Below are 46,616 nucleotides of genomic sequence, written 5' to 3'. Positions count from 1 at the left end.
AAAACAAAATACAACGCTTTGGCTACTTAGCATTTTGAAAGGTCGATTTGGCAACAAATCACTTTCGCTTCATAGCCGCGTCCGATATTGGCATCATAAAATCAGGCCGTTACCTCATCTGTTCGCGAGGTGAAATCTCAAATGAACAAAACGAAGAAATACTACATAAAATACATACGAAGCTGATTCAATATTAGCGACCTAAAAGTGGGTTTTTGGGACGGGGAGCTTCTTAGCTCCTCTTTTTTTGTTATTTTAGTTCCTCATCACACAAACATCATGATAAAAGATATTGTACTTTTCGAAATTGAAGAATGGGCCCAGCAAAAATTAAGCGATTGTGAAGCCGGACATGACTGGTGGCATATTATTAGGGTTCGTAATAACGCCAAACTCATACATAAACGAGAAGGCGGTGATTGGAATGTTATTCTTCTAGCAGTTTTACTGCATGATATTGCTGACACCAAATTTTTTGATGAAGTGGAATCACTGATGTTGATCGATCAGAAACTTCAGGAGTACCAAATTGATCAAACCACAATTGATCATGTCATTAAGATTATTCAGAACCTGTCGTTTTCTAAACAATGGACCGAAAACTCTTTTTCATCCCTTGAGCTTCAGGTTGTACAAGATGCCGATCGTCTGGATGCCATTGGAGCAGTAGGCATTGCTCGAGCGTTTAGCTATGGCGGACACAAAGATCGCGATTTTTATAATCCTGACATTAGCCCACAGGAATATCGCAGCCAGGAAGAATACCGAAGTAGCAACAGCCCAACCATCAATCATTTTTATGAGAAATTACTTTTGTTAAAAGATAAAATGAACACCAAAACCGGAAGCTCCATGGCAAAAGAACGTCACCGTTTTATGGAAAGATATTTGGAACAATTCTTTAACGAGTGGGGAAGTAATGATGAAGAATAACTGCGACAGATAGAAGTTTGTTTCTTATCATTCATCTTTATTGACTATTTTCGCCATCGCTAAAACCCGGAATTAATGGCTACCAAAAAACCATCTAACAAAAGAACTACGACTAAAAAGAAGACTACAAGCTCTAAGAAAGTCTCTACTCAAAAAAGAAGTTTTAGAAAACGACTCTTCTTTTTTTTCTTAAAAGCCGGAACACTTGGTATTGCAGCCGTTTTTATTTTCTGCCTGTTTGTTTACCTGGGTTTATTTGGCGCATTACCGTCTGAAGATGAACTGTCGAAAATACAAAATCACTCAGCATCAGAGGTATATTCAATCGACGAACAGCTGATGGGCCGTTACTATGTTGAGCATCGCCTCACGATTGACAATAGCCAAATTTCACCCTACGTTAAAGAAGCGCTTGTTGCAACCGAAGACAGCCGTTTCTTCGAGCACAATGGTTTAGACATTATCAGTCTTGGCCGAGTTGTAGTTCGCACCATCATTTTTGGCGATAAAGCACAAGGAGGAGGTAGCACCATCAGTCAACAGTTGGCAAAAAACCTATACCCTCGCATGCGACTAGGCTTTTTAACATTGCCCGTAGGTAAAACCAAGGAGATTTTCACTGCAGCACGTTTAGAAAATATTTATTCCAAAGAGGATATTCTTACCCTTTATTTAAATACAGTGCCGTATGGCGAAGATATATATGGTATTGAAATCGCATCAAAGCGCTTCTTTGGCAAAAAATCAAAGAACCTTAACCCTGCCGAATCAGCAACTCTGGTAGGCATGTTGGCAGCCAATACAGCTTATAATCCACGGGTGAATCCTGAACGCAGTATCAAGCGTCGAAATATCGTACTTAGCCGCATGCGTGACCATGGCACTCTATCAGAAAATGAATACCTGAAATGGAAAAAGAGCAAAATAGTGCTCAATTATAAACGCCTTGATCACAATACCGGAATTGCACCTTATTTCAGAGAAAAGATACGTGTTAAAGCTCAAAATATTCTGGAAGATAAATATGGTGATGAATACGACATTTACTCCGACGGTTTAAAAATTTACACCTCCATTGATGCCAAATTGCAGGATTATGCCGAAAAAGCAGTCGATCAACAAATGACACGCCTGCAAGAAGAATTTAACAGACATTGGAAGGGACGCTCACCATGGGCTAAGCATCCTCAGGTTTATACCAATGCCTTGCGACAATCGCGCCGATACCAGAAGATGAAAGAAGCTGGTCATAACGATGAGGCCATTTTTAAAGCTATGGAGAAAAAAGTGCCGATGACCATCTATACCCATTCGGGTGAAAAAAAGGTAAATATGAGCCCGGTAGATTCGGTCAAACACTACCTGATGCTTTTAAACACAGGTTTTGTAGCCATGAACCCACGCAATGGACATGTACTGGCCTGGGTGGGTGGTATCGACCACAAAACATACCAATATGACCATGTAACATCGCGCCGATTGGTTGGCTCAACGTTTAAACCTATCGTTTATGCTGCAGCTTTGCAAGATGGTGTTTCGCCTTGTGATTTCATATCCAATGAACAGGTAGTTTATGAAGATTATGATGACTGGAACCCAGCCAATAGTAATGGCAAGCACGATGGCTACTTTTCGGTAAAAGGAGGACTGGCCAACTCGGTAAATACTATTAGTGCCAAGCTTATCACTCAAATCGGAGTTAGAAAAGTCATTAACCTGGCCGAAGATATGGGCATCGAATCAGATATCCCAAAGTATCCTTCAATTGCACTTGGAACAGCGGAATTATCATTACTTGACATGGTTTCGGCCTATACCACTTTTCCTAATTATGGGCGCCCGGTTGAACCAGTAATGCTTATGCGTATTGAAGACAGGGATGGAAATGTACTTTATGAGAATGAAGGTCGATTGCCAAAAGACGAGGTTTATGATGAAGACGTAGCCTATTTTATGGTAGAAATGATGCGCGGAGTAGTAGAAAGAGGTACAGGCAGTTCTCTTCGCAGTGTTTTTAACCTTAAAAGTGAATTAGCTGGTAAAACAGGAACAACACAGGATAACTCCGACGGTTGGTTTATTGGCTATACACCAAATATTGTTGCCGGAGCCTGGGTTGGAAATGATCAACCAAGCATTCACTTTCGCTCAACAGCATTAGGGAGTGGCGGGCATATGGCATTACCAATTTTCGCTCGTTTTATGCAGCGCCTTGAAAAAGATCGCAGTCGTTACCAGTACCATAAGGGTTCATTCTATGTAGTACCTTCGCGTTTGCAAAAGCGATTTATGTGTGATGATTATTCCGAGACTGACCCCGATAAAGGTTTCTTTGACAGCTTCTTTGAAGGCTTTGACAAACCTGATTCGCTTAAGTTAAAAAAGCAACAAGAGCGTAAAGCCAAAAAGGAACAAAAGAAAAAGACGGATCATAAGAGTGTTCTTCAGAAAATGAAGGACTTATTTAAGAAATAAAAAGCCAGGGACTAAACCTGGCTCCTATCATTTGATTCCTTAAATTTTAGTCATCAGAGCCATATTCGGCTTTTAAGTCGGCTGTAAATTGTCGAATTTGCTGCTCATTTGCCTTAGGGCAGATCAATAATGACTTATCTGATTGCACTACAATGTAATTACTAAGCCCCTGCACAACAGCTGTTTTTCCTTTTGGGATATGTACAACACTATCATGCGTATCATATAATAAGACCTTACCACTCAAAACGGCATTATTACTAAAGTTCCGTTCTGAATTCTCATGTAATGAGGTCCAGGTTCCTAGGTCAGACCAGCCAAAGTCAACAATTTGCACATATACATTATTAGCTTTTTCCATCACACCATAATCAATGGATATATTTCGGCAATCAACGTATGTATCATACAAAGCCTTCTCTTCAGTTGGAGTTCCAACCGTTGGGTAAAAGCTATTGAACAAGCTGGCTATTTCTCTTAAATGCATCTCAAAAGCTTTTTCCACACTTTTTAATGACCAGATAAAAATCCCCGAATTCCAGAAAAACTCACCACTTTCCAATAGTATCCTTGCCATCTCAAGGTTTGGTTTTTCGGTAAAAGTCTTCACTTTATTGAAGCTATCAGGCAAACCATCTTCATGCTCTACTTGTATATAACCATAGCCTGTTTCAGGGCGACTGGGTTTTATCCCGAAGGTAAGAAGTGTATCTCTGTTTTTTACAAAATCTAATCCATTAGCTATTTTTTCTCTGAACTGTTCTTCGTTAATAATCAAATGATCCGATGGTGTCACCACTATCTGAGCATCTGGATTTTTAGATTTTATTACCGCATTGGCATAAGCAATACATGGGGCAGTATTGCGACGTAATGGCTCTGCTAATACTTGATCAGCTTTCAACTCAGGCAACTGCTCCAAAACCATTTCTTTATAGGCTTTATTGGTCACCACCATTATATTCTCAACCGGACATATGGGGATAAAACGTTCATACGTTTGTTGAAGCAATGATTTGCCGGTACCAAGTATATCTAAAAATTGCTTTGGTGTTTGGGTGGTACTTAAGGGCCAGAATCGACTTCCGACACCACCAGCCATTATTACACAGTAAGTATTGTTACTCATGGATGTGTTTATTTACAAATACTAAAGTTGTATCTTGCTACAGTAATAGGATTATTATTACTTTTATCTCACTAATTTAAGGACTATTTTCCATACCACCATGAGAATATTTTACCACCTGGGACGATATACCCTCTTTCTGAAAAGAGTATTTGGGAAGCCGGAGAAACACCATATATTTCTTAAACAAATTGTGCGCGAGATAGATAAACTTGGTATTGATTCCCTTGGCATTGTAATAATTATATCGGTATTTATGGGAGCTGTCATTACCTTACAGACAGCCTATAACATAGATATGCCAATTATTCCAAAATACACAGTTGGACTGGCAGCGCGTGACTCAATACTTTTAGAATTCTCATCAACCATCGTTGGATTAATACTAGCCGGAAAGGTTGGCTCTAACATTGCCTCCGAGATTGGCACCATGCGGGTAACAGAGCAAATAGATGCGCTTGAAATTATGGGTATTAACCCAGCAGGCTATTTGGTTTTACCTAAAGTAATTGCATTTGTATTTATTATCCCGGTATTAGTTATTATAAGTATGGGCGTAGGTATTACGGGCGGTTTTTTAGCAGGTTCAATGACTGGTGAAGTGCCGGCTCCTGAGTATATTTATGGTATTCAATTCGCATTTCAGCCATTTTACATCATCTATGCCCTGATAAAAGCTGTGGTTTTTGGCTTTATTATCTCTACCATATCGGCCTATTGGGGCTATTATGTGCAAGGCGGTGCTTTAGAAGTAGGAAAGGCAAGTACAAAAGCAGTGGTTTCGAGCAGTATACAGATTTTGTTGTTTAATTTAATTCTGACCCAACTTTTATTAGCATGATAGAGGTGATTGATGTTCATAAGTCGTTTGGCGATAAAGAAATATTGAAGGGTATTTCCACGGTGTTTGAAAATGGGAAAACTAATTTAATCATTGGACAAAGTGGCTCAGGAAAGACCGTATTACTCAAATCTTTAGTAGGCCTTCATGATATTACATCGGGTGATATTCGATATGATGACCGGAGTTTTTTAGACCTAGATTCATCAAGCAAAAAGCGTTTGCGACAAGATATAGGTATGCTTTTTCAGGGTTCTGCTTTGTTTGACTCCTTAACCGTTGAAGAAAACATCCGCTTTCCATTAGATATGTTTACCGATTGGAGCGAAGAAGAAAGGCGCGAAAGGGCCAACTTTTGTATAAATCGGGTAAAGCTGGAGAATGCTAATGATAAGTTTCCATCGGAAATTAGTGGAGGAATGCAAAAGCGCGTAGCCATTGCAAGGGCCATCTCATTAAATCCTAAGTATTTATTTTGCGACGAGCCTAATTCAGGCTTAGACCCCCGTACCTCCATTGTTATAGATGAATTAATTCATGAGATTACTCAAGAATTTGGAATGACCACGATTATCAATACGCACGATATGAATTCAGTGATGGGTATTGGAGAGAATATCATCTTTATCTACCAGGGTAAAAAATTGTGGGAAGGCTCTAAAGATGACATCTTTCATGTACAAAATAAGGAATTGGAGGATTTTATATTTGCCTCTAAACTGTTTAAAGAAATTAGAGATAACAACAGTTAAGGCTACCCAGAATAGATAGCCTTAATGTATTTTCATGGTTATTTTTTAAAGTTGTATTGCATATCGTATTTTAATGGATGTCCAATATTTGCTTCTACATTTACAGGATCTGATATAATTCTTTTTGCAGCTTTTAATTGTGCTTTAGCAGGTGCTACGCCAGTTAAACTAGTTAAAGCCACTGCCAGAAAATCCTCATTTACATTACCCAATTCAAACATCTCATTTGCATCAATAAAGTCAATTCTTTCTGGGTTTGGAATTAAGCCCTCATTGTAGCTTATAGAATTCGTTTTGTTCTCTGCACGCATAACAATCGGTTGCATTGCCCATTTATGTTTCTCATCCGGATCGCTTAAAGTTATAGAACCATAATATTTACCATGTGTTTGCTCACCTATGTGTATAACCTCCATGTGTGGATCGAGACCATAAATCACCATTTCACTGGCAGATGCCGTTTTAAAGGTTGATAATATTGCCACTTTATCCAGATTCAGGTTATTAGAATTCTCAATAATACGATCAATGTATAGGTCTGTTTCATTCGGATATTTCAGATCAAAATAGTCCTTTAAATTATCATTATAATTGGTTCGAAGCAGAACATCACCAACTTTGTCTGCAGGTGCAATCATACTACTTAATAAAATTGCTGAATTAACTGAACCACCACTATTATAACGCAAATCAAGCACTAAATTATCTACACCCTGGTTCTTAAAATCAGCAAAAACAGCTTCCAGCTCATCATTGTAATCATCAACAAACGAGGTGTAAACAAGATAGCCTACTTTAGAACCACCATGATCAATAACTTTGCTCATTAAAATAGGATTGCTCTGCCATTCTACTGCAGCTATATTGACAGATGGTGTTTCATCAGTAATTGTCAGATCTTGATTCAAAAGACCAAAGGTCATGGTATAGTCATCCTGATTAAGAAGATTAGAATAATTTGAGATTGATAGTTTGGTGCCATCGATCTTATGAAACATTCTTCCCCGATATATCCCTCCTGCTAAATCGGCGGGAGAACCAGGTTCAACATACTCAATAAAGCCAACTAAATCATCTGAACCTTCAGTAAGTCGAAACAAACGAATGGAATGGCCCATAGATTTACTGATGCCAGAGAAATAATTGTTCAACGCATCAACATCATCGGTAAGAAACGACCACCGATCAACACTTGTAAACAATAGCTTATCAAATAATTCGTAAGTATCCTCTTCCCATTCGTAATCAACTTCGGGCATCGATGTATTCCAAAAATAGGCGAAATCCATTCCCTCCCATACAAATTGATTGATCTCCTGCACTTCCTTAGGAACGAGACTTTCTTCTTTTTTCGGTTCTGGCTTATCATCATCATTGCAGGCCGCAATGACCGTTAACATTAAAAGAGTAAAGGCTATGTTGAAAACTTTAAAGTTCTTCATGCATTTAGATTTTGAATAGTTTACGATATTTAAAACTACTAAAAATAAATAATATTGCTGAAATATATTAGATATAGAATCGCCTGAACAATGGAGCACTATATAATATGGCCTGCAGGTCAGAAATCATTGCCAAACAATTCTGAGGTAAAACAAAACACTGAGCTTGTTAATACAATAAAGCTCAAGGCTCCTCATCTATTAAAACCGATAAAACGACAGTTACCTAAAGCATCAATCTCATGGACTAAAAGCTTGTTTTTTGGCGATGATTATCCTTTTAAAAACGGCAAACAAGTTTCCACGAAGGGGTGCATTGTATGGACAGACTATCAGATAAAACAATGGCCTTTGCTCTTGTTTATACTTAATAATGCTGTGCATCAATCATTTGAAGAAGGTATAGTGAAATACTTCCTTGATGCGGATTTAAATTCGGAACCTAATTGGGATGAAATAAGAATCATTTTCAAAAAGTGTAAGCCAATTCGAAACATCAACACGGATGAATTGGATCGTTGGTACGATGAAATTAGCACCACCCATATCCATCCAGAATCCTATCATGATCTATACCATTGGTTTGGATTAGCAGTAAGAGACATTGGTTATTTTGCCTTTGATATTTTCATGAAAAAACGAAATGGCTCTATTGCTTGGGGAGAAGCCATAAAAGCGCATTTAGATAATATCCCGAACCTCCCGGTCAAAATAAAAAACATGTTGATGGGTGATTTCTTTATTGGACTTATTAATCGCTAGCTATTTTTGATGTTCTGGCCTCAGCCATATACCTTTGAAACAAAAACAATACAATAATGACTTACGAACAGATAAGCGCCACTGCTGATTTTATTAAATCACAAGGCATTGATAAACCACAAATTGGAATAATACTGGGCACTGGATTAGGGGGTTTAGTAAATGACATCTCAATTATTAAAGAAATTGATTATGCTAAAATCCCGAACTTCCCGGTTTCAACGGTTGAATCGCACAAGGGCAAGCTCATATACGGCGAATTAGAAGGTAAGCAAGTATTGGCCATGCAGGGTCGTTTTCATTACTACGAAGGCTATAATATGCAGCAAATTACACTTCCGGTCAGAGTAATGAAACTATTGGGTATCGAACATCTTTTAATTTCTAATGCGGCCGGTGCTGTAAATTTAGCTTATAAAAAAGGCACCCTGATGCTTTTGGATGATCACATCAGCTTGCTTCCTGAAAACCCCTTAACCGGAAAAAATATTGATGAGATGGGGCCACGATTTCCGGATATGAGTCAGCCATTTGATAAACACCTTAATCAATTACTTAAAAAAGCTGCGCAAGAAGAAAATGTGCAATTGCACGAAGGTGTATATGCATCTGTACCCGGGCCAAACCTTGAAACCCGAGCCGAATACCGTTACATTAAAATTATTGGAGGCGATGCCGTTGGCATGTCAACAGTGCCTGAAGTGATTGTAGCCAATCACATGGGTTTACCTTGTGCTGCTGTTTCTGTGTTGACGGATGAATGCGATCCTAATAATTTGCATCCGGTGAGTTTGCAAGAAATATTGGATGTGGCCGCTGAAGCCGAAAAAGGATTGATTAAAATCTTTAAGAGAACTATCGCTCAGCTATAGCTGATTTAGAAAAATTCAGAACGATCGTGTTTTGGATATATATAAAAAAAAGGTCGCAGCTATGAGTCAATTAGACTTGCAGGATGCGACCTTCGTTTTTTCTACTCTCAGAGTAATGATTACTTATTCTGGATAGCCATAATACGACTAATATATTTCCCTAGTATATCAAATTCAACATTGATTGTAGAACCAACCTCTAACTGGTGAAAGTTGGTAAATTCGTGCGTGTAAGGAATTATCGCCACCGAAAATTGGTCATCTTTACTATTCACAACTGTTAAGCTAACACCATTCACTGTTACAGAACCTTTCTCAACAGTCATGTATCCTTCGGCAGCTTTTTCTTTGTCAATCACATATTGGAAAGTATAATACCAACTACCATCAGCTTCTTTTACCTCAATACATTTAGCAGTTTGATCAACATGACCTTGTACAATGTGCCCATCTAAACGGCCATTCATAATCATGCTACGCTCCAAATTAACCTTATCGCCAATGTTCAAAATCCCAAGATTTGATTTCTCAAGCGTCTCTTTGATGGCTGTAACCGTGTATGCCTTTCCTTCTTTCTTTACAACAGTCAAACAAACACCATTATGAGCGATACTCTGATCGATTTTTAGCTCATCGGTAAATGAACACTCCAATGTTAAATGAAGATTTCCCTTATCTTGCTCTAAGCCTACTACCACAGCGGCTTCTTCTACAATACCTGAAAACATTTTAAAGCTCTTTTATGTTAGAAACTATCTGATTATCTGAACCGCTAAAATACCAAATAATTTAGACCTATTGTGACAGAACTTATGATTTAAAACATAGATACATAACTAATGAGCTGTTTCAGCCAACAATACTTCGTAACACCTAATATTATTTGTATTTTCAGCCTTTGAACATTAAGTCACATCTAGTGTCTTTTATCTTAAGTCTTATGTCTTAAATTAATGCCATGACAACAGTAAAAACCAAATACCTGGGTGGCCTTCGCACCGAAAATACACACCTTCAATCGGGTGCCAAAATAATTACCGATGCTCCTTGCGATAATCGTGGCAAAGGCGAATCATTTTCGCCTACTGACATGCTGGCTACGGCTTTGGGTAATTGCATTATGACCATAATGGGCATTAAAGCCATGGATAACAATATTGACATAGAGGGTACTGAACTGGATATCACTAAAATAATGGCAGAAAACCCTCGTCGTGTTGCCGAAGTTATTATTGAATTTAACTTTCCTCAGAATGACTATAGCCAGGAAGAAAAAGAATTGATTGAGAGTGTAGCTGGCACCAGCCCTGTTCCATTAAGTGTTCATCCTGACCTTAAGCAAACCATTAAATTTAACTGGTAAATCGACTCTATGATTCTTGTTACCGGAGGCACCGGACTGGTTGGCTCACACTTGCTTTGTAAATTGATAGAACAGGGCGAACAAGTACGTGTTCTTTTTCGAACCGAAAACAGCAAGCAAGCTGTTAAGGATATTTTTACATATTACAACATTAATGGCTTCGAGAAGATAGAGTGGCTGCAAGGCGATCTCATGGATTATTTTCTATTAACGGATGCATTAAAAGAAGTGACATGTATATATCACTGCGCAGCTATGGTATCATTTAAACCCAGTGACAGAAGCAGCATGTTTCATGTTAATGTTGAGGGAACAGCCAATCTGGTGAATGCAGCCATTGAATGTGAAATCGATAAATTCTGCCATGTCAGCTCAATAGCTACACTTGGCAAATCACAGAATGGAGAGTTGATTGACGAATCATCATTTTGGCAGAATGATGATAACCACTCGGTATATTCACAAAGTAAGTTTAGAGCTGAGATGGAGGTATGGCGAGGCATCAAGGAAGGATTAAATGCCTTTATAGTCAACCCATCGGTAATAATTGGCCCATGCCATGAAACTAAAAGCTCAGGTCAGCTAATAAGTACACTAAGTAAAAATATGACCTTCTACACAGGTGGTGGAACCGGTTTTGTTGATGTTCGCGATGTGGTTAACGCCATGATTGCTATTTCCAATTCAGAACATGTTAACGAACGCTTTATTATTAATGGTGAGAACCTGAAATATAAGCAGTTGATGCAAACCTCCGCCAGTGTTTTTGGCGTTAAAGCCCCTAGTATTAAGGCCAACAGAGCTCTTACGGGTATTGCCTGGCGACTGGAACGATTGAAATATATGCTGTGGGGTAAAGAACCTAAAATGACTAAAGAAACAGCTCGCACGTCACAGAATCAATCAAAATATTCGAATGAGAAAGTAAAACACGCATTTAACCTTTCATTCTATTCAATAGAAGAGTCGTTGACAAATGTAGCTGATTATAAGATGCGATAATCACTTTAGCAGGCACAGAACATAAACTTACAAATACCACTCCCTGAGCTTGTCGACCTGAGGTTAAAACATTCTTAAGATGGCTCTATAAAATATCCCGATTACAAATCGGGTCGATTGATTTCAATACTTCCTAGATAGTCACCAAAAAAGGGCAATCAGTATCGTACTAATTGCCCATTATTTTATTACTCAATTTGTTCAAATTCTACCAAGCAATTCTTTGATTACCATCGTCATTTTAGGTTCTGCAGCTGCAGCCACTTCCTGCACTTCTTCGTGCGACACTTCAACTATTTGGCCCGGAACACCTGAATCGGTGATAATTGAGATACCAAAGCATTGCATATCCATATGTCGGGCCACAATCACTTCAGGTACGGTTGACATGCCCACAGCATCTGCACCAAGTATTCTAAACATCTTATATTCGGCAGGTGTTTCAAACGTAGGACCTGTTGTGCCTACATAAACCCCTTGCTTAAGGTCGATGCCATTGTCATTTCCAATCATAAGCGCTTCAGCAATTAATCGCTTACTATATGGCTCGCTCATATCAGGAAAACGAGGTCCAAGCTTATTATTATTTCTACCAATAAGCGGATTATCACCAAACATATTAATATGGTCGTTAATCACCATGATATCACCAACTACATAATCAGGATTAAGCCCTCCACTGGCATTGGATACAAATAAGGTTTCAATACCCATTTGTTTCATTACTCGAACCGGGAAAGTGACCTCTTTCATGTCGTAACCTTCATAATAATGAAATCGACCCTGCATTGCCAAAATTGGCGTATTATTTATAGTACCAAATATTAATCGCCCGCTGTGACCTTCGACCGTCGATACTGGGAAATTTGGTATTTCTTCATATGAAATTGATTTTTCTATTTCAATCTCCTCAACTAATCCTCCAAGACCAGTTCCTAGAATAATACCAACAACCGGTTTTAATGTGGTTTGATTAATCAGGTAATCAGCTGTTATCTGAATTGTTTCTAACATAGTTGCGTATTCTATTTTCAAATTGTTTTTCTTCATTAAAAAGCACTTTTAGCCGGATAGGGATAAACCAACTTAAAGCTTTTATTTCTTCTGGCAGATTTTCAAATCGTACAGCATCTTTCTCAGTGGTAATAATAGCTCTGGCATCATTATCAGCAACCTTTTGCACGATATCTTGCATATCCTTCTGGGTAAAATGATGATGATCAGGAAATGTCAGTTGCTGCTCAGTCTTATATTTGCCACTTACATGTTTGAAAAAACCTTCGGGTTTGGCAATACCAGCAATAGCTATGGTTGGCATCCCGCCCGGAAAGCTCTTTTTATCATGCTTCATTACAGGCTTTGGCAAATCGTAATCAACGCTCGTAAAAAACACCTCCTGATGAGCCCTAAGCCTTAAGCGATGCATCCATTCAGCTTTATCTGTTTCCGAAAAACTTTCAGGACATTTATTGACAACAATTATATCGGCTCGTTTTTGACCGCTTTTATGCTCTCTTAAGTCACCGGCAGGAAACGGACAATCATTCCATAACGGACGGTTATAATCAATCACCAATAATGAAAATCCAGGTTTCACATAACGGTGTTGATAGGCATCATCCATTAGTACCACATCGGTTTGTGTGTTTTTCAGAATCATCTCCATTCCTTCCACCCTTTTCTCAGCCACCGTCACATTCAACTCAGGAAACTTACTCTTCATCTGAAAAGGCTCATCACCAATGGTTTCAGCAGTACTACTCTTATTGGCCAGCAGTGCCCCTTTGGTTTTACGTTTATAACCCCGACTCAATAAGGATAGTTTATAGTCGTGTGTTAAAATTCGGATAATATACTCTGTCAAAGGCGTTTTGCCAGTTCCTCCAACTGTTATATTACCTATAGAGATAATTGGAACTGTATAGCTTTGTGCTTTCAAAAATCCCCAATCAAAACATTTATTTCGGAGGAAAGTAATGAAGCTATAAAGCAAGGTAAATGGATATAACAGTTTTCGTAAGTTCATTTAATTATATTATACTGACACAAAAACAGCCTGCCCGAAGGCAAGCTGCCAGTAATATTTTCTAGTCTACTATTTTATTTCAAGATTATAAGGTATTCGGGCCTGGATTTGATAACCGTTCTTCAGATTTTCAAGTGTTTGAATATACTTATACTCTTCTCCCATAAGCGATTTACCAACAAACATACGTGCTTCTCCACTCAATTCTTTCATAAATTGTTCAATAGGATCAATCGCTTTAGGTAATTCTACCATTCGATATTCGTCTAATTCAGCCGCTTCTTTAGCCAATTCAATCGCTTTGTTTAATCCGCCAATTTCGTCAACCAAATTAATATCAATTGCATTTACACCACTCCACACACGGCCTTGTCCAATTTCATCAATAGCCTCCTTAGTTGTTTCGCGTCCATCGGCACAACGACCAATAAACGTATCATAGCCTTTGACAATGTATGCTTGTAACAATTCCCGCTCTTCCTTACGGAAAGGACGGGTGATACTAGGCATATCGGCAAATTCGTTGGTTTTAACGCCATCGAAGCTTACACCTAGCTTTTTGGTTAATCCTTCAGCATTTGGTATCATCCCAAAAATTCCGATTGAACCAGTCAATGTAGTAGGGTTGGCAACAATCTTATCTGCCGCACAAGAAATATAATAGCCACCTGATGCAGCGTAATTACCCATTGAGACAATTACTGGCTTCACTTTTTGTGCCAGTTCAACTTCGCGCCAAATAATTTCTGATCCAAGAGCTGAACCACCAGGTGAATTAACACGGAACACGATGGCTTTAATCGAACTATCACGACGTGCTTTTCGGATGGTTTTTGATAACTTATCAGATTTTATACCATCTGACGATGTACCATCAATATCACCTTCGGCATATATTACTGCAATTTTCTCTCTGATAAAACCTTTACCATTGGAAACATAAACCTTGGCATATTTACTACTTTTTACCGCTTCAAGATCATCGCCTTCATCAACACCAACCAGCTTTTTAAGCTCATTTATTACCTCATCTTTATATTTTAAACCATCAATCAACCCCGATTCAATCAATAATTCATCTGAGTTAAACATTGGCATGCCATCTGCTAATTCTGATACTTTCTCAGGTGTTAATCCACGTGCTTCGGCAATGCCTGCTTTTACATGGTCCCACATTGAATTAAGATAAACTTTAGTCTGCAACTTAGATGGCTCACTCATTTCTTCCAATAAAAATGGCTCAACTGCCGACTTGAACTTACCGTGCTTAAATACCTGCACCTCTACACCAATTTTCTCCAATGCCTTTTTAAAGAAAGTACGCTCGGCATACATCCCTTTTAGCTCCAACATACCCGACGGATTCAAATACACCTTATCAGCCACCGATGCCAGGTAATAGGCTTTTTGCGTGTAAATTGGTGCAAAACTATAAATGAATTTTCCTGATGTTTTAAAATCAATTAAAGCGTTTCTGATTTCCTCAATGGTAGCATAACCAGCCATCATCATACCCGACTCAAGCACAATACCGGAGATATTTTCATCGCGCTTGGCTTTTTCAATATTCTTCAACAGTCGATTAAGTCCTTCAGGAGATGGGTCTCCGGTAATGGATGAAAAAGCATCAGCCAGTGGATCGTCAATAACCCTGTCAACAACAGGACCATTCAAATCCAATAATAGGATGGTATTTTCACTTATCTTTGTTTCTTTATCGCCTAGAGCAGCCATAGCTGAAAACATGCCAATCAGAAGGACTAACAATACAAGCGCAGCTACAATGCCTCCGGCGAAAGTAGCAAGTAGGTATTTGAAAAATTTCACCATAATGATAGAATTGAGTTTAGTAGTGTTGAAACGTTCAACAGCATTAAAACAAAAGTATTAAAAAATACTTACAATTAAACCTTAAAAATCAGTTGCAAATATAATGAACCAATTGGTCGGTTTTTATTTGCAAATAGTTAAATTTTAGCATGAATAGACAAATATTATTGTTAGGTGGTAATCAGGGGAATGTTATTTCATCACTCAAAACGAGTATTGAATTATTATCGCAACAACTGGGTGCACCTATTATTGAATCATCCTATTATGAGAGCGAAGCATGGGGCTTTGAAGCGTCGCAAAACTTCATCAATATGGTTGTTGAGTTCCGCTCAAACCTAGAGCCTATCGAACTACTAGATTTTACACAAAAAATAGAAAAAGAATTGGGGAGAAAAGAAAAAACCGGAACTCAGTATGAATCCCGGCCTATTGATATCGATATATTATTTATTAATGATGAACAAATAAACCTACCTCGATTAATTGTTCCTCATCAGCATTTGCACAAACGCCGTTTTACACTGTTGCCACTTATGGAACATTGGGCAGACTTTATACACCCGGTTTATAACCAATCCATCCGCACATTAAATTCACATTGTAATGATAATGGTATGGTGCGTGCATTAACTATTTAGATTTTACTACCGTAGGCTAAGTCACCAGCATCACCAATACCTGGAATTATATATGATTTTGAACTAAGCTCGGCATCAACAGCGCCTAACCATAGTGTTACTGGTTCATCTTTAAACATATTCTGCACATACTGAACACCTGCTTCGCTGGCTATAAGTGATGCAATATGCACATGCTTAGGCTTTCCTTTCACCAATAAAGCTTTATAGGCTAACTCAATAGACGTCCCAGTCGCCAACATTGGGTCGCTTAAGATGACCACTTTATCATCCAACGACGGAGATGAGATATACTCAATATGAATATCGAAATCGCCTTTCTCATTGTACTTGCGGTAAGCCGATACAAAAGCATTCTCAGCCCTATCGAAATAGTTTAAAAGACCTTGGTGCATTGGCAATCCTGCTCGCAAGATAGAGGCAATCACCGGCTCTTCAGTCATCACGTTTTCCTGGGCAATCCCAAGCGGTGTCTTCACATCCTTCACCTCATGTGGCAACACCTTACTAATCTCATAAGCCATAATCTCCCCCATTCGCTCAATATTACGGCGAAAACGCATCGGATCCGTCTGAATCGACGTATCACGAATTTCTGCAATAAAGCGATTAAAAATACTTTGCTGTTGGTTGAATATTGTTGTTTGCATTGGATAATTTTGGTGCAAAGTAAATAAAAAATGGGGAGAAAATCAGTGTTATGAAACAGCACTGGTTTGAAATTCATTGAGTGTTTTAATAACAAACTCAACTTCATAGTCTGTTAAACACTGATGCAATGGTATGCTAAAAACAGTATTATGAATGCCTACTGCAACAGGTACGTTCACATTATTATATTCCTTCTACGCTTTCTGTTTATGAGGTAAAATGGAATACCATACGTACATCATATTTATAATGATTTGTTTAAACCCCTGCTCTTTTTCCAAATAAAACTATTACACTTTTTACATTAAAACGAATCACCAAAGAACCTTTCTATCCAGAAATATTACTATAAGAAGTCAGCTATGTATCGCGCAGCAATAGCATTCAGTTCAGTGCAAGGATACTTAAATTGCTTGGTATTTTTTTGCATGTGCTCCACTAAAGGTTTCGTAATTGCTAAATAATTAACTGTATCGTTTTTTAGTATTAATTTTCTTCTTATAAAACATGGCAATATCTTTTTTATTAATTCTTTTACGCTATATAACTGATAATCAAACAAAGTTGGATTTAGTTCTTTTTCGAAAACGATTCCTAATGGTTTAAAAAAATATTCTTCACACACTGAATCATAAAGCAATTTGTTCAGTTTAAGCTCAATAGGTAACTTCTTAAAAAAATCTAACATTAACTTATCCCAAAACGGGAATCTTACAGAATAATCAAGAAAATCGAATACGTGTGAAGAACCTAAAGTAAACTTGGTCAGTTTTTCTTCACAATCAATATCCTCAAAAATACTATATGGTAAACAGTCTTTATCGGATTGTCTAACTTTTTTTTCAAACTCAGATATTGCCTTCCTCTTTATTTGAGATTTCAACTTAGTTAGATTCGATTTATTTTCAATATAGTACTTGGCAATATTCTTTCTTTTGATTCTCCGGGGAATAACCTTTATAAACTGACTACCTCCTAAAAAGTCTCCGGAATGGCCTGGAATTATTACGGAATCTTCAGGTATTAATCGCTTTTCTTTAAGATGCGATATAGCATACACCTCGTGTAAATGCACAGAAGCTATCCCATTAAAATTTTGCTTAACATACGTTAATACATTCTTTTTCCATAATTCAGATTCAAAGCATCCATCAGAATATTCTATATAATGCCATTCGACACCAAGAGCCTTAGCAATTATTTTGGCTATCTTTACATCTGCACAATCAGGCTTACCATATGTAAAGGTGATTATATTTGGATATTTATTTTTAATAAGTGCTGCCAAAATTAATCGTGAATCATACCCTCCACTTAGCGGAACTATTGCCGTCCTACCATTCAGAGAGGTAATCATTTTATCAAATACACGCTCGAAAACACTTTTACATTCAGCTTTAAGCACCTGAAAACTACTCGATAATAACTGCTGCTTTTTTATCGCATATGTAAAAATCTTTTTTTTCTTAACTCCTTCCTTATCAATCACGGTATGGTATCCTCCACATGCATGAAAGACCTCATTATACAATGTTTTACTCCCTAAAACAAAACCAAAAGATTTTAATTCCTCTGTGGATTGTTTATCTTTTTCACACTCTCTGAATACACTAATTCGATCAGAAATGATCAACAAATCATTTTTTCTTTGAAAGTAAACTGAATTAAACTGATCAAAACTAACATAGCAGTCAACTTTATCTGGATAAGTAATAACAATACTAAATGAACCATCTAGTTGCTCAAAAAACTTTTCTTTATTTACTGACTGTTCTATATGTGAAATAATTTCTTTTTGTTCTACATATTCCCCATTGTGAAACAAGTACCCTTTTACAAAAATATTTCCATTTGTCTCGAAAGATGAAAGAATGGTTTTAATTTCCATCTCTAACTAATTTGAATTATTTTTAAAATTTTTCTCCCAAAAGGCATTCCAATATACGGAACGATTATAAGGATCTTTAATCAAAGCAATCACTTTGCAATAAAACCTATAGCTTAACACGAGTTTTATAATGGACTTATGTTTTAATTCAACTTGACTATACCCATGAGGCAAGTTCTTACGATTATACATTATCCGGTGACACTCTCTTCGCCAATTTACTCTGTAATTAGTGAAATTATTTAGCTTATCTTTTAAGCGTAATGATGAAAACTGCAATAACCTCAAACTGTAATTTGTAGAGTTTATTTTAACAATGTAAAATGATGGCACAACCTTTTCTTTATCAAAATTTAGTTCAAGAACCATTCCTTTATCAGTATAAGGATAATACTTATGCGAATCATAATCAAAAACAAAATTTCCTAAAGAATAACAAATTAGAGTGTCATTATAGTATTCAAAACCCTGTGGGGTATGTGGATGATGCGATATAATAACATCAACCCGACTTGATTTAGCTAGTGATTTGAATAGCTTCCTTTTAGTTGGAGAAGGTAGTAACGTATACTCTTCGCCAATATGAGAATTTAAAATTATTACATCTTCATGAGGAATCATATTAAATTCATTTCTTAATTGCTTGAGCAATTTATCAGTAATCACTCCTCCTTTATTTTTTCTTACAGAATCACCCTCATTAATTGAAAATGCATAAACGTGTACTTTCTTGTCGTCAAGTTCTAATACAACCTTTTTATATAATTTATCATGACTTAATCCTACACCTAAGAAATGTAATTCATTTTTTTTCAAACAATTCATCGTATGAAGCAGGCCATCTATTCCATAATCAAAGGAATGATTATTAGCTAGATTATACATCGTTCTGTTAGCTCTGGGTAACAATGAAAATAAATTTTCAGGATTCGTTAAGTTAGCCTTCTGATTATTCCTAACCTTGAAATCTGGTTTTACAATTGGTGCTTCCAAATTATATATCACCCCTGAACTATTTTGAATAATTGCTTTTAGGCTTTCATCAAAATTAATCCTTCCATTTCCAAATTCATCAATAAAATGTCCATTAAAACAAACATCACCTGTAAAAACAAGATTATTCATATAAATTACTCTTTAATCCTCTGTCGTATTTCTTAACAAAGCTCCAAAGAAGATATACAAAGAAAACATTAAAAATAAACCCAACTGAACTAATGCCACCTACTGAAATATGAAAACTATTAAAAACGTAATACCCTAACATCAATACAGTAATTCTAAATATCAATAAAAATCCTTCATAAACTAACATTAATTTTTGAAGTTTTAATACTGTAATTAAATACGAAACCGAAGAACTAATATACATGAGAAACAACCAAGGAGATAAGTATTGTATAAGTTGACCTGAAATTCCCCACTCTGAACCCAAAACCAAAACTAAAATAGGTTTTGAAAACAACATTAGCAATACTAAAGGGATAACACCAAATTTCACAAGAGTAACAATTGTACTCTTTAACAAGACTCGTAAATTATTCCCTTTATTTAAACGTTCAGCACATTTTTTATAAAAAACAATTCCAATATTTTGCCCTACCAAATTTAAAGGTGTTGAAAATATCCTTAAAGCCATACCATAATAACCTACAGCTTCGGCACCAAATAGTATTTTAATTATTAACAATGGTAACTGGTTTGATGCAGAATTAATCAAAGAAATACCTGTATTATAAACCAGTATATCTTTATATGTATTTTTAAACTTAGCTATTCCACTATAAGGTTTAGAATCTGGAAATGGATTTGTACATATGTATATATATACCAAAACTGATAGAACCCCTGCCAGATGACCAAGGATTAATGTGTTAATAGTGGGTCCAAATAACCATACAGTCAATATCTGTATAACAAGCATCAGGCTAACTCTTAAAATCCGCCCCTTACTCATTACCTTATAACTTGAGTTATAATTTAAATATCCTTCAAATATTAATTGTAATGATAATAAGAAAGAGCCTAATGGATACAAGTATACTAACTTTGGAATTTCAAGCTCCGGCTTTATAAAAGGCAATAACCAGCCAATAAGAAAAAGTAAAAAATATAATCCAGAATGAGTGATCGCATTAATAACAAGAGCAAAAAAGCAATTCTCTTGTGCTTCGTCTTTTGTCTTAGCTAAAACAATAGTTAAATGTGATTGAAGGGACAACCCAACAGATAACAAAGTTGCAATGGCAACATAGAGAAAATAATCACCTAGCAAACTTGAAGTATACAACCTAGTAAAAAGCGGCAATGCACAAATGCTCATCAATTGAGCTATTCCACTTCCTTTAATCAATTGTAGACTATTTGAAATATATTTACTTAGCATTAACAATTCAATTTATCAGGTAGAAAAACATAAGTAAGTTGACGCCTGCAAAACAAAAAAACCATAATATCAGAAATAAATTCTTTTAAAGATTCTAAATATTTCAAGAGAGTATATCTTTCAGTTTCTTGTATAAATTATACCTTTTAACAAGCTTGAGGAACCAAGGCAAATTATTTCTTTCGTACTGGCAATAACCTACTGACTCAGCTCCAAATCCCCTAAGGAACAGCGCAATACCTTCAATGTCTGAACCACACAAATCTAAGATCCGATCTTGACCACTCATCTTTTTGATATAATAATCAACAACCCCAAATGACGCTTTTATCTCTTTGCCTTTCTTTAACGAAACAGAAAGAAGAAATACATCTCGTTTTCTCCCTTTAATAAAAAAACCACCTGAAATTACTTCTCCATCTTTTTCTACATATATTAAAGTTCCATTTCCTTCTTTAATTGTCTTATGTATTAATTGCGATAACAAATTACGTGTTTGATTGCCTATTTTAAGTGCACTATTGCTTCTAGACATTTTATTACGAATACGAAATAATTCTGAAGGATCTTTTCCTTCGTAAATTTTCAAAGTCTCTTTCTCAAATTTCTTTATATTACTTCTGTGTCGCGCCTCATATCTGCACTTTATAGCTTCATATGGTTGGCCTAGAAATAAATAATGTGTTCTCCTTTGCCTACTACCTTCGGATGACAACTTATTTTGATAAACGAATGAATATGAAATAAATTTAAATGATTTAGATAAGTATTTTTTAAATATTAATTCTAAATTGAAATCATATTTAGGATTGTGATAAAATGCACCAAAATTTTGAATTTCTGGTGGCATTTGAACTAATTGATAGCCCAGCCTCTTAACTATTGGCAATGGTATTACTAATGAATAATCATCAATAACAACACCTTGCCAGTTGGTACAAATAATATCTAGATTTGATGTGTAAGCTAACGGAGTTTCATTGATGGATTTTTCTATACAACCATCCCATTTCTCATCATCAATCTCATCTCTTTCTAATAATCTAAAATCCATAACATCCAATTGCTATTCAAAACGGCAAGTCATCATATATTATTGCTATTTTTTTATAATCGATACAAAAATAATGATGAAATTTAAACGTTCTTAAATAAAAAGGTAACAATTGAAAGTCTCAATTAAAAGAAAAGCCACAATACTAACCACCAGCGAGCTTGCCACAGACCACCGTCTACACAAGTTATCAAAATCACTTGAACAGGCAGGTTATCAGTGTGAATTTGTTTGTCGCATTAAATCAAACCACTTACCTTTTAAGGGTACGAACAAAGTTCACTATTTAAACACGATCTGGCAAAGTAGTGCTTTGTTTTACCTCATTTATAATTTACGTATTTTCTTTTTCTTGCTTTTTCATAAAACCAACCTAATTATTTCTATTGATTTAGATACACTGGTTGGCTGTGGCTTAGCGAAGCTTTTTAAACAATCGAAGCTTATTTTTGATAGCCATGAATACTTTCCTGAATCTCCAGAGATAAATAAAAAACCATGGATTAAAGCAATTTGGAAGCTGGCCGAGAAGTTTTTTATTCCTTTAGTTGACATTGGAATAACTGTTTGCCAACCCATTGCAGATATCTACAAAAACAAATACAATAAAGATTTTCTTATCATCAGAAATGCGCCAAGTGCCAAAAGAGAAATTAAAGAAACTTCAATAACAAGCAAACAGCGTTTGTTTACAATTTTATACCAAGGCGCTGTTAACAATGGGCGTGCCCTTAGAGAACTCGTTCAAGCCATGAATTTTATTGAAGAAGCACAACTCATCATTGTTGGTAGTGGTGACATATTTGAAGAATTAAAAAAGCTTTCAGATCCCTTAGGTGATAAAGTTCTAATGACAGGTAAAGTTCCTTTTGACAAGGTCGCATCATATACGGCAAACGCAGATTTGGGTATTGCTCTATTAGAAGACATGGGTTTAAACAATTACTATGCTTTACCCAACCGTTTATTTGATTCGCTTCATGCAGGACTACCTATGCTTGGAATTAATTTTCCAGAAATTGAGAAATTTATAAATGAATATAAATTTGGAACAACGATAGACAATATTGAACCACAAAACATAGCTAAGGCCATCAATAAAATCATCAACAATCCTTCTCAATTAAAAGAATGGCATGAAAATGCATTATCAGCACGCAAATATGTCAATTGGGAAGATGAAAGCCATAAGCTTATCTCCATTTTAAAGACGAATTAAAACAATAGTACGTATTTTCTTCCCCCCATTTGTCATACTAACACCTAACAATCATTCGTATGAACAAATTAACCTTAACCTTTCTGGTGATATTTTTCACCATTAATTCATTTAGTCAGGAAAAAGAAAACAAAGGAAGTTTTCGAATTACCACCGAACCATCATCGGCTAATGTGCAATTGGTTGATTTTCCGGATGCCACAAAACAATCACCTGCTGTTTTTAGTGATTATAAACCCATTCTATACAGCATCAAGATTGAAAAACATAACTATCAATCTATCGATACCGTCATTCATTGCCTACCGGGCCGAATGTTAAGCTACCATTTCGATCTGGTGACGAAAACAGGAACTGCCAATATTATCTCCCAACCCGAAGGCGCTCATGTTTATATCAACAATCAAAAGGTAGGTACAACTCCGTTAACAAATATTGCTATTCCATGTGGTCCTAACTTGATTAAACTAGTAAGCATTGAAGGTTCATCCTGGCAAGATAATTTTATTGTTGATGAGCAATTACCATTGTTAGTCAACCATAACTTTAGTCAAAGTTATCCGACTAATAATCGACCCTATAGCACACCTGTCAACAATGGATTCTCAACAAACAATACGGATCAATATACTGAAGAAACAGCAGGTAATGTACCAAGTGGCTTTGGCACCTTTGGCATTTACACCATGATTGGCAGCAATGGAGCAAAAGGAACTTCATACCGCTATGGTGCCGATTTATTTGGTTACCTGCGTTTATGGGGCGAATCAAATAAGGAATCTGAAATAAAAGGATTTGGTTTCGAAGGTGTTTTGCCGCTGGATCTTGATAAAGTAGCTTTTTATGCCAAAGGCGGCTTGGTATCGCGCACATTTGAACCACTTAACTCATATGGTAGCGAGAACATTACTTTTGTAACGCTTGGTGGTGGATTAAGTATTAAACCGAGTCCTCACTTTCAATTTTTTGCAGAATTTGAATTTGGCATGTATGATGATGAAGAATACATTGAAACAATAGATTTATGGGAGCAAAAATACAACAGCTTTAGTTCAGCAAGTGGTTGGGTGGGCATTCGCATTGCATTCTGATGAGATTGGTTATTTTTACAGAAAAATGAATCGAAATGAATCAAGGAAGCCTTAGTAACTTAACTCCCATTGCTAAATTAGTTGTATTATTTACAAGCATACTATTCTGCGTTTCAATTTCTACATTAGTAATGAGCTTAATAGCCAAACCTATATTTGATGTTGATATGACATCGATGGAAGAACTGCAAAGCAACATTACCTTTATGCAATCCTTTCAAATAATACAGAGCATTAGCCTTTTTATCATACCATCATTACTAGCCTTCTACTTTTTTTTCAAAAACTTTAATATTGGAATAAAAGGTGAAGGAACAATTTCAATTCAAACAGCAATCATTACTATTTCGTTAATATTTATAGCGCAAGCTTTTATCACGTATTCGGGATGGCTCAATCATCAATTACAATTTCCTGAATCCATGCAGTACATAATGGATTGGATGTCGAAGAAGGAAAATGAAACAGCAGAACTTACAAAAACACTGATACGGTCAGATAATTGGTTTCAAATATTCATTACTGTTCTTATGATGAGCATTTTGCCGGCTATTGGTGAAGAATGGCTTTTTCGAGGATTGCTTCAACGTTATCTGGGCGATTGGATTAACAATAAGCACATTGCCATATTTCTCACGGCTATTATTTTCAGTGCCGTGCATATGCAGTTTCTAACATTTTTGCCACGCTTTTTGCTAGGCATAATCTTAGGTTATATATTTATCTTTTCCGGAAATTTATGGCTGGCCATAATAGCTCACTTTACGAATAACTTCATGGCCATTATTGCTTATATAGTAATGTCGAACAATGAAGAACATTCGCCTTTAGACATACCATCTGAGAATCCTTTTGGTTTTGGAGTTGTCATTAGTCTTTTGGTTATTATTGGTGGATTATATGCAATAAAGCATATAAGTCTTCAAACACCAAGCAAAACGAATGCCTATTGAGGTTCTTTTTCGTGCTTGCGCAAAAGGTACACTACACCATAATTGGCGCACTTCAATCTTTTTTCCTCACCTTCTAGTTTATCAAAGTGAGCTTCAATGTCATTCCAGATATTAAGCACAATTCGATCTGCTGCAGCTCTCAAATCGGTAACTTTTTCGTGCATTTTCTGAGTTGTTACCAGCAGGTTTTTGTGATTGTTAAAATACTCAACAAACTTTTCATACTTTATTTTCACCATGGCAATAGATGGATTATAAATTCGAGAACCACCCATCATTCCTCTTTTCTCTTCTCCTTCAACCACCTGCTTACCTATCTGTAGCAATTGCTGTTCCGTACCCAGCTCAGGCACAGACTTCTCATCAATATCAAAACCATATAATTTACGTGCTTCTGGTTTAATTTCGCCACGGATTATACAGAAATTTAAAACCTGAATAAAATGAGAGACATACAAGCGTGTCACTTTAAATTGGTCGCCTAACAATTTACCGTATTTTGCCTGTCGTTCCTTACTAAAATTATATTGTGAAATTGCCTGTTCGTATTGAGGTAAAAATGATTGCAGCTCTAAAAAAAGCTTTTGACTATACGCTAAATCAAACGGACTAAGCTGCATACCCTTTTGAAGAGCAGCCTTTAAAGCCCGCAAACGAGCCTGATCTGTATTGGGGAGGCGACGATATGGCATGTTGTTTTCGATTAAAAGAGACCTGTTCGCATCTAAAAGTAGAAAAAATAACTTCTATTAACAAATATCAACAGATCAACCACTTTACTATTTCCAATTTTTAACATTAATTCATTCATCCGTCAAACTTAGCTGTTCATCAGGAAGAAACATTCGTTCATAAAAACGGATTATTTCAATAAAGGTTACTATTTTCTTAAAATCAGTTGGATAAAAATAAAAAAAGAACCATTCCATAAGGAACAGCTCTTTCTAAAAAAGTCTAACTTCTTAGTATTAATCTTTCAAAACAACATTAATAAATTATCGTTTTACAACCTTCTTAGTAATAGTGTTTTTACCTGATAGGCGAAGAATATAAACACCTTTTTCGAGGTTTACCATACTAATTGTTTTTAACGATTCGTTAATGTTAAACTGCTTAACCATCTTGCCGGATAAACTATAGAGTGCTCCTTTGGTATAAACATTCTCAGCACCTGAAATATTAAGCTCATTCTCAATTGGCATTGGATAAATTTCAACTTCAGTTTTTTTCGAATTATCAACAGCTGTAACTACCGTCCATTTGGCCCAAAGAACCAAGTTTCCAATGGCTCCTCTGGCAATAGTTGTTACTTCCTGAGTCAACAATTCATCCTCAAACCACCCATCAAAGGTGAAACCAGATTTTGTAGGCGCTTCTAAAGTCATAATTGCTGTTTCAATGGTATAGCTATCTGGATTTCCTGAAGCATTTGATGCCCCATCCATATTTCTGTATTCAACAGTGTATTCAATGATTTCATATTCTGCAGTTACTATTAACGTTGCGATAATGTTATTGAATGAAACATCCCAGCCTGTAAAGGTATAGCCAGTCCTTGTAGGTTCCGCAGGAGCTGTTGCAGCTCCACCATAATTAACATCTTCTGTTTTAAGCTCGCTCCCATCCCAATCTACAAAAGTAACTGCATACTGATTGATGGTATAAACAGCATTAACTGTCAAATTATCGGTAATATTATTAAATGGAACATCCCAGCCTGTAAATGTATATCCAGTTCGAGAAGGATTTGCGGGCGCAGTAGCAGCTCCTCCACTAACCACCTGTTCCGTTTTAAGTACAGCGCCGTCCCAATCAAGAAAAGTCACTGTAAAACCTTCGCCAATATTAATAACTTCGGAAGTTAAAGTCGTTCCTGGGAAAAAATCATTTGTCATGGTACAATAATAACTGCCTTCTTCCAAAAACCTAAACTGACCATTCCCTAAGCTTTCAATTTGCTCTGCTGTCGCAGGTATTCCACTGCCGTGGTTATACCAAATAAATTCAGTTTCAACACCATTAAACAAAGCTTCAGAAGACCAATCTAATACATATCCCATAAGCTCGCTTTGAGTATCATAAACAGTTTTATTTGAGATTTAGAAAAATGAAGGATAAGCTACCCTTATATCATATATCTCCGAAAATACCAATCTGTTTTGTCCGCAATTTAAAGGGTTAATTGAAGAGTTAACACCAATATCTATTGACGCAATATCATTATCTGAGCAGTCTAAATAGGTCAATGCTACGTTGGCACTTATATCTATACTTGTCAATTGATTCGATTGGCAAATCAACATCAACAATTGCAGATTATTACTAACATCAATGCTTTCTAGCTGATTATCGCTGCATTGCAAGTTCGTAAGTCCTGTGAAATATTCTATCCCTGTGACATCCGAAATATTCTTGTTATTGATATTAATGGGAAGAACATAACTGCCCGCCTCAGCAACACTTATTTCTCCATCATCATTGGTATCCAAACCTGCTAATCCAAGTAAAGCTTGCTTAAATTTAGCATCAGGAAAATCTATATTCTGGGCTGCACTTGCAAATGGCATTAGAAATAGCAATACGATTTGAATTGAGTAAATTTTTTTCATCTGATCTGTTATTAGTTTGTTATTAGGTTCTATCAAAGCTAAGTTAAACCTTATCTAACTTAATATCAACAATATTCAATACGCAAATCAGTACTCTTATCAACAAAAAAAGGCCGCTTGTCAAAGCGGCCTTTATACCTATTGCATAAACTAAATTTAGTCTGCCAACTTCGCTTTTAAAAATTCGCGATTCAAACGTGCAATGTTTGAAATAGAAACACCTTTTGGACATTCAACTTCACAAGCTCCGGTGTTGGTACAGTTACCAAAACCTAGCTCATCCATTTTCGCCACCATGTTTTTAGCTCTGCGAGCTGCTTCAACTTGCCCTTGAGGTAACAAAGCCAAGTGACTTACTTTAGCTGAAACAAACAACATGGCCGAACCATTTTTACACGTTGCCACGCAAGCACCACAACCAATACACGATGCTGCATCCATTGCTTCATCAGCATCAATTTTTGAAATTGGAATTGCGTTAGCATCAGGTACACCACCAGTGCTTATTGATGTATAACCACCAGAAGCAATAATTGTATCAAATGCGTTACGGTTCACAATTAAATCTTTGATAACCGGGAAACCAGCTGAACGCCATGGTTCGATAGTGATTGTTTCACCATCTTTGAATTTACGCATGTGTAACTGACACGTTGTTACATCATCATCCGGTCCGTGAGGACGACCATTGATGTATAAGGAACACATACCGCAAATACCTTCGCGACAATCGTGATCGAAAGCTACAGGCTCTTTTCCTTCGTTAATCAACTGCTCATTAAGCACGTCCATCATTTCAAGAAAAGAACTATCTACTGAAACTGTCTCTAATTTGTAAGTCTCAAAACGACCTTTATCCTTAGGTCCGTTCTGACGCCAAACCTTTAGAGTCAAACTTATATTATTTTCCATTTTTCTCTGTTTAACTAATAAGACCTATGATTATTTATAATTACGCTGTGCGACTTTTACCACTTCAAAAGTCAAGTCTTCTTTGTGCATCTCAGGTGCTTTATCTTCACCTTTGTACTCCCAACAAGCAGCATAAGCAAACTTGTCATCCTGACGCATCGCTTCACCCTCTTCTGTCTGGTACTCTTCGCGGAAGTGACCACCACATGACTCTTCACGATTTAAAGCATCGCGAGCCATTAAGTCACCAATATCGATAAAGTCAGCTAAACGAGATGCCTTTTCCAATTCAACATTCATACCTTCACCAGAACCTGGGATACGAACGTTACTGTAGAATTCTTTCTTAATGTTAGCAATCTTCTCGATAGCTTGCTCTAAACCTTCTTTGTTACGAGCCATACCAACGAAATCCCACATTACCAAGCCAAGCTCTTTGTGAATGCTATCTACTGAACGCTCACCCTTAATGGCCATCAATTTCTCGAATTTAGCTTTTGCCTCGTTTTCAGCATCCACAAATTCTTTTTCTTCACCTGTCATACGAGGCGTAGAAATATCATCAGCCAAATAGTTCTGAATCGTGTATGGAAGAACGAAATAACCATCAGCTAATCCTTGCATCAAAGCAGAAGCTCCTAAACGGTTAGCTCCATGATCAGAGAAGTTAGCTTCACCAGCAGCAAATAATCCTGGTACAGATGTTTGCAATTCGTAATCAACCCAGATACCACCCATAGTGTAGTGAATAGCAGGATAAATCATCATTGGTGTTTCGTATGGATTGTCATCAACAATCTTTTCGTACATCTGGAATAAGTTTCCGTAACGTGCACGAATAGCATCTTCACCTAAACGCTCGATCGATGATTTAAAATCAAGGTAAACAGCCAAACCAGTTGTTCCAACACCGAAACCAGCATCGCAACGCTCTTTAGCTGCACGAGAAGCTACATCACGTGGAACTAGGTTACCAAATGCAGGATAACGACGCTCCAGGTAGTAATCTCTATTTTCTTCAGCAATCTCCGTTGGCTTTAATTTACCAGCACGAATCGCTTCAGCATCTTCTTTTTTAGCAGGAACCCAGATACGTCCGTCATTACGTAATGACTCAGACATCAAAGTTAACTTCGACTGGAACTCGCCGTGAACAGGAATACATGTTGGGTGAATCTGTGCAAAACATGGATTGGCAAAAGCAGCACCTTTCTGATACGCTTTGATTGCTGCCGAACCATTTGAGCCCATAGCATTTGTTGACAAGAAGAAAGCATTACCGTAACCACCTGTTGCTAATACAACAGCATGACCGAAATGACGCTGGAATTTTCCTGTTACCAAGTCACGAGCAATAACACCACGTGCTTTGCCATCTACCATTACGATATCAACAATCTCGGTACGCGTGTATAAGTCAACGGTACCTGCATTTACCTGACGCATTAAGGCTTGGTAAGCACCAATCAATAGCTGCTGACCTGTTTGTCCTTTAGCATAAAAAGTACGACTTACCTGAGCACCACCAAATGAACGATTATCTAACAAACCTCCATATTCGCGGGCAAAAGGAACACCTTGTGCCACACACTGGTCAATAATGTCGTTACTCACTTCAGCCAAACGGTGAACGTTAGCTTCACGAGCACGATAGTCACCACCTTTTACTGTATCATAAAACAAACGGTGAACCGAGTCACCATCATTTGGGTAGTTTTTAGCAGCATTGATACCTCCTTGCGCAGCAATAGAGTGAGCACGACGAGGAGAATCCTGAATGGTGAAGTTCTTTACATTGAAACCCATTTCACCAAATGAAGCAGCAGCCGAAGCACCTGCTAATCCTGTTCCAACAACAATAATATCTAACTTACGCTTGTTAGCAGGGTTAACCAGTTTCTGGTTAGCTTTATAATTAGACCACTTTTTGGCCATTTCGCCTTGTGGTATCTTAGAATCTAATTTCATATCTATGATGTATTTAGATTAGACTATTGATAAAATGCAAATTGAAGGATAGCAATAGCAGTAAAGCCAAGGCCTACAATCCATGCGAAGGCAATTCCGATAACAGTCCAACGACAACGCCAGATGTTGTTACTTAAACCAAGTGTTTGGAAGGCTGACCAAAAACCATGAGTTAGGTGAATAGTTAAGCCTAAAGCACCAATCACATAAAGCACCACGCGCCAAGCTTCACTCAATGAAGCATTAACCAAGGCATAAGTGTTATGCATTTCAACACCATCAATGGTTACTGAATCAACAGCATGTGTAATTTGCAAAGGCACCCAGAAGTCTGCTAAATGAACAGCCAAAAATGCCAAAACAGTAAGCCCTAAGACAAACATGTTTTTAGAAGCCCACATAACATCTTTGGTATTGTTACCCGATGCATACTTTGACGAGCCACGTGCTTTGTTGTTTTGCGCTGTTAAAATGGCAGCATAAATAATGTGCACAATGAAACCAGCAAATAGCACAGGCTGCATACCATATTTAATTAATGGTAAAGCCATAAAATTGGCGGCTACATTAAACATCTGCCCGCCATCTGGCACAAGCAGTAGTAGGTTAATGGAAAGGTGGACGATTAAGAAAACCACCAAAAAAAGTCCTGATAAACTCATCAGTAACTTTCTTCCAATTGAGGAACCAAAAATAGTACTCATAGGAATCCCTTTTTAATTTATTTATTTGTTAAAACTAATTTGTTCTTTAAGGCTGCAAATGTAGGTGTGAAACGCCCTCTGGGCAAATAATATTAACGAATTAATTCTATATTTATATCAATTCTAATTAACCACACATTTAAACATATTATTCTATTATTTTTTTAACATTTGTTATTGCAAATTAATATAAAATTAAAGAGATAAATTCATCTCTTTTTCTATTTATCGCTTATTTAGATTCGTAAAAGTCCAAGGATTTAAAGCCACACAATTTAGTGTTATTTTGCACCTTTTTCAAAGAAACAACATCAAAATAGCATTATTAAACCTCACATTACCTGCTGAGTCTCAATGCTTTTTTGTTTTCGTATAAAGTTTTCTATTTTTGTGTTAAAGAACAGGTTAAACACAATCATACATTCTGACCATGCAAGAAGAAATAGATTTAGTATTAGATGATGCCAAAGAAAGAATGGCCAAGGCAATTGAACACCTTGATAACGAACTAGGTAAAATCCGTGCAGGTAAAGCAAATCCAAAAATGCTCGAAGGCGTTTTGGTTGATTACTACGGTAGCTCGACTCCACTTTCTCAGGTAGCTAACTTAAGTACACCTGATCCGCGTACCATTGCAATTCAACCATGGGAAAAGCAATTGATTGGTGAAATTGAAAAAGCTATAATGGCTGCTAATCTTGGCTTAAATCCAGATAACAATGGCGACATTATTCGTATTAATATACCTCCATTAACCGAGGAGCGTCGTAAAGATTTAGTGAAGCAAGCTAAAGCCGAGTGTGAAGATGCTAAGGTTAGCTTCCGTAATACGCGTCGTGATTGTAATGATGAATTGAAGAGAATGAAGAAAGATGGTCTTTCTGAAGACCTGGAAAAAGATGCAGAAGCTGAAGTTCAGAACATTACCAATGAGTACACAAAAAAGGTAGATGCTATGTTTGAGGTGAAAGAAAAAGACATCTTAACCGTATAATCGACTGCATGACATAAATGAAGAAAGGCTGCCCGGTAATGAGCAGCCTTTCTTCGTATGTATTAGTTATTACTTCAAATCATTTAACATCACCTCGATGGCTTTTTCGAGTTGTTCATCACGTCCGTCCTTAAGTGCTTCAAAGCTATTCTGCACTTTTACATCTGGCTCCAGTTGAGTGTTTTCAAGATAATTTCCGTCCATATCTTTCACCCCAATCTGAGGTATACCAAACACCAAGCTTCTATCTTGCTGAGTTTCCCACCACACGGCTGTCATGGTTCCTGGCACAGGCATTCCAATTAGTTTACCTATTTGCAAAGCATTGTAGGCAAAGGGAAATGCATGTGCATCGGAGTAATTACCTTCACTTATCAATACACACGATGGCTTATACCATTTAGCTATAGGCTCAGAACCAAAGTAGCGACCACCCGGATAATAATCGGCATACTTTTTTCCGCCAAGGAAAGTCACTAAATCATCGTGCAACCAACCACCTCCGTTAAAGCGAGTATCTACAATTAGTGCTTCTTTATCGTGATTACGGCCCAAAACCTCGGAATAGAACTCACGGAAGCTCGGAGAATTCATCCCCCTCACATGCACATAGCCTAATCGGCCACCAGATAAACGTTCCGTTATTTCGCGCCGTTGTTTTATCCAACGTTCATATAATAACTGGTTTCTCTTTGATATACTAATTGGCTTCACGGTTTCTTGCCAACGCTTACCACTTGATGCATTGTATAAAGCAAGTAATGTTGGTTTTCCTTCCTGATGATTTAGTAGCTGATATAATTCAGAAAGGTTATTAAGTGCTTCTCCATTAACCATTTCAATGACAACACCAGCTTCAATTTTACTGCCTTCCTTTAAAACAGGACTTTTATCGATAACTTCAGTTACCTTTAATCCTTTACCATCATATTTATAATCATAAAACAAACCTAGCGAAGCCGTTTTATCAGCATCAGTAATTTTAGGGCGATAACGAGCGCCAGTGTGTGAGCCATTCATCTCACCCAACATTTCGCTTAACAGCTCCTGAAAATCGTAGTTATTGTTAACATGAGGCAAAAAGCGCTGATATTCCTGTTTGTAGAAATCCCAATCGACATTGTGTAAATCGGGACGATACCATTTACGCTTTACCTGTCGCCAGGCATGTTCAAATATCGCTTCACGTTCTGCTGCAGCATCCAAATACATTTCGGCACTGTAATTAACAGGTTTTGTTTTCTCATCCTTGGTGTTGAATTTCGTTATTTTTCCGTTGGAGAAGACAAAAATGTGCTTAAATGCCGAGTCGGCCTGCATTGACCCGCCTCTACCGTCAAGCTTAGCTATTTTCTTAGTTTCATTCTTTTTAAAATCATGCATCCATAAGTCATGACCTTTTTCGAATCGTGACAGATAATAGAGTTTATCAGCATCGGGTGAAAGTATAGCTCCGGCTAAACTTGATGAATGAATGGTTAAACGGGCCATTCTGTCTTGCAGCTTATCCAACTCCATCACAATAGTGTCATCCTTTTCTTCTACTTTCTTTTTACTTTTCGTCTTACTCTTGTCGGCCTCTTTATCATCTTTTTTATTCGCCTTTTCGAGCTCTTCTTTTAACTCCAGCTCTTCTTTACTAAGTTTAAACTGGTCGTAGCTCTTTTGATTAAAGAACATAGCATACGCATCATCGTGCGAACCCCAGCTACCATGGTTACGCATACCATGCTTATCGGTAAACCATACAATTGCGTTTCCATCCATCATCCATTGTGGATAATAATCGCCATAACCACTTTTTGTCAGATTCATTACCTCACCAGTACCATCTGAAGCTACAAGTCCAACCTCATCTATAACCCAATGATTAGGAGCAAAAGCCACAATAAACCATTTGCCATCGGGCGACCACTGATACCACTGATCTCCATCGCTGTACGAATAATTATATTCACCCTTCAGAATCTCACGAACGGCCTTAGTCTGCAGGTTAATAACCTTTAAAGATGTACGATTTTCGAGAAATGCAACTTCCTTTCCATCAGGTGAAAAGTAAGGTTGAAATGTTTCTGCTTCTATTTCTAAAACCGGTTTTTCATCAATTAATGTTGCATTACTAAAATATAGCTCGTCATCACTTTTAATGGATGAAGTATAGATATTCCAGCTGCCATTGCGCTCGGCTGCATAAACCAACGAACGACCATCGGGACTAAAATTAACCGAACGCTCCTGACCAGGTGTATTGGTGATGCGTTTGGTAGTGCCATAATCTACTGATGTAACAAACACCTCGCCACGAGCCACAAATGCAATTTCTTTACCACTTGGCGACACATCCATCTCCCTCGCCTCTTTGCTCATTTTTACAAATTGCGTGTCAGCTCCTTCAATATCAAAATTGATATTGACTTCAACTTTCGAAGGCTGAGCACCAGGCTTTTGAGTATATAATTCACCATTAAAACTATAGCATAACATATCATTATCAGACACACTCAGGAAACGTACCGGATGCTTTTCGAAGTGGCTTATTTGCACTGTTTTACCCGAACTATTCACATCCGTTTTACACACATTAAAAGAGCCAAACTGCTCACTTAAGTAATATACATCCTCATTATTGGATGCCAACACAGGCTGGCGATCTTCACCTTTATAAGCACTCAATTTTGTATGCTTACCAGTGGCGGTTTCATATTTCCAGATATCGCGCGTTACTGATGACTGATGGTGCTTTCGCCACTTATCTTCATAACCTTTCACATCCTGGTAAACCATTACTGAGCCATCATTGCTAATCATGGCCAACTCAGCTGGCGTAGTTAGCAACTGGTCAATGGCTGATGTAGCTATATCTACCTTATATAATTCTGAAAACATGCCATAAGGGAACTGACTGTTCTGAAAATCATCCAACTGCTGAGATGAATACAATACTTGCTTACCATCGGGGGTGAACGAGCAAGGCACTTCGTTGGCAGAATGATAGCTTAAACGTTGTGCCTGGCCACCTTCAGCCGGCATTATAAAAACATCGAAGTTTCCGAATCGGTTGGAAGCAAAAGCAATGTGCTTACTATCGGGCGACCACACTGGCTGATAATCATGCGCCTTATGAATGGTCAATGGTTGAGCATCGCCACCAGACGATGATACTTTATAAAGATTACCCTTATAAGAGAAAACAATGGTTTGCCCATCGGGTGAGATGGATGGATAGCGCATCCAAAGAGGTTGAGCAGCAGCTTCAACAACAAAAGCAAATAGCAATAATGCTATTGCCGTTTTTATTAATTTCATCATGGTAGGAATTAAATTAGTTTATACAGGTTGTTACGATATATCAAATGTAAGAACAACCAAATATAACCAGAGAATCAGAGATATACAATGATGGGCATTTGACAAATGCTAACCAAGCAAACTAAAATGAGATTTCATCAGGTTTTCCAATATCATTATACACTTTAATTTTTAAGGTCACCTTTAGTTTCACTTGCGAAACTTAATAAGCATGTAATGATGAAACTAAAAATTAATAACTTCTCTTGCATGGTTTATCGCTAAGTAGTTACTAAGACTTACAAAATTAACAGCATATTGGCTTGCCTCCCGATTAACAGATATGATATCACACTAAAATAGTTCACTTTCACACATTATCATCTTTATATAAACTTCACACATGCAGATACCTAATACCAATGTCCATATATCACACTAAACGAGCGCATCCTCACATTAAATTTGAATACATCTCATCCAAAACTTGTTACATATCGCATTAAAGCAATATCACATCACGTCCAACCAGCATCACATCACATCAGAGTGCCTCAATATCACGCTCAAACAATGCGATATCATCCAATCTTAACCTAACATTATATCGAAACGAGTATCTCCTCACGCCAAAGCGACTGCATATCACGCCAAAGTAGTATTACATCACACTTTATAATAGCAATATCACGCACTCAATAGGCTTCCGGTCGTTCATACAGGTACTCCGGTGGCAAAAGAACAAGTTTCGTTCGAAAGATGTCGGGCAGAAGCAAAAAAAATAGTCCCCAGATAAACGCTGAGGACTATTCATATATTTTACAAGCTAAGTGCTTGATTTATCTAACGATTAAATGTTAGGGTTCACATAGTGGAAGTGAGAACCAAAACGGTCAAACGCTGCTTTATCTAACATTTCCTGGTGGTCTGGGTGAGCCACAGAAATAATTAGCTTCGCGCGCTCCTGCATTGTTTTACCATATAGGTTAACAGCACCGTGCTCAGTTACAAACCAGTGCATGTTAGCACGAGTTGTTACGACACCCGAACCTTCTAACAAGGTAGGAGCAATTTTAGAAAGCCCTTTTGCAGTAACAGATGGCATTGCGATAATTGGCAAACCACCATTTGAGTATCCAGCACCACGGATAAAGTCAATCTGACCACCTACACCCGAATAGTGAGTTGTTCCGATTGAATCGGCACAAACCTGACCTGTAATATCAATGGCTAAAGCAGAGTTAATAGCTGTTACTTTATCGTTCTGGCGAATCACATTAACACTGTTGGTATGACGTACATCCATCATAGCCACCATTGGGTTGTCATCGATAAAGTCATAGAGCTCTTGTGATCCCATTAGGAATGAAGCAACCATTTTACCCTGGTCGATTTGCTTACGCTTACCATTTACAATCCCTTTTTCAACCAATGGAAGTATACCATCAGCAAACATCTCAGTGTGAACACCTAAATCTTTGTGGTTACCCAACTGAGCTAATACAGCGTTAGGAATACCACCAATACCCATTTGAAGACAAGCACCATCCTCAATCAACTCAGCCACATTTTTACCAATTGCAATATCCATATCGGTAAGGTTACCCATATCGTGTGTGTAAAGTGGGCTGTTATCTTCTACAAAATAGTCAATCTCATCTTTGTGGAAAATAGCATCACCCCATGCACGCGGCACATTTGGGTTAACGGCAGCAATAACAATATCGGCACATTCAACAGCAGCACGAGTCGCATCAACTGATGTTCCTAAAGAAACAAAACCGTGCTTGTCTGGCGTCGAACACATAATCATGGCTACATTCACTTTTAATACACCTTCGCGCATTAATTTCTGAGTTTCACTTAAGAAAACAGGAATATAATCAGCATAACCGGCTTGAGTTTGCTTACGTAAGTTACCACCTACAAAGAATTGCTCCGAAACAAATACACCTTCGAATTCAGGATCAGCAAAATCAACTTTATCCTCGATATGGATATGCTGAATCTTTACATCATAAAATTCTTTGTTGCGGCCACGATCAACCATTGCCTTAATCAATTTGTGCGGTGTTACAGCCACACTACTAAGGTGAATACGGTCGCCCGTTTTAATCACTTTCACTGCCTCTTCAGCCGATATCGCTTTATAACTCATGACTTTATTATTTATAGATATTTTTCTTTATTTAATGGCTGCAAAATTAGGAAAATAACGATGGATGCAAGCGTTAATTAATAATTATTAAGAAGATTATGCGTATTTAAATCAAATCTGAAATAAAACACTTTTTAACTATTTGAACTGAAAGTAAAATTGTAATCAGTCGTTCAACGAAAGCTGTTTTATTTCATAAGGCCTTCATGCACTTAAGTATTTTTAACCTATGAGAAAATTTAACATCAGAAACCAAAATACTGGTGCGAAATTTGCTTAACTTAAAGCATGTGTTAACCTTTAAGTTCTGCATATGAAAACAACTATTTACATACTATTAATCAGCCTTACAGTTGTTGCCTGCAGTAGTCCAAAAAACATTCCCGAAACGAGCTTTCCCACTCAGGAATTAAGTGTAGAAAACAATGACTCATGTGAATATGATTTAGTCGTATTCGACCCCAGATTCGAAACTTTTCTGGTTACGCAGCCATATCCTAAAGAATTTTACTCAAATGAGTATTACAGAAACTGGAACCAACGCTATTGCGTTGAATGGAACATCAGGCACAGCAACCCAATAAGGTATGGTGATTTTTATGAAACACAAATACCCTATGATAGTACCACCGATTATGGATTAGACTTTAACTATAAGCTATACCAATATTTTCAATTCATCGATAAAGAATATGGCATTGTGCTTATCAGGCGTCGTGGGCGTTAATCTTTTTCTTTTGAGATAAGCCTATTGCAAGCACAGTTCCTCCAAGTACAAGCAAGGCACCTACATATGCCATCATGGATACTTTGTTAATTGGAAACCAGCTAATATTCAATAATAAAAGAACTTCAAGAATCACAAATGTGATAATCGGATTCATAATAATGACAATACTTATTTTATTAGCCTCAGTATATTTAAATGCTGCCGATAAAGTACCGTATGCCACCACGGTATTAAGCCCTAATGCCAACATCAACAGCCAAACCCACCATTCATATGTTTGTGTAAATGAATGAAAATCAACTGTTGGTAAAAATAATAAAATGGGCAATCCGAAAATAATCAGGTTTATTTGTTGAGGGTGATACTTTAATACCAGTTTTTTATTGACAAAAGCATAACCGGCCCAACTGGCAGCAGCACCTAATGTCCACAATACGCCTTTAAAAAGTTCATACTTTTGAATAACTACACCATTCGATTGATTATAATAAAACACAAAGAAACCACCCGTTGCGATTGCAAACCCAAGGACTCGGCTTATTGTCAAGCGTTCTTTAAAAACAGTAAAACCAATAATACCCAGCATTACCGGACCTGTTTGAATAATAATTTGAGTAGCTCCCGGCCCGGCATAGTTAATACCTTGCATATAGCCAATGTAATTACCAGCCAAAAGAATAGCTCCAACAACCATTAATAGTGGTGGCTTCTTGTACACTGATAGCATTGATGGCTTTTTAATGGCATAATAGGTAGCCAGTACCGTGGTTGCCACTAAAAATCGAAACCAAACAATCGTATACGAATCAAAATAATTAAGCGCTATTTTTAACGCAATAGCTAAAATTCCCCATAAGATGGCAGTCGTTGATGCCAATAAAATACCTTTCATTGGTGATTTTCTTTAGTGTGGTTATCCATTTGTAATCAACTGAAATAACCCTAGTGTTTTACAATTAATTAAAACTGCCATCTGTCAAAACAGCTTTTTAAAGTCAACCATAAACACACATTTTTAATAATGGTTCAAAAGTAGCTCACTTTATTTGTTAATGTTCCAAAATCTGATGCCTAAAGAAATAAAAAAGCACTATTCACAGAACTTTATAGGTGGTGCTCAATAAATTATTTTCAAAATCAATTATATTTGTTTCAATATTTATTGACCTGAAGAAACAAAAGAACTTAAAGATTGTCATTTTTAATGGTTCTTAAGTTCCAATCCATTTAATGAATGGATTGCAAATGAGAAAATAAAAAACCAAAATTTAGACACATGAAAAGCACTATTCGAATAGCATCTTTGTTTGTTGCTGCTACTATGATGTTAACTGCTTGTAACAGTAAAAAAGCAAAAAAAGACAAAGCTCCTGAAATTAAGAAGGAAAGTGTTGAGAAGGAAGTAAGAGAATTTGTTTACCCTCTTCCAACATCATTTGAAGTAACTGAAATGCTAAACCGCATTGAAGCTGCTTACATATTGTCATTATCAAACCCTGCATCTAATGTTGATAAGTACCTGACTGAAAAAGCTCAGGCCATTAACCTAGGTATTTATAGTGCAGACTTAAGTTATGCCAGTACATATCACCAGCAGCAAGAAACACTTGACTTTATGAACGCTTCAAAAAGCTTGATTGATAAATTGGATATCTCTCCTGCTTTAGACAAAGCTCTTCTTGAAGCCATTGAAAACAACCTGGATAATAAGGATGAGCTGGTGAAAGTTATCACTAACTCGTTTTACAACACATACGAGTACCTGAACAAAAACGACAGAAGCTCAGTATCGCTTTTAGTTATTTCCGGAAGTTGGGTAGAAGCACTTTATATTGCCTGTCATATTTCTGATCAAACATTTAGCAACAAAGAAATGGTTGCTATCATTATGAATCAGAAAGAGCCTTTAAATAATTTAATGAGCATGTTAGAGGTTCACGCTTCAAAAGAAGATGTTAAATCAACTATCGATGATTTAAAAATTCTTCAGGAAATTTATAATAGTGTTGACGCAGGCAGCATCACTATTGAGCAATTAGACGCCATCGAAAAGAATGTAGCCGTTTTACGCGACAAATACGTTTCATAAAACGCATTAAAATTATAGTTGAAGGGAAGCCAACAATGGTTTCCCTTTTTTGTTATCTGGTAATAAAAATTAGTATCTTTCTGACCAACCCATAATAAACGAAGATGAGTGAACTCTTTCTGGATGCTCTGATGCAAATATTTGCCCTGTTAACTGACCAGCGCGAGGAACAAAAAACAGGTGATGGCTCTATTGAGGTGAAGAACTTCTTACTTAAAAACTTAAGTAAAGATTTTACCGAGAAAGCCATTGAGCGTTACGAACACTACGTTGACGAATACCACAAAAACTCATACAGCAACGACGAAGAAGAAAGAGAACAGCAAACCATACATAACCTGGATAAGCTTAAAACTATTTGCGAAGAGCTAAACCAGGAGTTAGAGCAGACTACCAAATATGCCATGGTAGGCCTAATGCTAAACTTCATTCTTCGCGACGACATGGTGTCGGATGAAGAAAAGCTGTTTACTGACACACTGGCCCGTGAGTTGCGACTCGACCGCGATGAATATGACAACCTGCAGGCATTTGCTCTATCACATCCTCTTGGCGTCGTTCAGAAAGATAAACTACTGCTCATTAGTGGTCAAAGAGAGAAACCTGATGACAACATAAAACACATGTATAATCCTAAGCAAGAAGTATTTGTTTGGGTTTTACATATTCAGGATGCCAGCATGTTTGTTTTTAAATATTCTGGTAATCGTAACTTGTATTTGAATGGCCATGTTATCCAGCAAAACAGAATAATGGCTCTACGTCCGGGTGCAGTGATTAAAACATCACGAATGCCACCTGTTTATTACGGACGAGTGGCCGAGCATTTTATCACAAGACCTGGTCGTGCACGTATTCTTTTCCGGGCGCTCGATGTATCCTATAAATTCAGCAATAATCAAATGGGCGTACACCCATTTAGCTTCTCTGGTCGTTCGGGGCAGTTAGTAGCCGTTATGGGCGGGAGTGGTACTGGCAAGTCCACGCTACTAAACGTATTAAATGGCAACCTTAAATATAACGAAGGACGAATCTTTATCAACGGATTTGATTTACATGAAGACTCCGAAGCGCTTAATGGCGTTATTGGTTATGTGCCGCAAGATGACTTATTAAAAGAGGAATTAACCGTTTTTGAAAACCTATATTTTAATGCCAGACTATGCTTTAGCCATTTCAATAATGAAGAAATAACGGAGCTGGTTGAAAAAGCACTGCATGATTTCGATCTGGTGGAAGCACGCGATTTAGTAGTCGGTTCACCTTTAAATAAAATACTGAGTGGCGGCCAGCGTAAACGCCTAAATATTGCTTTGGAGCTAATACGCGAACCATCTGTACTATTCGTTGATGAACCTACATCTGGCTTATCATCAATGGACTCTGAAAAGGTGATGCTATTACTAAAAAGGCAAACCCTAAAAGGTAAATTAGTCTTTATCAACATTCACCAGCCAAGTAGCGATTTGTATAAGTTGATTGACAAACTGATGCTTATTGATAAAGGTGGTCGAATCATTTACAATGGTAATCCAATGGATGCCATCACTTACTTTAAACAAAAAGCATCTCACGTTAATCCTGAAGAAAAAGAGTGTTACGCCTGTGGTAATGTGCAAACCGAGCAACCTTTGAGAATTATCGAAGCTCGAATGGTTAATCCGAATGGTAAATTTATTCGCCAACGTAAAGTTTCGCCTAAAGAATGGTACAATCATTACATCGAGAACTTTGAAGAAAAGTTTGAATGGAAGGCATCAAAACACAATCAAAAAAGAGAGAAACTGCCAGCCAACCTGTATAATATACCAGGCAGACTACAGCAGTTTATCATATACCTATTGCGCGATTCTTTATCTAAATTTAAGGATAGGCAATACCTGATGATCAACATGCTTCAGGCCCCAATTCTGGCACTAATACTTGGTTATTTTACCAAATACATCAGTGGCGATGCCAGCGATGAATCGGTATATGTGTTTGCTAAGAATGTTAATATTCCGGCTTACCTATTCATGTGTGTGGTTGTATCCCTGTTTTTAGGATTAATTGTTAGCGCCGAAGAAATCTTCAAAGACCGACGGCTACTGCAACGTGAATCATTCCTGAACCTTAGCCGTTTCAGTTACCTCAACAGCAAGATCGTTGTACTATTTGCCATATCGGCGATTCAAACACTCAGCTTTGTGCTCATTGGTAACTACATTCTTGAAATAAAGGGTTTAACCATGAGCTACTGGCTCATATTATTCAGTACAGCTTGTTATGCTAATATGATTGGCCTTAACATCAGTAGCGGTTTAAATTCGGTAGTGGCAATATATGTGCTTATCCCCTTAATATTAGTACCTCAATTGCTGTTTAGCGGTGTAATTGTCAACTTCGATAAATTGCACAAAACGATTGCCTCTGAAGAATATGTACCACGCATTGGCGACCTAATGACTTCGCGCTGGTCCTACGAAGCATTGGCGGTTAACCAATTCAAGAATAATAAATACGAAAAGATATTTTTCGATATTGACAGGCAAATTAGTTCATCATCTTACAACCGTAATTTATACATCCCAATTCTCGAAGATCTAAATCAGACTTGTAAATACCATTTGGATCATGATGACATAGAAGAGCTTGAAGATGTATCTCAATTACTATCAGCCGAAATTTTAGAATTGGCTGGTCATGATATCTCACATTACCCATTCTTTGCATTTCTTATTAGTGCCGAGGTGGTGTATGATGAGTACACTTATGGTAACATTGCTGAGTTCTTAAAAGATGAAAAAAGCTTAAACAAAAAGCTTTACAGTGAAGGCAAGCAGGCAAAGGACCAGCTCTTTGAAAAGCTAATAAACGAGTATGGTTCAAAAGAAGCTTTTCTTAAGTTTAAATCAGAATATCAGAATGAAGCTTTAGAAGAAGTGGTGCTTAATAAACGAGAGCTAAAGCAAATGCTCGTTACGGGAAGTGGCATCATTCAGAAAAAGCACCCAATTTTTCAGAAGCCTATTTCAAGCTTTGGTCGCACTCATCTTTATTCACCAGAGAAACGCATGCTTGAAGTTAAAATTCCAACGCCGTTATTTAATATGTTGGTTGTATGGATGGGTGTTATCTTCTTTTACATCACCTTGTATTTTGACATTCTGAAAAAGGCAATAAGATACTTCGAGACATTTAAACTACGACGACTTAACAGACGATTACAGAAAATCAGACCATAAAACCGACATGCACACTAAAAATACTCATTTGTGATAAATAAAAAATGGCTGCTTCTTAACTGAAGCAGCCATTTTCATATATCGTTGTTAGTTTCTTTTAGAATGGGAAATCTTCTTCAACCGGAGCAGTCGTTTGCTCTTCTTCTTTTGGTTTCTCTGCAGCCTGATGAACCGCATTTCCGTTGACATAAATTGCTTTGTACGGATCATCTAAAGGACATGGATGCTCGCAAGCACCACAACCAATACAAATGCTTTGATCAACTTCAGGAATCAACAGTTTACCTTCGTAAGGCACCATATTAACAGCTTTAGTAGGACAATGCTCCGAACAAGCTCCACAGTCAGTTCCATCAGTATAAACCACACAGTTTTCTTTCACAAAAACAGCTTTACCTAACTGAGTCAATTGTTTTTCTTCAATCGTAATGGGTAAAATAGCGCCTGTTGGACATATCTGCCCACATCCTCTGCAGTCGAAGTTACAATAGCCACCACCGACATAATCCATGTGTGGTTGCATAAATCCACTTAAACCGTAGTCCGAAACTGCGGGTTGCAACACTTGTGTTGGGCAAGCTGCAACACACAATCCACATCCCGTACATATATCGTTAAAACGCTTTATACTTATCGAACCAGGGGGTGAAACAGGAAACTCCTTCTCGTTCACCAACAATGCTGATGTATCTTTCGATGGTTTCACATCAGCCATTACCTTCTGACCTAACAACAAGGCAATTCCAGTAGTAATAGCAGTTCTTCTTCCCTTATCTTCACTTCCTTCTACACCCAATGATTTCTTCATAGAAGTCAACGTCAATACAGAATCATCGCATACTGCCAAACAGTTAAAACAATCAACACAGCGCGCATGATCAACTGTGAAGTTTTTTAAATCAATACATTCACTTTTGCAAGAACCTATACACTTACCACATTTGGTGCAATTAGATTCATTAAACTGAATTTTGAGAAATGATATTTTGGAAAACAATCCTAAAAATGAACCAACCGGACAAACGGTATTGCAGAATAAACGCCCTCGTTTATAAGACATGTATCCTATTCCAATTAATACAATAATCGTAAACAACAGAATAAATACAGGCGTTGCAACCAGTTTAACAGGACTAAGGGTGTAAACTTCGATAGTATGCAGAGCCATCGACAATCCGTTATTAGCCAACACCACAATCGGACGTACTAAATATGTCACAATCCGACCAAAATTACTATATGGATCAAGCAAAGTAACGATTGTTGAAAAAGAGAAAACAAGCGCTAAAACTGTTAATGCCAATAATGAATACCGCAATATTGGATACGCTTTTTTCTTCTTATAAAAAAGCTTCTTACTGGAGCGTTTTTTGGCAATCCAGGCAAATACATCCTGCAAAATACCTAAAGGACATATGGCACTGCAATAGATACGACCTATAAACGATGTGAGTGCTATAATGATAATAAACCCTACACTGCCAATAGCGAGAGTACTTATAAACTTCATTAGAGAAGGTATAAACTGCATAAACAGTATCTCATGAACTGTTTCGTTAGCATACTTCTCGTATAAATCCAAAAAGAGTGAAGCCGTAAGAATAAAGAACAAGAATGAAATGATCACCCTTGTTCTTTTTAGTTTTTTATAATTCATTTGAATGTGTTTTGCCTAAAGCAATTATGCCATTTTTTGTTTACTAATGCTTAACTCCTCCAAATTCATATTTCCCAACTTCATGTCATGAGCAATTTTAATGTGTCCAATCTCGGTTGGTTGTAATCCAAACATTTTGGTTGCTGCAGCATCTGCTGCCACAATATCTGGCGAAGCAATTAAGGCCTTTAGGTTAGTTACATCGGCAACTGATACACCACGCGGTCCATTCTTAGTCATCATGTTATAACCATCAATAATATTTAAATCAGGTTTTTTATAAGTGCAGAAATCAGCAATACACTGATGAAGATCGTTAGAATGATAAAATTTACGATCCCACACCACACCCATCAGGTTTTTCATGGCCAAAGAAATGCGCGTACTACTATGGTGTTTCATCACCGGCACATTAATAAACACATCAGATTCAAGTACCAGCTTATGCACTTTGGCTTTTTTAAGGCTAACGCCATTGGGTATTTCTACCTCTCTGTAGAATGACTCAGTGTTACCTGGAATCATTTTCCCACCAGCCGCCTTTACGGCATCTTCTATCCCACTGTTTCTATAACAACGATCCCACTTATTACAAGTATTATCAAACACATATACTTCAGAAGCACCGGCATCTTTACAGCGTTGCACAATTCGCGCCACAACATCGGGATTGGTATTAGCTGCTCGCTCGGGAGGTGCATCCCACCCAATATTAGGCTTAACCAATACCTTTTGACCACTTTTCACATATCTACCCATCCCTCCAATGGCTTCAATAGCCCGGTCGAACATATCGGCTCCATTTCCACCTCTAACAGCTGCTATATCATAATCGCTTGACGCAGGCATGCCATTAACACTTTCCAAACCACCAAACAATGGTAAAGCACCACTTAAGGGGACTTCTATAAATTAAAACTTTGACATACAGATGTGTATTAGTATTTTCAGGCGATAAAATCAGCCGAAAAGA

At 37.2% G+C, this 46,616-nt stretch carries 38 protein-coding genes; 16 read left to right on the top strand and 22 right to left on the bottom strand.

Going from position 1 to position 46,616, the window contains the following annotated elements; all coding sequences use genetic code 11:
• Positions 1–279: 279 nt before the first annotated feature.
• Both JIV24_RS15215 and JIV24_RS15210 read left to right on the top strand, forming a co-directional pair.
• On the top strand, positions 280–933 hold the full coding sequence (locus tag JIV24_RS15215) for an HD domain-containing protein (RefSeq protein ID WP_200465922.1): 654 nt from the start codon (positions 280–282) through the stop codon (positions 931–933).
• Positions 934–1,008: 75 nt separating this feature from the next.
• On the top strand, positions 1,009–3,408 hold the full coding sequence (locus JIV24_RS15210) for a penicillin-binding protein 1A (protein ID WP_200465921.1): 2,400 nt from the start codon (positions 1,009–1,011) through the stop codon (positions 3,406–3,408).
• 46 nt (positions 3,409–3,454) lie between these two features.
• On the opposite strand, the gene JIV24_RS15205 is transcribed toward JIV24_RS15210, so the two are convergent.
• Entirely contained in the window at positions 3,455–4,537 is a 1,083-nt protein-coding gene (locus JIV24_RS15205) for a mannose-1-phosphate guanylyltransferase (RefSeq protein WP_200465920.1), read from the bottom strand.
• A 100-nt stretch (positions 4,538–4,637) separates the two neighbouring features.
• Here JIV24_RS15205 and JIV24_RS15200 point away from each other — a divergent pair, with 100 nt between their 5' ends.
• Together JIV24_RS15200 and JIV24_RS15195 are read left to right on the top strand one after the other, a co-directional pair.
• Positions 4,638–5,378: an MlaE family ABC transporter permease gene (locus tag JIV24_RS15200; RefSeq protein WP_200465919.1), complete on the top strand. Its 741-nt coding sequence runs from the start codon at positions 4,638–4,640 to the stop codon at positions 5,376–5,378.
• A complete protein-coding gene (locus JIV24_RS15195; protein WP_200465918.1) occupies positions 5,375–6,130 on the top strand; it encodes an ABC transporter ATP-binding protein in 756 nt (251 codons plus the stop codon). Before JIV24_RS15200 ends, JIV24_RS15195 begins: the two co-directional genes overlap by 4 nt.
• A gap of 38 nt (positions 6,131–6,168) precedes the next feature.
• Here JIV24_RS15195 and JIV24_RS15190 read toward each other — a convergent pair whose 3' ends face one another.
• Positions 6,169–7,572, bottom strand: coding sequence for a S41 family peptidase (locus tag JIV24_RS15190; protein ID WP_200465917.1), 1,404 nt, complete (start codon positions 7,570–7,572; stop codon positions 6,169–6,171).
• A 90-nt stretch (positions 7,573–7,662) separates the two neighbouring features.
• Between JIV24_RS15190 and JIV24_RS15185 the strand changes: the two genes are divergently transcribed.
• Positions 7,663–8,334, top strand: coding sequence for a hypothetical protein (locus tag JIV24_RS15185; RefSeq protein WP_200465916.1), 672 nt, complete (start codon positions 7,663–7,665; stop codon positions 8,332–8,334).
• A gap of 56 nt (positions 8,335–8,390) precedes the next feature.
• Positions 8,391–9,206 (top strand): purine-nucleoside phosphorylase, encoded by an 816-nt coding sequence (locus JIV24_RS15180; protein ID WP_200465915.1) that lies wholly within the window; start codon positions 8,391–8,393, stop codon positions 9,204–9,206.
• Between the two features lie 119 nt (positions 9,207–9,325).
• Here the strand turns inward: JIV24_RS15180 and JIV24_RS15175 are convergent, their stop codons facing one another.
• Complete coding sequence (locus tag JIV24_RS15175; RefSeq protein WP_200465914.1) at positions 9,326–9,934, bottom strand: riboflavin synthase; 609 nt, start codon at positions 9,932–9,934, stop codon at positions 9,326–9,328.
• 230 nt (positions 9,935–10,164) lie between these two features.
• Between JIV24_RS15175 and JIV24_RS15170 the strand changes: the two genes are divergently transcribed.
• Both JIV24_RS15170 and JIV24_RS15165 read left to right on the top strand, forming a co-directional pair.
• Entirely contained in the window at positions 10,165–10,569 is a 405-nt protein-coding gene (locus JIV24_RS15170) for an OsmC family protein (protein ID WP_200465913.1), read from the top strand.
• Positions 10,570–10,578: 9 nt separating this feature from the next.
• Complete coding sequence (locus JIV24_RS15165; protein ID WP_200465912.1) at positions 10,579–11,571, top strand: NAD-dependent epimerase/dehydratase family protein; 993 nt, start codon at positions 10,579–10,581, stop codon at positions 11,569–11,571.
• A 201-nt stretch (positions 11,572–11,772) separates the two neighbouring features.
• Here JIV24_RS15165 and JIV24_RS15160 read toward each other — a convergent pair whose 3' ends face one another.
• The 3 genes from JIV24_RS15160 to sppA form a co-directional block, all read right to left on the bottom strand.
• Entirely contained in the window at positions 11,773–12,585 is an 813-nt protein-coding gene (locus JIV24_RS15160) for a purine-nucleoside phosphorylase (RefSeq protein WP_200465911.1), read from the bottom strand.
• Positions 12,557–13,597: a tetraacyldisaccharide 4'-kinase gene (gene lpxK, locus JIV24_RS15155; protein ID WP_200465910.1), complete on the bottom strand. Its 1,041-nt coding sequence runs from the start codon at positions 13,595–13,597 to the stop codon at positions 12,557–12,559. The genes JIV24_RS15160 and lpxK overlap by 29 nt, the downstream gene beginning before the upstream one ends.
• A gap of 69 nt (positions 13,598–13,666) precedes the next feature.
• A complete protein-coding gene (sppA, locus tag JIV24_RS15150; protein ID WP_200465909.1) occupies positions 13,667–15,427 on the bottom strand; it encodes a signal peptide peptidase SppA in 1,761 nt (586 codons plus the stop codon).
• Between the two features lie 149 nt (positions 15,428–15,576).
• Here sppA and folK point away from each other — a divergent pair, with 149 nt between their 5' ends.
• Positions 15,577–16,068: a 2-amino-4-hydroxy-6-hydroxymethyldihydropteridine diphosphokinase gene (folK, locus tag JIV24_RS15145; RefSeq protein ID WP_200465908.1), complete on the top strand. Its 492-nt coding sequence runs from the start codon at positions 15,577–15,579 to the stop codon at positions 16,066–16,068.
• Here folK and upp read toward each other — a convergent pair.
• The 5 genes from upp to JIV24_RS15120 all read right to left on the bottom strand — a co-directional run bounded on the left by upp (position 16,065) and on the right by JIV24_RS15120 (position 22,047).
• Entirely contained in the window at positions 16,065–16,718 is a 654-nt protein-coding gene (gene upp, locus JIV24_RS15140; protein ID WP_200465907.1) for a uracil phosphoribosyltransferase, read from the bottom strand. The two genes, folK and upp, sit on opposite strands and share 4 nt — an antisense overlap.
• 347 nt (positions 16,719–17,065) lie before the next feature.
• Positions 17,066–18,607: an asparagine synthase C-terminal domain-containing protein gene (locus JIV24_RS15135; protein WP_200465906.1), complete on the bottom strand. Its 1,542-nt coding sequence runs from the start codon at positions 18,605–18,607 to the stop codon at positions 17,066–17,068.
• 6 nt (positions 18,608–18,613) lie between these two features.
• Entirely contained in the window at positions 18,614–19,732 is a 1,119-nt protein-coding gene (locus tag JIV24_RS15130; RefSeq protein ID WP_200465905.1) for a CapA family protein, read from the bottom strand.
• Entirely contained in the window at positions 19,725–20,960 is a 1,236-nt protein-coding gene (locus JIV24_RS15125) for a lipopolysaccharide biosynthesis protein (protein ID WP_200465904.1), read from the bottom strand. The genes JIV24_RS15130 and JIV24_RS15125 overlap by 8 nt, the downstream gene beginning before the upstream one ends.
• Before the next feature lie 136 nt (positions 20,961–21,096).
• Positions 21,097–22,047, bottom strand: coding sequence for a hypothetical protein (locus tag JIV24_RS15120; RefSeq protein WP_200465903.1), 951 nt, complete (start codon positions 22,045–22,047; stop codon positions 21,097–21,099).
• 112 nt (positions 22,048–22,159) lie between these two features.
• On the opposite strand from JIV24_RS15120, the gene JIV24_RS15115 reads away from it, so the two are divergent.
• Genes JIV24_RS15115 through JIV24_RS15105 form a run of 3 tightly spaced genes read left to right on the top strand, consistent with a single transcriptional unit; the run spans position 22,160 to position 25,310 of the window.
• A complete protein-coding gene (locus JIV24_RS15115; protein ID WP_200465902.1) occupies positions 22,160–23,266 on the top strand; it encodes a glycosyltransferase in 1,107 nt (368 codons plus the stop codon).
• A gap of 59 nt (positions 23,267–23,325) precedes the next feature.
• A complete protein-coding gene (locus tag JIV24_RS15110) occupies positions 23,326–24,357 on the top strand; it encodes a PEGA domain-containing protein (RefSeq protein ID WP_200465901.1) in 1,032 nt (343 codons plus the stop codon).
• A 35-nt stretch (positions 24,358–24,392) separates the two neighbouring features.
• Positions 24,393–25,310, top strand: a complete 918-nt coding sequence (locus JIV24_RS15105) for a CPBP family intramembrane glutamic endopeptidase (RefSeq protein WP_200465900.1) — start codon at positions 24,393–24,395, stop codon at positions 25,308–25,310.
• Here the strand turns inward: JIV24_RS15105 and JIV24_RS15100 are convergent.
• The 6 genes from JIV24_RS15100 to JIV24_RS15075 all read right to left on the bottom strand — a co-directional run bounded on the left by JIV24_RS15100 (position 25,304) and on the right by JIV24_RS15075 (position 31,503).
• Positions 25,304–26,002 (bottom strand): hypothetical protein, encoded by a 699-nt coding sequence (locus tag JIV24_RS15100; RefSeq protein WP_200465899.1) that lies wholly within the window; start codon positions 26,000–26,002, stop codon positions 25,304–25,306. The two genes, JIV24_RS15105 and JIV24_RS15100, sit on opposite strands and share 7 nt — an antisense overlap.
• 303 nt (positions 26,003–26,305) lie before the next feature.
• Positions 26,306–27,370: an InlB B-repeat-containing protein gene (locus tag JIV24_RS15095; protein ID WP_200465898.1), complete on the bottom strand. Its 1,065-nt coding sequence runs from the start codon at positions 27,368–27,370 to the stop codon at positions 26,306–26,308.
• 39 nt (positions 27,371–27,409) lie between these two features.
• Positions 27,410–27,919: a leucine-rich repeat domain-containing protein gene (locus JIV24_RS15090; protein WP_200465897.1), complete on the bottom strand. Its 510-nt coding sequence runs from the start codon at positions 27,917–27,919 to the stop codon at positions 27,410–27,412.
• Between the two features lie 156 nt (positions 27,920–28,075).
• Positions 28,076–28,831, bottom strand: a complete 756-nt coding sequence (locus JIV24_RS15085; protein WP_200465896.1) for a succinate dehydrogenase/fumarate reductase iron-sulfur subunit — start codon at positions 28,829–28,831, stop codon at positions 28,076–28,078.
• 30 nt (positions 28,832–28,861) lie between these two features.
• Complete coding sequence (locus JIV24_RS15080; RefSeq protein ID WP_200465895.1) at positions 28,862–30,799, bottom strand: fumarate reductase/succinate dehydrogenase flavoprotein subunit; 1,938 nt, start codon at positions 30,797–30,799, stop codon at positions 28,862–28,864.
• A 23-nt stretch (positions 30,800–30,822) separates the two neighbouring features.
• Entirely contained in the window at positions 30,823–31,503 is a 681-nt protein-coding gene (locus JIV24_RS15075) for a succinate dehydrogenase cytochrome b subunit (protein ID WP_200465894.1), read from the bottom strand.
• Positions 31,504–31,933: 430 nt separating this feature from the next.
• Here JIV24_RS15075 and frr point away from each other — a divergent pair, with 430 nt between their 5' ends.
• The gene (frr, locus tag JIV24_RS15070) at positions 31,934–32,497 is read left to right on the top strand and encodes a ribosome recycling factor (RefSeq protein WP_200465893.1); all 564 of its coding nucleotides are present in this window, start codon (positions 31,934–31,936) and stop codon (positions 32,495–32,497) included.
• Between the two features lie 69 nt (positions 32,498–32,566).
• Here frr and JIV24_RS15065 read toward each other — a convergent pair whose 3' ends face one another.
• Both JIV24_RS15065 and JIV24_RS15060 read right to left on the bottom strand, forming a co-directional pair.
• A complete protein-coding gene (locus tag JIV24_RS15065; protein ID WP_200465892.1) occupies positions 32,567–35,806 on the bottom strand; it encodes a S41 family peptidase in 3,240 nt (1,079 codons plus the stop codon).
• 829 nt (positions 35,807–36,635) lie between these two features.
• Positions 36,636–37,943 (bottom strand): acetyl-CoA hydrolase/transferase family protein, encoded by a 1,308-nt coding sequence (locus JIV24_RS15060; protein WP_200465891.1) that lies wholly within the window; start codon positions 37,941–37,943, stop codon positions 36,636–36,638.
• Positions 37,944–38,256: 313 nt separating this feature from the next.
• Here JIV24_RS15060 and JIV24_RS15055 point away from each other — a divergent pair, with 313 nt between their 5' ends.
• Positions 38,257–38,670: a DUF6146 family protein gene (locus tag JIV24_RS15055; protein WP_200465890.1), complete on the top strand. Its 414-nt coding sequence runs from the start codon at positions 38,257–38,259 to the stop codon at positions 38,668–38,670.
• Here JIV24_RS15055 and JIV24_RS15050 read toward each other — a convergent pair.
• Positions 38,651–39,565, bottom strand: a complete 915-nt coding sequence (locus JIV24_RS15050; protein WP_200465889.1) for a DMT family transporter — start codon at positions 39,563–39,565, stop codon at positions 38,651–38,653. The genes JIV24_RS15055 and JIV24_RS15050 overlap by 20 nt on opposite strands.
• Before the next feature lie 384 nt (positions 39,566–39,949).
• On the opposite strand from JIV24_RS15050, the gene JIV24_RS15045 reads away from it, so the two are divergent.
• Both JIV24_RS15045 and JIV24_RS15040 read left to right on the top strand, forming a co-directional pair.
• Positions 39,950–40,762 carry a hypothetical protein gene (locus tag JIV24_RS15045; protein WP_200465888.1) on the top strand — a complete coding sequence of 271 codons (813 nt, stop codon included), beginning with the start codon at positions 39,950–39,952 and terminating at the stop codon, positions 40,760–40,762.
• 104 nt (positions 40,763–40,866) lie between these two features.
• Entirely contained in the window at positions 40,867–43,986 is a 3,120-nt protein-coding gene (locus JIV24_RS15040; protein ID WP_200465887.1) for an ATP-binding cassette domain-containing protein, read from the top strand.
• A 97-nt stretch (positions 43,987–44,083) separates the two neighbouring features.
• Here JIV24_RS15040 and JIV24_RS15035 read toward each other — a convergent pair whose 3' ends face one another.
• Together JIV24_RS15035 and JIV24_RS15030 are read right to left on the bottom strand one after the other, a co-directional pair.
• Positions 44,084–45,643 carry a 4Fe-4S dicluster domain-containing protein gene (locus JIV24_RS15035; protein ID WP_200465886.1) on the bottom strand — a complete coding sequence of 520 codons (1,560 nt, stop codon included), beginning with the start codon at positions 45,641–45,643 and terminating at the stop codon, positions 44,084–44,086.
• Between the two features lie 24 nt (positions 45,644–45,667).
• A complete protein-coding gene (locus JIV24_RS15030; protein ID WP_200465885.1) occupies positions 45,668–46,492 on the bottom strand; it encodes a DUF362 domain-containing protein in 825 nt (274 codons plus the stop codon).
• Positions 46,493–46,616: the final 124 nt, after the last annotated feature.

Origin of the sequence: Carboxylicivirga marina (genome assembly GCF_016612505.1) — a bacterium.
Taxonomy (GTDB): Bacteria; Bacteroidota; Bacteroidia; order Bacteroidales; family Marinilabiliaceae; genus Carboxylicivirga; species Carboxylicivirga marina.
This window is presented reverse-complemented; position numbering and strand designations above follow the sequence as displayed.

Bases quoted from the DNA above. Each gene is read 5' to 3' on its own strand.
- JIV24_RS15175 (WP_200465914.1), bottom strand. From the start codon at position 9,934: ATGTTTTCAGGTATTGTAGAAGAAGCCGCTGTGGTAGTAGGCTTAGAG.
- JIV24_RS15080 (WP_200465895.1), bottom strand. From the start codon at position 30,799: ATGAAATTAGATTCTAAGATACCACAAGGCGAAATGGCCAAAAAGTGG.
- JIV24_RS15195 (WP_200465918.1), top strand. From the start codon at position 5,375: ATGATAGAGGTGATTGATGTTCATAAGTCGTTTGGCGATAAAGAAATA.
- JIV24_RS15130 (WP_200465905.1), bottom strand. From the start codon at position 19,732: ATGAATAATCTTGTTTTTACAGGTGATGTTTGTTTTAATGGACATTTT.
- JIV24_RS15165 (WP_200465912.1), top strand. From the start codon at position 10,579: ATGATTCTTGTTACCGGAGGCACCGGACTGGTTGGCTCACACTTGCTT.
- JIV24_RS15100 (WP_200465899.1), bottom strand. From the start codon at position 26,002: ATGCCATATCGTCGCCTCCCCAATACAGATCAGGCTCGTTTGCGGGCT.
- JIV24_RS15090 (WP_200465897.1), bottom strand. From the start codon at position 27,919: ATGAAAAAAATTTACTCAATTCAAATCGTATTGCTATTTCTAATGCCA.
- JIV24_RS15060 (WP_200465891.1), bottom strand. From the start codon at position 37,943: ATGAGTTATAAAGCGATATCGGCTGAAGAGGCAGTGAAAGTGATTAAA.
- folK (WP_200465908.1), top strand. From the start codon at position 15,577: ATGAATAGACAAATATTATTGTTAGGTGGTAATCAGGGGAATGTTATT.
- JIV24_RS15035 (WP_200465886.1), bottom strand. From the start codon at position 45,643: ATGAATTATAAAAAACTAAAAAGAACAAGGGTGATCATTTCATTCTTG.
- JIV24_RS15065 (WP_200465892.1), bottom strand. From the start codon at position 35,806: ATGATGAAATTAATAAAAACGGCAATAGCATTATTGCTATTTGCTTTT.
- JIV24_RS15210 (WP_200465921.1), top strand. From the start codon at position 1,009: ATGGCTACCAAAAAACCATCTAACAAAAGAACTACGACTAAAAAGAAG.
- JIV24_RS15215 (WP_200465922.1), top strand. From the start codon at position 280: ATGATAAAAGATATTGTACTTTTCGAAATTGAAGAATGGGCCCAGCAA.
- JIV24_RS15085 (WP_200465896.1), bottom strand. From the start codon at position 28,831: ATGGAAAATAATATAAGTTTGACTCTAAAGGTTTGGCGTCAGAACGGA.
- upp (WP_200465907.1), bottom strand. From the start codon at position 16,718: ATGCAAACAACAATATTCAACCAACAGCAAAGTATTTTTAATCGCTTT.
- JIV24_RS15030 (WP_200465885.1), bottom strand. From the start codon at position 46,492: ATGCCTGCGTCAAGCGATTATGATATAGCAGCTGTTAGAGGTGGAAAT.
- sppA (WP_200465909.1), bottom strand. From the start codon at position 15,427: ATGGTGAAATTTTTCAAATACCTACTTGCTACTTTCGCCGGAGGCATT.
- JIV24_RS15205 (WP_200465920.1), bottom strand. From the start codon at position 4,537: ATGAGTAACAATACTTACTGTGTAATAATGGCTGGTGGTGTCGGAAGT.
- JIV24_RS15095 (WP_200465898.1), bottom strand. From the start codon at position 27,370: ATGGGATATGTATTAGATTGGTCTTCTGAAGCTTTGTTTAATGGTGTT.
- JIV24_RS15055 (WP_200465890.1), top strand. From the start codon at position 38,257: ATGAAAACAACTATTTACATACTATTAATCAGCCTTACAGTTGTTGCC.
- JIV24_RS15120 (WP_200465903.1), bottom strand. From the start codon at position 22,047: ATGGATTTTAGATTATTAGAAAGAGATGAGATTGATGATGAGAAATGG.
- JIV24_RS15050 (WP_200465889.1), bottom strand. From the start codon at position 39,565: ATGAAAGGTATTTTATTGGCATCAACGACTGCCATCTTATGGGGAATT.
- frr (WP_200465893.1), top strand. From the start codon at position 31,934: ATGCAAGAAGAAATAGATTTAGTATTAGATGATGCCAAAGAAAGAATG.
- JIV24_RS15160 (WP_200465911.1), bottom strand. From the start codon at position 12,585: ATGTTAGAAACAATTCAGATAACAGCTGATTACCTGATTAATCAAACC.
- JIV24_RS15200 (WP_200465919.1), top strand. From the start codon at position 4,638: ATGAGAATATTTTACCACCTGGGACGATATACCCTCTTTCTGAAAAGA.
- lpxK (WP_200465910.1), bottom strand. From the start codon at position 13,597: ATGAACTTACGAAAACTGTTATATCCATTTACCTTGCTTTATAGCTTC.
- JIV24_RS15105 (WP_200465900.1), top strand. From the start codon at position 24,393: ATGAATCAAGGAAGCCTTAGTAACTTAACTCCCATTGCTAAATTAGTT.
- JIV24_RS15185 (WP_200465916.1), top strand. From the start codon at position 7,663: ATGGAGCACTATATAATATGGCCTGCAGGTCAGAAATCATTGCCAAAC.
- JIV24_RS15045 (WP_200465888.1), top strand. From the start codon at position 39,950: ATGAAAAGCACTATTCGAATAGCATCTTTGTTTGTTGCTGCTACTATG.
- JIV24_RS15040 (WP_200465887.1), top strand. From the start codon at position 40,867: ATGAGTGAACTCTTTCTGGATGCTCTGATGCAAATATTTGCCCTGTTA.
- JIV24_RS15190 (WP_200465917.1), bottom strand. From the start codon at position 7,572: ATGAAGAACTTTAAAGTTTTCAACATAGCCTTTACTCTTTTAATGTTA.
- JIV24_RS15180 (WP_200465915.1), top strand. From the start codon at position 8,391: ATGACTTACGAACAGATAAGCGCCACTGCTGATTTTATTAAATCACAA.
- JIV24_RS15135 (WP_200465906.1), bottom strand. From the start codon at position 18,607: ATGGAAATTAAAACCATTCTTTCATCTTTCGAGACAAATGGAAATATT.
- JIV24_RS15110 (WP_200465901.1), top strand. From the start codon at position 23,326: ATGAACAAATTAACCTTAACCTTTCTGGTGATATTTTTCACCATTAAT.
- JIV24_RS15075 (WP_200465894.1), bottom strand. From the start codon at position 31,503: ATGAGTACTATTTTTGGTTCCTCAATTGGAAGAAAGTTACTGATGAGT.
- JIV24_RS15170 (WP_200465913.1), top strand. From the start codon at position 10,165: ATGACAACAGTAAAAACCAAATACCTGGGTGGCCTTCGCACCGAAAAT.